The sequence below is a fragment of the Brasilonema angustatum genome, assembly GCF_059505445.1.
The window spans coordinates 1-45,305 of the sequence record NZ_JCACKO010000040.1; the positions used below are offsets into that span (position 1 = coordinate 1).

Genomic DNA, 45,305 nt, shown 5'->3' on the forward strand with positions numbered 1-45,305 from the left:
TTTAGGGTGGAGTTAATCCAAAATCTAAAATCCTAAATCCAAAATTGATTGACTTCTTTCCTTAACTACATTTGTATTACAAGCCAGAATCTTGACTAGAAACGTGCTTGAGTAGACCTTCACAAGCATCGACAAGTAAGTCAATCACCCGATTAAATCCCTCTGAACCACCGTAGTATGGATCTGGAACTTCCTTAAGGTTATGCCTAGAGCAAAAGTCACATATTAAGTGTACTTTGTGGCGGTACTTTCTAGCTGGGTCAAGAGAAAGGATGTCCTCATAGTTATCTTGATCCATCGCCAAAATCAAATCAAAGTTTTCAAAATCAGACTTTTGAAATTGGCGTGCTTTTCCGAGCAGTTTAATTTGCAGCTTTTGTTGTGCAGCAAAACTCATGCGTGGATCAGGTGGACTACCGGTGTGATAGCTTGATGTCCCAGCAGAGTCACAAACAATGCGTTCACTCAACCCAGCCTGCGAAATCAGATGGTTCATTATATTTTCTGCCGCTGGCGAGCGGCAGATGTTTCCTAAACAGACAAACAGCAGCTTGTAGGGCATAAATATTCACTGTTCTTTGTTTTTGTCATTAGTGTTATGCTAATGACAAATAACTCATGACCCTTGGGGTATCTCCTCCACAAGAGGCTGCGCTCTGGGGTTAGTCGCCTCTGTTAGGAAGTCCTCAGCAAAGCTTATGCTCACTGATGACTACAATCCTGGAAGTTCTAGCCCACTAGTTAATTCTTCCATGCGTTCGCGCATTGTTGCAGTAGATTTGTTGTAAGCGTCTTTCATTGCTGCTGTTACGAGATCGGAAAGGACTTCTGCTCCTTCCTGTACTGCGTTTGGAGAGATTTCCACTCGCTTCGGTTCTTGGTTACCGCTAACAACAACCTTGACTAAACCACCGCCAGCTTCTCCTTGAATTTCCATTTGTTCCAATTCTTCTTGGAGTCGCTTTGCGCCTTCTTGAACTTGCTGCGCTTTTTTAAAGGCATCAGCCAGTTCTCTCATTTTTCCCAAGCCAAAGCCAAATCCCTGTCCTTTTCCTGTCATAATCTCTTGTCCAAGTGTGCTTTGAATGACAAATCAAATTCAATTATAGATGTCGTGAGTAAATTGTAGAGAGATATTGGTCATAGCTTTGTTTACACGCAAGGAAGAAATCACAAAATGGAACTTCCTCTTATCTACAACATTCAAAGCACTTAGAAATAGATTTTTATCGTTTCTGTTGGGTTCAATCGTTGATTAACCTTACCATGTCTAAATTTTTCAACTCAGATTCTATTCAATCCGATTTTTTTGCAAAGATGTAACAAATAATACAGCAGTATATAATATTTAAAGTAAGCAGTTAATGGTGACTTTAACTTATTAACCTTAAGAGGGATTTAATATTAACTTTAGAAATTAACTTAATGGTAGTTATCTATTGGTAATCCTGTCATAGTATGAAAAATAAGAGTACTATTATTACCTGTGTTTACTTATAGTGCTTATAAAAACAAACTCAAGACAAAAAAATCTTAGGGGTCTACTGTCCATGCCCTTGACGATCCTCATAGTAGATGACGACCTGGGCACTCGTCTATCTATCAGCGATTATCTTGAACTGTCTGGCTACTCAGTAATGACAGCGGATGATGGTCAAGAGGCTTTGACAATCGTGGAGGAGCATCATCCTGACTTGATTGTCACTGACATCATCATGCCACGAATGAATGGATATGACTTAGTGAGGCGAGTGCGTCAACAACCAGGGTTCCGATTGTTACCTGTAATATTACTAACAGCGAGAACCAAGACTCAGGAAAGAATTCTAGGCTATCAATCGGGATGCGATTTGTACTTGCCCAAACCTTTTGAACTAGAAGAGTTGGCTGCAGCAATTCGCAATCTTTTAGAGCGATCGCAAATTATTCAATCAGAGTACGGATTTTATCATCAAGAAAATTTAGTCACTCATACTCCCACAAAATCGCCTGACACCAATAACTCTGATGTGACTGGTATTCAAAAACCCGAGATGTTCTCTGAGTTAACTCCCAGAGAGCAACAAGTTCTGGAACTATTGACTCATGGTCTTTCTAATGCTGAAATGGGCCAGCAATTGCATCTGAGTTCAAGAACTGTGGAAAAGTACGTGAGCAGTTTATTAAGAAAAACTTTAACTAGTAACCGAGCAGAATTAGTGCGTTTTGCGATTAAGCATGGTTTGGTGGAGTAGCTAATCGCGCTTGAGTTTCTATCATTCCGCGATTTTTTCTTGATAACCTGAACTATCTTAGCTTGTCGGTTTGCTAGCTTCCAGTGATTTGCGTGGAGGTTTAAGCTTGTCACCCAAATAGTAACAGAAACTATAAGTTGAAAGATTTATATGAGTTGTAGAGTGGGTATTGTCCACCCATCAAACCGCTTTAGGCGCAGAAGGCGTACAGAAATAGTAAATATTGTATTGCCCACCTTAAATACTTTTATCTGTTGGGAAAGTTATGGTATGAGCAATGAGTCATTTGATTCTGGAATCTCTGGTTCAAGCTTTGTATTAAAAAGTAACATTGGCGAGAACAGTATTTAAGGTGAGCAGTTTATGAATGGGACAAACCAGAAAGCTAACAATGAAACTAAACTTAATTTTTGGTTTTTAAAAATTATTAGTTTTCTTAGTTTACTTTATTTTATAGCGATTCCACTTGGGTGGGTCAAGCAAAAATTAGAGACGGCAGATGTGATAATTTTTGCCATTATCTTATTAGTTAATTCAGAACTTTTGGAAAGATTAGTCAAGTTAGTTATCAGTAAAGATGGAATAACATTTGATCTTGACAAAATCAAAGCTGAACAAGACAGCCAACAAGTTAAGATTGAAACCAATAAAGCAAATATTGAAGCAACTACAAATATCGTCCAACGTCTGACTTTCGTAGAACAGGAAATGGCTAAGAGTAAAAATCAAAATCAACTCATTGTTAGTAGTCTGCTTGGTAGCTATGAATTAAAGCATCTCCGTAAGTTAGCAAGTGATGAACCATTTTCTTACAAAAAGCAGCGTCCTTTTGTACAGGAATTGCGGCATTTACGTGCATTAGGTTTTATTGAAAATTTACCGAATAAAACGATTTCCTCAATGCCAGAAAATGGTAACTTGAAAGATTATTTACAAATTACAGAGCAAGGTAGAGAGCATCTCATAAAAAGGGAACAGGCAGAGTCAGAAGACAATAACTCTTTTGATCATGCCATTGAATCACACACATAGTAGACCCTTTGCTTCCAATACGGATGCTACTCGTAATATGAACGCTTCATTGTAGGGTGCAGCTATCAATTGTACACCCAGAGGTAAACCATTTGGGCGCACAATTGGAACTGATAAAACAGGTAAGCCGATAAAAGATAACTCAGATCTTGCACCTAACCGTATAAGCCCGGATTTCGTTAAAAGCAGCGCAAGAAAGTGACACGGTTTTTCTTATTTTTTTTCGTAAGAATAAGGGCTTGAGGCTTCGTACTGAGTGTAAAAATTCAATCAACTTTTCTTGGTGCAAGATGTGATCCTCCGACTAGCGGCATACCGCAAGTGAAATCTGAAAGAAACACATTTTCCTTAAATCTCTAAAACCATTGCTAGATAAGGGTTTCAAAATGTGTTTCTTGAAAGATAATGGTTGAGTGAACAACCGCTTCTAAAAGTCTGGACAGCTACCAGGTATCAAAGCACCAGCAAGAAAGCGATCGCGTGTTGCTGGATCAAAATCTTGGGGACGCGATGCTCCAGCAGGAGCCGCCTTCGGCGATCGCAAATTATTCAATCAGAGTAAGGATTTCCTCATCAAGAAAATTTAGTCACTCATACTCCCACAAAATCGCCTGACACGAATAACTCTGATATGACTGGTATTCAAAAACCCGAGATGTTCTCTGAGTTAACTCCCAGAAAGCAACAAGTTCTGGAACTATTGACTCATGGTGTTTCTAATGCTGAAATGGACCAGCACTTGCATCTAAGTCCAAGAACTGTGGAAAAGTACGTGAGCAGTTTACTAAGAAAACTTTAACTAGTAACCGAGCAGAATTAGTGCGATTTGCAATTAAGCACGGTTTGGTGGAGTAGCTGATTACGCTCAACCGTGTATAATTTTTACTATTCAAAAAAAATTTCATTCTTCCATATAATAATATCTGAAAAATTCGGTCAACGCTCAGAGTAAAAGCTATGGTAGCAACAGCAAAAATCCAGGAAGAACAACCGAATGAGCCAACTAATGAGCCTAGAGATTCTGGAAAATGGTGGACGCTGCTCGGTGTTGGAATTGGTATGTTCCTATTTGGCTTGGAGATCTACATTGTCAATCTTGCCCTTCCGATGTTGGTTGAATTGTTCAATACCAACTTTGCCATGATTCAATGGATTGCTATAAGTTATGTGCTAACGCTTACTGTTTTTGTACTGGGTGCAGCGCGATTGGGCGATATGTACAACAAGAAGTGGCTGTACCTGGGTGGACTTATCCTGTTCACCATCAGCTCACTGCTGTGTGGATTCGCACCAACAGTAAACTTTTTGCTCGTCTTTCGGACGCTGCAAGGACTCGGTGCTGTCTTTATGTCAGCATTGGGAACGGCGATTATTACGGAGGTGTTTCCAAAAGAGGAACGCGGACGTGCGCTAGGCATTCTCAACGGGATATTCACACTAGGAATTGCCCTTGGACCTGGGATCGGAGGACTGCTGATTGGTTTTGTGGGCTGGCGTTTCATCTTCTGGATGAATGTACCAATTGGTCTGATTGCCTGCTTGATAGTTGCTTTCGCTGTACCATCTTCTGATAGCAAAGAGGTTGCATCTAACGTTTCCAAGTTTGATGTCATTGGAGCAGTGCTGATGACAGTAACACTAACCTGCTTGACAATCGCTGTAACTCAGTTACAAAATTCCAGCTTTGACTCATTGACAGAACTGATAGTACTGGTAGTGGCTGCTGTCGGTTTAGGGTGCTTTTTAGTGGTAGAGTCCCGCGTATCAGAGCCGATACTCGACTTGGAGATGTTTCGCTCCCTGGAGTTTAGCCTGAGCTTATTGTTGGGTTGGATGGTGTTTATCATCATCGGCGCTCTACAATTGCTTTTACCTTTCTTTCTCGACTTGATTAAGCACTATCCCCCACAGCTAGCGGGGTTCTTGCTGACGGTGTTGCCTATGTCATCAGCGCTCATGGCACCCCTGGCAGGCACTCTGTCTGACCGCTTCGGCGAACGTATCATCAGCTTGATTGGGCTATTGTTGATGGTATTTGGGTGCTGGACTATTAGCACCTTGGACACATCTTCGCTGGCGTTGGGCTTTGTTGTACGCGTTCTACCCCTGAGGTTAGGGCTAGAAATGTTTTTTTCCTCCAACAATAGCGCCGTGATGGGAGCCGTACCCAGAGAACGGTTAGGTATCGCTTCGGGATTGTTGTCCTTGTCGCGGTCATTAGGGCTGACGACAGGAGTGTCTTTAATGGGCGTTCTGTTTTCTACTTTGACTATAGCTAGCGCTGATCTTGCACCTAACACCGATGTGACAAATGCACCTGTTGAAGGTCTAGTTTTTGGCTTTGATACTACTTTTCGCGTCACAGCACTGATTGCGATCGCCTCGATAATTCTAGTGACTGTTATCTGGTGGTTAGAGCAAAGGAAGGTACACAACAATCGTGAGTCTACTTGCCAATAGAAAACAGGCGTTATTGATGAAGTACTGCTAAATTGTGCTTACAGTGCCACACTCAGGCAGCTCAACGGTTAGTGCCGATATGACATCCTTTGCTTCTAGCACCGCTGCAACACTCAGAATTAGGGTTTCGTTATAAGGTGCAGCTATTAACTGTACGCCCAATGGTAGATTGCTTATACGTTGAATTGGGACTGATAAAACGGGTAAGCCGATGAAAGATAGTGGTAGCGTAAATAGCCCAAGATGAGGACGGACAAGAATTTCTTCTCCATCTAAAAACATGGTTTGTTGACCAATAAGTGGTGCAGAAATTGGTGTAGTTGGAGCAAGAATAACATCTACCTTTTGAAAGATTTCTCGGACTTGATCTCTATACCATCTCCGAAAGCGTTGTGCTTGAATGTACCAGCTATTAGGTATCAAAGCACCAGCAAGAAAGCGATCGCGCATCGCTGGATCAAAATCTTGGGGACGCGATCGCAATTTTTCCAAATGCAAATTTGCCCCCTCACAAGCTGTGATCACAAACGCTGCTGCACGGGCGCGATGTGCTTCAGGAATTGTGACATACTGGGTAACACCCAAAGCATCAGCAACTTTTTGTACAGCTTCTAATGCTTCAGGACTTGCACCTTTTGTAAAATAATCACCTACAATGGCAATTCGTAAATCAGTAATATCTTGATTCAGCAGTGGTAAACATGGTTGGGGAGGACGTTTTGTACAAACTGGATCTCTCTCATCTTCCCCCTGAAGCACATCAAACGCCGTAGCAATATCCCGTACCGAACGGGCAAATGGTCCAATGTGGTCTAAACTGCTGGAAAATAATGCTACTCCAGCACGTGACAACCGTCCATAAGTCGGCTTCAAACCAAAAACACCACACAAAGCAGCAGGAACGCGAATGGAACCATTCGTATCAGAACCTAGCGTCAGTGGAACCAAGTTAGCTGCGATCGCCGCCGCCGATCCACCCGATGAACCACCAGCTATGCGCTTTAAATCATGCGGATTATGTGTAATACCATAATGGAAATTTTCCGTCACAAATCCATAGGCGTACTCATCCATATTTAAAGCGCCTACAAGAACAGCACCCGCTTGCTTCAACCTTGTAACTGCTGTTGCATCCTGAGTTGCTGGAGGATTTTCCCCGTTGATTTTTGCACCAGCCAGAGTGGTTAAGCCAGCGATATCAAAAAGATTTTTGACAGCGAAAGGGACACCAGCCAAACAACCAGGATTTTTACCTTGGGCAATTTCTCTATCAATTCGTTCTGCATCTGTCAAAGCAGTCTCAGCAGTGACAGTTGTAAAACAATTGAGTTCATTATCCCGCCCGGCAATTCTTTGTAAAGCAGCTTTGGTAACTTCCACTGCACTCACTTTACCTTCTCGCACAGCAGCCGCTACTGCAACAGCATCAGCTTGTTCTAAATTCATGGTTCAAAAACAGGCGCAGCTTCAATTGTCTCAGGTAAGGGAAACTCATTTACAACTTGAGCGATCGCCATAATTCTCTCAAAATTCGCCATCACCCCATCTCGATATTCATCCCTCAATTCCAAATCCAACAACAAAGCCATCAAATCCACATACTCGCCTACATTCAACTCCTTACCTTTCATCTCTCCTCCTCTCTTCCTTGGCGTCCTTGGCGGTTTATTCCATTCAAATATTTTTTGGCAATATAAACAAGCCATTTTCACCAGGTTCAAAATCGATCACCTTGAAGACAGCATCAACATTCAAAGCACCGTAGATATGAGGAAATAGTTCTCCTTCTACACCTTCATAGCGAATTGCAGCGTGAACTTTATCAGAGTTGATCAAAAGGAGTACCAATCCTTTTTGATTGGGAAAAAATGTATTTGCGACTTTTATAATTTGTGTTGGCGTTGAACAGTGGATAAAGCCTTCAGAGTCGAGGGTATCACCTTCGTATGTTCCGAGGAGTTTGCCTTGCTCCCATTGTTTTCGTTGAGTAATGTGTAGGATAGTAGTCATAAGTTTCTTGCTTATACCAAGTTGCGTTCTGTTGTAGTAGCGCTTTAGGGGAGATTGCTTCGTTCCACTTCGTTTCACTCGCAATCACAGGTGATACTTTTGATTGCAACTTGGTATTAAATCACATTTTTCATACAATACTCCTTTAACTTTAAAGCGTCCCTCAACGGGACGCTTTGCGACGAGCGCGTGTCTCGAAGGGACATAGGAATCATGGTTCTCGTAATGCTGTCGCTACTTAAGTATTTGTTTTAACGACAGGATACTGTTACGTGGGCTTTCTTACTTCAAGAGACATCCTCTTAAAGCACATTTATACAGTGGTCATTATCTACCCCTACTAATTATGTTTCCGATTGTATGATTTTACAAATTTCATCCATTAAAGATTCTTGCTCAGTCGGTTCATCAGGGCAGAATTCTAAACTTAATTCATTTTGACTATGGTTGATAACTGATATACATATCTTCATTTTCAGTTGTCCTTTTTGCCAGCCATATCCACCTACTCTAAGAATCTGACAATCTGTAACATAGTTATGTTGAATTTCCATTAAATTTATCTTCTTTTGTCCAATAGATAGTTTCCTAAAAAATTCCACCATTGAGACACCAGGATATAAACTTGTGTATTCATAAATATGCTGCTGTAACTTATTTCTGATTTCTTCCTCAATCACCTCTTTTAATCTACAGACTTTAAAAGAATCTTTTCCTATAAGTATAACATCGTCCTCACATTCTACTGGTGTAAAATTTTCAATCATAATTAACGCAAGTTTCAGTCGTCAAGTCAGTCATTTCACCTCATAAGTTAACCTGACTTCATAGTAGATTCTGCCAATTTCATGACCTCAAAAAAAACTTTATATCAAGTTGGGTTAATTACTTACAATAAAAAAACCTCACCCCGCCCTTCGGGCACCCCTCTCCTTAGTAAGGAGAGGGGACGGGGGTGAGGTTCTTGGTTTTATAAGTTTTCATCCGGACGTGATATTAGTCCTTGCTTTTAATTTCTCTGTGTATATCTGTGTGTTTATGTGGTTTTTTTATTCAAAAAATGACTGATATCATGTTATTAAAATTACTTGTAAAAACTTATTTGTAGTAAGGACTAAAGTCCTCACCACCAACTTATGACTCATGTGGAACACATACATCTGGGGCGCACAAATTAGGAAATTTTAATGTTGTCACTGTTAAGGTATCCAAATCTACGCGACGGATAGCATGGTTATTCGTATCAGCAATAAACAAATCAGAACCCATCACACTCAGTCCGGAAGGTTCAGAAAAGCGGGTATTTTTACCTTCTCCGTCTTCTAAACCAACGGAACCATCACCCAAAATTGTTTGACAATCGCCAGTGTGGGGGTTAACGAGTTTAATTTTGTGGTTGTAAGTATCAGCTACCCATAACTGATTCTCGGCGTATTCTACTCCTAAGCAGTGCTGTAACCTGACATCGAAACCTTGTCCATCAACGTCACCAAAGCCAAACAAATCACCACTACCGCAAACGGTTCTTACTTGTCGTGGTTCAACCAGTCCCACGCCACGAATTGAGCTAACTTCACTGTCGGCGATATATAATTCTTGTCCATCAGTGGTAATACCACTAGGTTGAGCAAAAGTAGATTCAGTCAGTGCACCATCTACACAAGCTTCTGCACCAGTACCAGCATAAGTTTGAACCATGCTAGTTTCTAAGTCCATTTCCCAAATTTGATGAGGACCAGCCATTGCGATATACAACCTATTTTCACATAGCTGTAAATCCCAAGGAGAATTCAGTGCTGTTTTTCGTGCACTACCAGAGTGAGGACGAATATTACGGCTTTGTTCACCTGTTCCCGCGATCGTTTCTACCACTTTGTTTTTCAAGTCAACTCGCCGCAGAGCATGATTTTCTGTATCCGCAACGTATAAAATTTGATTTTGTTGATCAAATACCATTCCCTGGGGTGCGAAAAACTGAGCTTGACTAAAAGAACCATCGGTTAACCCAGATTGTCCAGTCCCAATTAAATGTATAATTTCCCCATCAAAGCTACTCATGACAATGCGATGATGTCCAGAGTCAGCAATGAACAAACCTGCTTGTGTCGCCAGGACTTTACCAGGAAAAGCTAGAGGTGTGATTAATGGTTCTCGTTGTTTTTCTAAAGTCAGGTTGAGTTCTTGTAAATTAATCGTGCCTTTTTCTTGGTGTTGGCTAACTAACTTTTGAATGAGTTCGTCTAAAACATCTTTATTCCCTTCACCAGACACATAACTAATTACGTAACCTTGTGGATCAATTATCATCAAAGTGGGCCAAGCCCGCACAGCATATTCTTGCCAAACTCGAAATCCACTATCTACTAAAACTGGATGTTCAATGTTGTAGCGCAAGATAGCTTGGCGGATATTCTCTGTTTCCTTTTCATTGTCAAATTTGGCACTGTGTACGCCAATAACTGTCAGCCTATCTTTATACTTTTGTTCGAGATATTTCAAAGTTGGCAAGATATGCAAGCAGTTGATACAACAATATGTCCAAAAATCTAAAATGACAACTCTACCCCTGAGTTCTCGAAGAGACAAAGGTTTGTCAACATTCAGCCAAGGATAATTTTGCGGTAATTCTGGTGCTCTGACACGCGGAATCATAAATAATTCAAAATTCGCAAAATGATAAATTCAAAAATGACTGTTTTACAGTATTTAGAAATTGCATAACACAGTAGCAGTAATGGTTGGATTAAAAACACTAACGACTACTCAGTTATCAACTTGGGTGCAACAAGCCAAATTATTAGCAAATCAAGGACAAGTTGCTGAGCGTATTCCTCAATTAGCTTTGGCTAATCCCGATTTATTTGCGGTTCACATCTGCTGTGCTTCAGGAGAAACTTATAGCCAAGGCAATACGGATTGTGTTTTCCCTCTCATGAGCGTGATTAAGCCGTTTTCGCTTTTGTATCTTCTTGAACTTGTAGGAGCAGAAACAGTTTTTCAGTGGGTTGGATTTGAGCCATCGGATGCTCCCTTCAATTCTTTAGAACAACTAATCGCTGACAATGGACGACCTCGTAATCCTATGATTAACAGTGGGGCAATTACCCTTGCCGATAAGTTACCAGGAAAAGATGCTGGAGCATCGCCAGCAGGGAGCCGCCCAAAGGGCGATCGCACTCACGAATTGTGTAATTGGCTAAACCAACTTACTGGTTGTCACCTCAAGTTGGATGAAGTGATGCTCGCTTCTGTGCGCTCAAGTGACTCCCAAGCTAATCAAGCCATTACGCAATATCTTACAAAAGCAGGTTCTGTAAAGAATCAAGACGTAGCCCTTGACACTTATGAACAAATATGCTGTATTTCTAGTCAAGTGGAAGATTTAGCCCGTCTGGGTTTGCTTTTGGCGTGTGACAGCGAATTGATCCAACCGCAGCATCGCCGTATTGTCAACTCGCTGATGTTAACTTGTGGGTTGTATAAAGCTTCTTCCCAGTATGCTTTAGAGATTGGTTTGCCAATGAAATCAGGTATCAGTGGCGCACTGTTGGCGATAGTTCCAGGTGAAGGAGCTGTTGCTTGCTACAGTCCTGCTTTGGATAGTACAGGTAATTCTGTAGGGGCGATCGCCTTTGTTGAAGCTTTATCCCAAGCTTTACAGTTGAGTATCTTTGGGTAGCAATCCAAAACTTGAAATTATTGTGCCTTTTGGATTTCCTCGCTTTGGTTTTCGGGTGTAGGCGTTACCTCTAATTTGGGTTCGGGTGTGGTTTGTGGTTGCGGCACAATTGTTTCTGGTGTAGGAGACTTAATAATCTCCGGTAAGGTTGAAGATGAGTCAGGTGTTGTTTCTACTGGTGCTTCTGGAGTTGGTCTTTTGTATAGCTGACGATTGAAATAGCGACTTAATCTCGATAGTCCTTGTGGCTGAGGAGCAACTTTTTCTGGTACGGGCGTTAACTCAGGTTCTGGTTGTGGAGTCTCAATAACCTCTGGCAAAGTGGGAGACAAGCTAGGAGTTGGTTCAACTGTTGGTTGTGGAGTAGGTATTTTATCTGTCCCACGCTGGAAGCGATTAAAAAATCCTCCTGATTTGGGTTTTTCTGGCTGTGTTTGAGGTACTGGTTCAGATTCAGGAACAGACTGTTTTTCTTCCTTTAGTTGTGTTTGAGGTGTTTGTTTAACGCTGGGCGTTAAGGTTGGGGTGGGTGTCGGTTCATCAGGGACGGGTTGCGTTTGAGGTGTTTGTTTAACGCTGGGCGTTAAGGTTGGGGTAGGTGTCGGTTCAGGGACGGGTTGTGTTTGAGGTGTTTGTTTAACGCTGGGCGTTAAGGTTGGGGTGGGTGTCGGTTCAGCAGTTGGAATTTCAGTAATATAATTCTTGTCTACAATGCTGCGAACTTGGTCTGCGGAGAGTTCTCCTCTGACAATTTTAGATAAAGTGTCTTTCCCATTGGGTTCATAGGTAATCAGTCTTACTGTGCTGTTGAAGACATTTTTTACAGGGTTTCCCTGTTCGTCGAGAAACTCAAGTTTTACCCAATTTTTACCTGGTTTAAAACCTTTGAGGTAAACGGATTGCCAGCGGTCTAAAACAAAGCTTTCATCATTAATTGTGCAGCGAATGCGCCAATCTGCGATGTCGTCATCGGGATTTTCTTTAGCAACTAGATGCAATGGAGCGTTAGTGAGGTAAAAGTCCAGTAAAATTGGTTCTGCACCGTAGCTGCCTTTGGGACGACTGTATGTTAATAGTGGCTTGGCTGGATCGGGGTTGTTGTCGTCAGTTTTGGTGACGACGTGAAATTTTGTTTGAGCGTAAGCACCTTCATTTTTAAAGCTTTCGTCCCAAGGACGAGAAGCAAAAACACGCAGGGTATGAGTACCTGGTGACAAGTCTGGCAAAACCAGGGGATTATTTAGGTTATATACAGCTATTAATGGTTCATTATCGAGAATGACGTGTAAATGAGGACCAAGCTCTAGTTTTGGATCTTTATATATAGGTAAGTCTTTTACCTGAAAGCGAACAGTGACTGTGTCGTCTTGAAGGATTTCATCCTGTTTAGGAGTCACTATTGTTACTTGTGGCTGATAAACTTCCAAGACTGAGCGCAGTTCTTGGATTGTTGCTGGAGGGGAAACTTCTGAGATTTGCTTTGAAAGCTGGGCTTTTTCTTGCAAGCTGCCATACGGTTCCTGGCTAACGGCTTTCTCTCCACAACTGGTCAAACTTAATATCAGCACTGATGCCATCAGCAATCTGAGCATAGCAGTTGCGGTCTTTTGCCACAAGTTCATGCGTTTCACCCAGTGATACTCCTACTACGACTGACTGAATAATTTTGGCTCAAACTGTCCACTGGACACTATAGCCCAAAAGGAGATTTATTCGTAGATCGTGTCCAAATATAAAAATGTCATTTTTACTACATTAAGTTTTTAACTTTTTTTCATGAACTTTTCATCATTTATAGTAAGCGTTTTCTTGATTAATTGTATGAAATGATATTAATTTTCGGAAAAAATACTGAAAAAAGAGAGTTTTGTGGTATAAGCATTTATTTGAAGAATTGTTACCATTTGTAAAATAAATAAATAGACTATTGACTTTTTGCCCAACGTTTTTGCTGTAAAAAGCAGATGAGGCAATTGATTTCGCGATTTTGAATTATTGTTAAAAGATCTGTAACCATGTACAACAGAAGCCTTTATAATTCAACGAGAAACCAATAACCACAAAAAGGTCTTCGTCGCAGCTCCGGTCATCTGTTTCTGGAAGAGGCGACTAAGGTGAACTCAAACCCGAAAGATACTTAGGTGGTGTTCAATGATTCCTCAATCCTGATAAAGAGAGGAGGTCGAATGACAATTAGTCCTCCAGAGCGAGAGGAGAAAAAGGCAAGAGTCATAGTCGATAACGACCCAGTACCCACTTCATTTGAACGATGGGGAAAACCAGGGCATTTCGACAGAGTTCTAGCCAAAGGTCCAAAAACGACAACATGGATTTGGAACCTACACGCGCTCGCCCACGACTTTGATACACATACAAGCGATTTAGAAGACATATCCCGCAAGATATTCGCAGCACACTTTGGTCACTTAGCTGTAGTGACCATTTGGCTGAGCGGGATGATATTCCACGGCGCTCGCTTTTCAAACTATGAAGCTTGGCTGAGCGACCCCCTCAATATCAAGCCAAGCGCTCAAGTTGTTTGGCCAATCGTTGGTCAAGACATTTTGAATGGAGATGTCGGTGGCGGTTTCCACGGTATTCAAATCACGTCCGGCTTGTTCCAAATATGGCGTGGTTGGGGTATTACGAACTCATTCCAACTGTACTGCACTGCCATTGGTGGTCTGGTATTAGCAGGCTTATTCTTGTTTGCCGGCTGGTTCCACTACCATAAGCGCGCTCCTAAGCTGGAATGGTTCCAAAATGTCGAGTCCATGCTCAATCACCACTTAGCAGTATTGCTAGGTTGTGGCTCATTGGGTTGGGCAGGTCACATCATCCACGTATCCGCACCTACTAATAAGCTGTTGGATGCAGGAGTGGCTGTAAAAGATATACCGTTGCCCCACGAGTTCATTTTGAACAAAGACTTGTTGATCGAGCTGTATCCCAGCTTTGCCAACGGTATAGCGCCTTTCTTCACCTTGAACTGGGGTGTTTATTCAGACTTCCTCACCTTCAAAGGTGGTCTGAACTCAGTCACAGGTGGGTTGTGGCTCACAGACAATGCCCATCACCACTTGGCGATCGCGGTACTGTTCATCGTTGCTGGTCATATGTACCGTACCAACTGGGGTATTGGTCACAGCATCAAAGAGATTCTTGAAAACCATAAAGGTCCCTTCACTGGTGATGGTCACAGAGGTCTCTACGAAAACTTGACCACCTCCTGGCACGCTCAGTTAGGAACTAACCTTGCTTTCTTGGGTTCCTTGACTATCATCATCGCCCACCATATGTACGCGATGCCTCCGTATCCGTACTTGGCGACAGATTACGCTACCCAACTCTGCATCTTCACTCACCATATGTGGATTGGTGCCTTCCTGATCGTTGGTGGAGCGGCTCACGCAACAATATTCATGGTGCGGGATTACGATCCAGTGGTAAACCGGAACAACGTGCTGGATCGGGTCATTCGCCACAGAGACGCAATAGTTTCTCATCTGAACTGGGTATCTATGTTCCTGGGCTTCCACAGCTTTGGACTGTATATCCACAACGACACGATGCGTGCCTTGGGTCGTCCCCAAGATATGTTCTCTGATACCGCAATTCAGCTGCAACCAGTGTTTGCTCAGTGGATACAAAACATACACACTGTAGCACCAGGTACAACAGCACCCAATGCACTAGAACCAGTTAGCTACGCCTTTGGCGGTGGTGTTTTGGCTGTAGGCGGCAAAGTGGCAATGATGCCCATCACACTAGGTACGGCGGACTTCTTGGTTCACCATATTCACGCCTTCACGATTCACGTCACCGTTCTGATTCTGGTCAAAGGTTTCCTGTTTGCCCGTAGTTCTCGTCTGATTCCAGACAAGATGAACCTAGGATTCCGCTTCCCCTGCGATGGTCCAGGTCGTGGCGGTACCTGTCAGGTATCTGGTTGGGACCATGTGTTCCTTGGTTTGTTCTGGATGTATAACTCCATTTCAATTGTAATTTTCCACTTTAGTTGGAAGATGCAATCGGATGTCTGGGGAACTGTGGACGCAGATGGTACTGTGTCTCATATCACTGGTGGTAACTTTGCCCAAAGCGCTCTCACCATTAATGGTTGGTTGCGTGACTTCTTGTGGGCACAAGCAGTACAAGTGATAAACTCTTACGGTAGCGCACTCTCAGCTTATGGTCTGCTCTTCTTGGGAGCTCACTTTATCTGGGCATTCAGCTTAATGTTCCTGTTCAGCGGTCGTGGCTACTGGCAAGAACTGATTGAGTCGATTGTCTGGGCACATAATAAACTGAAAGTAGCACCAGCAATTCAGCCCCGTGCTCTGAGCATCATTCAAGGTCGGGCTGTTGGTGTGGCTCACTACCTATTGGGAGGAATTGCTACTACCTGGGCGTTCTTCCACGCACGAATTCTTTCACTGGGCTAAAAATCAGCTCTTATTACAGTAATGAGTTTTGGGTTTTGAGTTCTAAATAAAAACTCAGGACTCAGAACTCATAACTCAAAGCTCTAAGAACCTGATGGCTGAAGGTCAGAGGACTTATCAAACCTATGGCAACAAAATTTCCAAAATTTAGCCAGGATCTAGCACAAGACCCGACGACGCGTCGGCTGTGGTATGCGATCGCAACAGGAAATGACTTTGAAAGCCACGATGGCATGACAGAAGAAAATCTTTACCAAAAGATATTCGCAACTCACTTCGGTCATGTGGCAATCATCTTCCTGTGGGCATCGAGCCTGCTGTTCCATGTAGCCTGGCAAGGTAACTTTGAACAGTGGATAAAAGATCCTCTTCATATCCGTCCAATAGCTCATGCAATTTGGGACCCGCACTTCGGGAAACCAGCAATCGAAGCCTTTACCCAAGGCGGGGCGAACTATCCAGTCAATATCACCTACTCCGGTATCTACCACTGGTGGTACACCATTGGTATGCGGACGAACAATGAACTGTATGTAGGTTCAGTTTTCCTGCTGCTGTTGGCATCATTGTTCCTGTTTGCAGGTTGGTTGCACTTGCAACCCAAGTACCGTCCGAGTTTGGCTTGGTTTAAGAGTGCAGAACCACGTCTGAACCACCACCTAGCAGGTCTGTTTGGTGTGAGTTCTTTGGCTTGGACAGGTCACTTAGTTCACGTAGCCATCCCCGAATCTCGTGGAATTCATGTGGGTTGGGATAACTTCCTAACCAGCCTGCCCCACCCAGCGGGTTTAGCACCATTCTTTACCGGAAATTGGGCGGCCTACGCGAACAACCCGGACACAGCAAACCATGTGTTTGGCACATCGCAGGGAGCGGGAACAGCGATTTTGACATTTTTGGGTGGGTTCCATCCTCAAACCGAATCGCTGTGGTTGACCGACATGGCTCACCACCACTTGGCGATCGCGGTAATTTTCATCATCGCCGGTCATATGTACCGGACGAACTTCGGGATTGGTCACAGCATCAAAGAAATGCTGAACTCCAAAACGTTCTTTGGCAGCAAAACCGAAGGTCAGTTCAATTTGCCTCACCAAGGACTGTACGACACGTACAACAACTCGCTGCACTTCCAGTTGTCGATCCACCTGGCAGCGCTGGGAACAATTACGTCGTTGGTAGCGCAGCATATGTACGCGATGCCTCCTTACGCATTCATCGGTAAGGACTACACAACGCAAGCAGCTTTGTACACGCATCACCAATACATAGCTGTGTTCTTGATGCTGGGTGCATTTGCTCACGCAGCAATCTTCTGGGTACGTGACTACGATCCAGAGCAAAACAAAGGCAACGTACTAGACCGGGTACTCAAGCACAAAGAAGCAATCATCTCGCACCTGAGTTGGGTATCGTTGTTCTTGGGCTTCCACACCTTGGGTCTGTACGTCCACAATGACGTAGTGGTAGCTTTTGGTACACCTGAGAAGCAAATCCTGATTGAGCCAGTGTTTGCACAATTCATTCAGGCTTCTCACGGAAAAGTGCTCTACGGCTTGAACGTTTTGTTATCTAATCCAGATAGCGTTGCAGCTACTGCTTGGCCTAATTACGCTAACGTTTGGTTACCAGGTTGGCTGGATGCAGTCAATAACACCACCAACTCGCTATTCTTAACGATAGGTCCTGGTGACTTCTTGGTTCACCATGCGTTTGCTCTGGCGATCCACACGACAGTTCTGGTACTGGTAAAAGGTGCTTTGGATGCGCGTGGTTCCAAACTGATGCCCGATAAAAAGGACTTCGGTTACTCGTTCCCCTGCGATGGTCCAGGTCGTGGCGGTACTTGCGACATCTCGGCTTGGGACGCTTTCTACATGGCCACATTCTGGGCACTCAACACCGTAGGTTGGGTGACCTTCTACTGGCACTGGAAGCATCTGGGTATTTGGCAAGGAAACGTCGCACAGTTCAACGAATCTTCAACTTACCTGATGGGGTGGTTCCGTGATTACCTGTGGGCGAACTCGGCTCAGTTAATCAACGGTTATAACCCCTACGGTATGAACAACCTGTCTGTCTGGGCTTGGATGTTCTTATTCGGACACCTGGTTTGGGCAACTGGCTTCATGTTCTTGATCTCTTGGAGAGGTTACTGGCAAGAGTTGATTGAAACTTTGGTTTGGGCACACGAGCGTACTCCTTTGGCGAACCTGATTCGCTGGAAAGACAAGCCCGTTGCGATGTCCATCGTTCAAGCTCGTCTGATTGGTTTAGCTCACTTCAGTGTGGGTTACGTCTTCACCTACGCGGCATTCCTGATTGCCTCTACTGCTGGTAAGTTTGGTTGATCTAGTTGACTTACGCAAATACTTGTTGTAGATAAGTAAGAAATCTCCTGCTTTAGAGCAGGAGATTTTTTTTAGTTAGAGAGAAAGAGGACGCGCTTCACATGAAGCGCGTCCTCTTTCACCCTATGTTCCTAACTCCCAAAAGGCGTGAGCGTTCCGACTAGGGCGTTAGAGACCCTGTCCGAACTGCTCGCTGTCTCAGCTAGACCCCTTTTCTTGACAAAGAGCATCTATTCCCAAAGTGTGGTAAATCTACGTCTTCTGTGCTTCTCCCACAGCTTCTATGACTGCTTCTAAAGCTATTGCTACATGAGTCCAATGGGTTCCCCCCTGGCAATAGACCACATACGGTTCCCGCAATGGACCATCAGCAGAAAATTCAGAGGTGCTTCCCTCAATAAATGTTCCGCCAGCCATTACTACCTTACTTTCATAACCAGGCATTTCATCTGGAATGGGGTCAAGATAAGAACCGATGGGTGAATTTTGTTGAATTGCCCGACAAAAAGCAATAAGTTTTTGGGCAGAACCTAGTTTAATTGCTTGAATAACATCCCGACGCTTGGCAAACGGTGCTGGATTGACTGGGTAACCGAGTTTGTCAAATACATAACCCGTGAGGTGAGTCCCTTTCATTGCTTCTCCAACCATTTGTGGAGCGAGAAACAGTCCTTGAAACAGCAGGCGATTTTGGTCAAAAGTAGCACCTCCGTAACTGCCAATTCCTGGTGCTGTGAGGCGACAAGCAGCAGCTTCTACCAAGTCAGCACGACCGGCAACATAACCACCAGCAGTAACAATTGTACCTCCGGGGTTTTTAATCAACGACCCTGCAACTAAATCAGCACCAACATGGGTAGGTTCTTGAGTTTCTATGAATTCGCCATAGCAGTTATCGACAAAGCAAATTGTGTTAGGATTTTGCTGCTTGACTAAGTGGATAATTTTTTCAATTTCCGCTATAGATAGGCTAGGGCGCCAAGAATAGCCACAAGAACGCTGAATCAGCAGCAAACGAGTTTTTTCCTTCACTGCATGGCTTAAAGCTTGCCAATTTATAGTTCCTTCTAGAGTAAGATCTAATTGTTGGTAGCGAATGCCAAACTCAAGTAGTGAACCTTGACCTTGACCTCGTAATCCAATGACTTCTTCTAGAGTATCGTAGGGTGCACCAACCACCGCTAGCATTTCATCACCAGGACGGAGAACACCAAATAAAGCACAAGCAATTGCGTGGGTCCCTGAAACAAACTGTACTCGTACAGCAGCCGCCTCAGCGCCCACCACCTCCGCAAAAACTCGATCTAAAGTTTCTCTGCCTAGATCATCGTGTCCGTATCCAGAGACACCGGCGAAGTGATGTGCCCCAACATGATTATGGCGAAAAGCATTTAACACTCGTTGAAGATTTTGCTTGACCTGAGCGTCAATTCCAGAAAAAATTTGTAAGAGTGCTTCTTGTGCTTCACACAGGTGTTCCGAGCTATTCATTAGTTCCTCTTTTAAGAAAACATAAAAAATTTGCGGATTTTTAGATCACGCGGATTAGGCTTGACAATTCCTATTCAGGTTACTGCATGACAATTGCTACATCCACAAAATCCCAACTTAATTGGCTGCATATCACATTTTTCGCAGGTTTGCATGTCGGAATTTTGTTTGCCCTGTTTCCTAGTAACTTTAGCTGGAAAGCATTCGGTGTATTCTTGTTTCTCTACTGGGTGACTGGTGGCTTGGGTATTACCCTAGGATTTCACCGCTTGATCACCCACCGTAGTTTTCAAACTCCCAAGTGGCTGGAGTATTTCTTGGCTTTTTGTGGGACACTCACTTGCCAAGGAGGACCAATCGATTGGGTAGGAATGCATCGTATACACCATTTGCACTCTGATAAAGAATTAGACCCCCACGATTCCAATAAGGGTTTCTGGTGGAGTCACATGGCTTGGATGTTTTATCATTCACCAGCTTTCGCGGAGGTGCCTCGCTTTACTAAAGATATTAACGAGGACCCATTTTATCAGTTTTTGCAAAAGAATATGATTCTGATCCAGGTCGCGCTGGGTATAGTTCTGTTGCTGCTGGGTGGTTGGTCGTTTGTCGTTTGGGGAGTTTTTGTTCGCCTGATATTCGTATGGCACTGCACCTGGTTTGTCAACAGTGCTACCCATAAATTCGGCTATCGTACTTATGATACAAGCGATCGCTCTACAAACTGCTGGTGGGTAGCTTTGTTAACTTATGGTGAAGGCTGGCACAATAATCACCACGCCTATCAATTCTCAGCTCGGCACGGGTTGAAATGGTGGGAATTTGACCTAACCTGGATGACCATTCAATTGCTACAAGTACTGGGTCTGGCTACGAATGTCAAGCTAACAGCAGAAAAAGCAGTCAGCAGTCAATAGTTAGCAATTCTTATCTTAGTTTAATGTTCAATTTTGAATTTTGTTAGCGCAGGGGACGCAGTCCATTTTGAATTTTGAATTACTTATGCTCCCCCGCTTCTAAAAGACTACTTAAGCGTCAGTGGGGGTTTATAGTAGGTGCGCTGGGGTACATTAGATTGCTATAATCCAAGACGCTAATATTAGAAAACTTTACCACACCCACTTGTTTAGTGATTTGGTAGTGAGGTTTGTTGTATTTTCAGGTATCCATGACTACATCAACAATCGAAAACCACAAGTCAGTTCATGACCTTGGTAATTCCGACCTTAAGCTAAAAGATATTATCAAAAGCCTGCCACGGGAATGTTTTGAGCAGAATCGCTACAAAGCCTGGACAAAAGTGCTGATTAGTGTATCGATGGTTTGCCTGGGCTATTTCAGCTTGATCATTTCTCCTTGGTTTCTCTTGCCCCTAGCATGGATTTTTACCGGTACTGCTTTAACCGGTTTTTTTGTCATTGGGCACGATTGCGCTCATCGTTCATTTGCTAAACGTCGCTGGGTAAACGATTTAGTCGGGCATTTGATGATGATGCCGTTGATTTATCCGTTTCACAGTTGGCGTATTCAGCACAATTATCATCACGCTCACACTAACAAGCTGGATGAGGACAACGCTTGGCAACCAATTTCCACAGAAGTTTATGAAAGTTGTGGAAAAATTATGCAGTGGGGTTTCATAGCCTTTCTACGGTATCGATTGTGGTGGATAGGCTCAATCATTCACTGCGGAGTTTTACACTTTAATTGGTCTTTATTTCGCAAGAAAGACCAAGCAAGTGTGAAGTTTTCTGTGGCTGTCGTCGTGCTTTTTGCTGCGATCGCATTCCCCATCCTCATCGCCACAACCGGGATCTGGGGATTTGTGAAATTCTGGCTACTTCCCTGGCTGGTTTACCATTTTTGGATGAGCACTTTTACCTTGGTTCACCATACTGCTCCAGACGTTCCTTTTGTGGCAGAATCCAAGTGGAACCAGGCAATAGCACAGCTCAATGGCACAGTTCATTGCGATTACCCCTCTTGGGTAGAAATCCTTTGCCACGATATCAATGTCCACGTTCCTCATCACATTTCAACTGCTATTCCTTCTTACAACTTGCGGATGGCTTATGGCAGTATCAAAGAAAATTGGCAAACGTATTTGCATGATGAGTGTCGGTTTTCCTTTTCTTTAATGAAGCGAATTACAGATCAGTGTCACCTGTATACAGCCGATGGTGGCTATCAGTCTTTTAAAGACTATTTTGCAGGACGATAAGCTCATAGCTTTAAAAAATAGATTCTGGCAATTCTGTAAACACAAGTCTTGTTACGAAAATTGCCAGATATGACTCTGCTGCTTTGCACTTCCAAAACTTCGGGATACCCAAACCCCAACGTAATGCGATTGCAAAGTTTAAATGACTTTGTCTCAACAACTTCCTGTTTGACTCCAGTAAAAAAATCAAGTGCAATCAAATATCATCAAGTCTAATAATCCTCATGACGTTGAATCTCTTGAGGATACAACCAAGCTGCCCTTCACGCTTCAAGATTTGAAAGCTGCAATCCCATCTGAATGTTTTCAGCCCAATGTCGGGAAATCACTCTTCTACTTTTTTCGTGACATCCTGATTATCGGTTTACTTTATGCAGTTGCTCATTTTCTAAATTCTTGGTTTTTCTGGCCCATTTTCTGGGTGATGCAAGGAACGATGTTTTGGGCTTTGTTTGTCGTTGGACATGACTGCGGACACCAATCTTTTTCTAAGAAGAAATGGCTTAATGATTTGATTGGACATCTTTGCCATACACCGATACTTGTTCCATATCACGGGTGGCGAATTAGCCATAGAACTCACCACAAAAATACTGGTAACCTCGATAATGATGAAAGCTGGTACCCACCAACAGAGTCACAGTACAAAGTGCTGAATTGGGTACATGATATAGGTCGAGATTACTTATTTTTATTGGTTTATCCGGTGTATTTGTTTACTGGCAATCCGGATAAACGAGGCTCTCACTTTTTACCTAGCAGCCGATTTTTCAAACCCTCAGAAAAATGGGATGTCATCACCAGCACCACACTCTGGACTCTAATGGTAGGTTTGCTGTTGTTCCTCACCTATCAATGGGGTTGGATGTGGTTGTTGAAATACTACGTTGGACCTTATCTTGTCTTTGTCATTTGGCTAGACTTAGTCACATATTTGCACCATACTGACCCGGATATTCCCTGGTATCGTGGAGAGGATTGGACTTTCCTCAAAGGTGCTATTTCTAGCATTGACCGTGATTACGGTTTTATCAATCACATCCATCATGATATTGGTACTCATGTTGCTCACCACATCTTCCTGAACATCCCTCACTACAATTTGAAAAAGGCAACTGAGGCGATTAAACCAATTATGGGTGACTATTTCCACAAATCTGATCTACCCATTTGGACTGCATTACGCCGTTCGTCCAGTAGCTGTGATTTTGTTCCGGATACTGGAGGAAAAGTTTACTATTTTTCCAATAAAAAATTAGCTAAAGGCTAACATGAAGTGAAGAGTGAGAAGTTCATGAAAAACTCCCCACTCTTCATTTCATAACTTTGGTATTAATACTTCTCCAAATTTGCGTTCAATCACAAAGAAACTAGGTTTCTAGTTAGACGCAGGATGTGTATATGATAACGCAGTGCTTTCCTGAGGCAAAGTACCCATTAATTTCAACCAACGAAAGTTCGCAACAAGTGCTTCTCCAAAAGTTGGATACACATTGTATTTCACGCCAAAATCTGCACAAACTTCTGCCAAGATTGGAGCTATTTTAGGATAGTGAATATGACAAACATGGGGAAATAAATGATGCACCACCTGATAGTTAAGACCACCCAAATACCAATTTAAAAAGGAATTCTTTGGTGCAAAATCAACTGTTGTTTTGACTTGAGCAATCGCCCATTCATCATCAATATTATTTGACTCAGGATGTGGTTGAAGAAACTCTACCGGAGCGAGAACATGAGCTAGCATGAAAACATTGCAAATCATCAGCCCATAGATCATGTAAGCAATGCTAAATCCTACAACTACTTGTAGGGGAGTATATCCGACAGCAAGTGGTATTCCTATAAACACTCCCAGCCAAACGACTTTACCCCCTAACAATATGAGCATTTCCAAAGGCTTGAGCGTAGGAATAATATGCTCATGATATTTGCGCTTGAATAAAGCCAGATGGATATCAGCAGCAGACCAATAAAACGGAATAATTGTATAGACCACTAAAATGAATAAGTGTTGGAATTTATGGTACCATTTATGTTCCATATATGGAGACATACGCACTAATCCATCTCCATGTATTTCTACATCATGTCCTAATATATTGGTATATGTATGATGCAGGAAATTATGGCGAAATCGCCACAAATAACTGGATAGACCAATGAAATCATAAGTTAAACCAAAGATATAATTTACCCACTTACGACTAGAATAACCACCATGATTGGCATCATGTCCTACACTAAAACCAACACCAGCAATACCTAATCCTAGAAGGACACAGCCAAATACCTTCATCCACATTATCGGTGGACCAAAGAGAGTAAATGTCCAAGCAGAAATGACCCATCCCAAGATTATTGTACTTTTGAGGTACATTGCGAGATTATCGCGCTTCGCAATGTTCTCAGATTCAAAGTAAGCGTCAACTCGTTTATTGAGTTCCTTTCTAAAACCAACGTTCTTGGCAAACGTCACTCTCGTTTGTGTCTGTGTCATAAAAACTAATCGTTCAAATGAGCTATGAATTGACTTGAAAAAGCCTGTTATCTGGCAAATATCCAAGAGGCGTTACTCAGATAGAAACACACAAGCCAAATCATCTCATTGTGGCAGATTATGCCAACTATCTACCAGAAAAAAAGAAAATTTTTCCAAATAAGGAACAGACGTTGTGCGTATGAGTGAAGTACCCCCCACCACACTCAGGGATGGGGAATTTCGCACAATTGTGTTAAAACCGTCCATTCCCCTGAACAATATGCTTAACAGTCGTCAGACTTTCTAAGCTAATCAATCCGCGTCGATGACCTTTTTGGTTGGACATCCCGAGAAACACCGCATCTCCTCGCGACGGGTTTCGGGAAAAACGCGGCGAAGCGTTGATGTAGCTAGAGGCACTATTCACTCCTAAGGCAAACTGCCGACTTTCCTGGTAAGATTCAGTAACAATACAGTCAGCATGACCGCTGCTGTAGCGATTAATCCAGGTGATCGCAGCTTCTAAACTATCTACTAATTTAAAAGCAATTGTCTTGGTTAAATAAGCGCTTCCCCACTCTGGTTCTTTAGCTAACTGTAACTGGGGGAAGGCTTCTACCAATTCGGCATCTCCCTTAATTTCAAAGCCCTTCTCCTTTAAGCTATTCCACAATGTCAGTAAAGAAGATGGCAAGGCTTGTCGGTGAATCAGTACTTTTTCAATTGCGTTCACCGGATCTGGTTCACTTTGATGGCTATCTATAATCAGCCAGCGCACCATTTCTAAGCTACCATTCGGCGACCAGTAAAGGTAACAGTTGCCCATAGCTGATTTGAGAACTGGGGCGGTGGAGTGGCGCACCACTTGCTGTACCAAGTTAGAACGTCCATAGGGAATCACTAAATTCAAGCATTGGTCTTGCGTCACTATATCCCGAATAGAACTTCCTTCTTCTGGTGTTATCAGCTGTAAACAACCTGCTGGTAAACCAACTTCAGTCACAGCACTCACCAGTGCGTCGGCGATCGCCGCGTTAGAATTACTGGCTTCACTACCCCCTCTGAGAATCAGACTGTTGCCAGTTTTGATACACAATCCTGCTGCGATCGCTCCCAATTCTGGAAACGCCTCATAAATAAACGCAATCACACCCAAAGGCATTAACTGCGTATAAGTCTGAGAGTCATCTAGTTGATAGTCAGCATGTCTTACTCGCCGTAGTGGATCTGATAATTCTCCCAGCCGTTGCAAAATATCTACTGCCATCTCCAGCCGTTTTGGAGTCAGCTTCAGCCAATCGAGAATTAAATCTGGCACTGCCATTTCCCGACTCGCTTCTAGATCCAAGGTGTTTGCTTCTAGAATGTCGTCAAATGATCCTGCCATCGCCTGTGCCATCGCTAACACAGCACGACTTCTGTCTACTCCTTTTGTGCTTCCTAGCTTTAGGGCAGCTTGATGAGCGCGTCTTGCGCGCTCAACTGGTTCGGGGCTAAGATCAAAAGCATCCACTGTCATTCCATTATCGCCTGTAGGTGAGCCATACCATCAGTGCTGGCAAAATAGCCAACAGCACCGCCACCATTGCCCAAGCAATAATGCTGTAACCATTTGCCAATCGTAGTGCCAATGGTAACCATATAATCACTAGCACGAAAATAATCCCAAGCGCTACAGGCAAATAGCTTTCTCCTAATCGAGGATGGACAACTTGCCAACTATTCCCTTTCCAGCGCCAAGCCCGCTTGTAGGGATAGGTGGTGGAAAGTTGCTCCAGTACATAACCATTATCTTCCACCACGAATATCTGCTGACAGCGATTGCAACCAAATGCTTCCGTCAGCGTAATAGGGATCAACTGCCCCCGCCGACGACAGGGACACGGATATTCACTATTGAAGTCAATTTTGTCTGCTTTTTGAGGTTGCACAAGCGAACTTATTACTTGAGCGTGTTTGCCAATAGCTGTGAAAATAGCATCCCCTGATTTACGTTTTCAGGCAAGCTATTTTCCCATGAACTTTCTTTATAACATTAGCCAGTCTGGCTTACTCTTTTTTCTGGACAGATTTTCTTGAAATTCAGTGGTAGTATAATTCTATCACTGAACTACACTGATAATAGCCAGCTATCATAACTGAATAAGCACAAAGACTAAAGTGAATTTTCTTTTCACTTCAACCTTTATTCTTCAATATCGCCTTAACGTCAGTATCAATTCAATATTTTTTTACAGTATGATACTAACCACTGTACATATGTTTTTCTACTGTAGCGCATTTTACTTCATTTTTTTTCGCTACACCTAATTTTTTTCTTATAAATATATATTGACATTTTACAGCAATAATTTGCCAAACTTTTATCTTTATACATTGCTTTTTCTTTTAAAAGCGGGTAACGCGATTCGAACGCGCGACATTCACCTTGGCAAGGTGACGCTCTACCACTGAGCTATACCCGCAAACTTTACTTTTACTAGTATTTCATAGTATGCATGATTTGTCAACACCTTTTATTTTTTAGTAGTTAGTGGAAAAAGTTGCCACTAACCACTAACTACTAATCACTGACTATTCTACAGACAACTGTCCTACGCTGGCACTTTTCAGCGATGCTGACGAGAGAGAATGCCCAGAAAAAGGCTCTGCGAGGTTTGAACGTAATTGGCGCATCAGACTAGCCATTTCTAAAGCACTCATGGCGTAATCCCAACCATGATTGCTTTTTATGCCAGCACGTTCTAAAGCTTGCTGCATGGAGTCCACTGTTAAAATGCCAAAAACCACAGGTACACCAGTTTGAAACGCAGCAGCAGCAATTCCTTTAGCGACCTCAGAAGAGACGTAATCAAAATGAGGCGTTTGCCCTCGGATCACAGCACCCAGACAAATAACCGCATCATAACGACCAGAGACTGCCAATTGGCGAGCCACAACTGGAACTTCAAAACTGCCTGGTACGTAAATGTAGTCTACCTGAGAGCCGTGGGGATTGACATCAATACCGTGGCGTTTCAAGCAATCTTGACAACCTTCCACCAGCTTGCTAGTTACAAGGTCATTGAATCGACCAATAACAATTCCAAACCGCAAAGGTTCTGCCTGAGTAAAAGTTCCCTCAAAAACTGCCATAACCGCCTCTCATTCATCTATACTTCTTGCCAATATACATTTGTTCTCCAAAAAGTATAGGAGCAGAGTTATCGACAAATCGAGTAAAAAGAAGATTTCGTTGACCGAATCCTGTGAGGGAGATCGGGGAATCCCCCGGCGCATCTCCCCCCACTCACGGCGAGTATGCCTATGGTGGGGGACTTACGCCGAATTTGTTAAACTACGAGAAAGTTTAACGCCCCAACGACAAGCACTAAAATGATCCAAGCTCCTGAACCAAGCCACAGCAGTTTTCTAGATTCATTCCAGTTCTGTGGAGTGGCATAGGCGACAGGAACGCCAATGACTAGAACAAAAGACAGCGAAACCAGAGCTAATAAAGCCAGTTGGAATATAAAAGTCATTTTCCCTTCTCCCGAAACAGCAAACGAATTACAAAAGATAAAATATTGTGCAGGTGAACACCGACAGTTTTTCCTTATTTGTTAAGCTAACAGAAAATTGACACATTTTAGTCATTTGTCCTTGATCCTTTGTGCTAACGACCAAAACTAAGGGTGTAGGGGTGTAGGGGAGCCACTGCCCTATGGCTAACGCCACGCCTTAAGGCTATCGGGGAGAACCTCCGGTTCCGCTGCGAAGAGCGCAGTCGCCTAGGTCGGGAGAGCCGTCATTCGCGCTGTCTCACCGTGTGCGGGTTAAGCGCGTTGAGGCATGTGGCTCCCCTATTCCCTCACACCTGTTATTCGCCTAGTTGTTGACTGCTCACTATGGATTTAATTCTGTGCCATACAACAGCTGATTTTGACTCACTAGGAGCCGCAGTAGGACTGACACGCCTGTTACCTGGAAGCAAGATTGTGTTGAGTGGCGGTTCTCATCCAACCGTCGGAGATTTTTTGGCACTACATCGGGATGAGTATCAGCTGATGGAACGACGTTCGGTTAATCCCAACGAAATTCGTTCCTTAATTGTGGTGGATACCCAACAGCGCGATCGCATTGGCAAAGCTGCCCAATGGTTAGATCTCCCCCATATTAATAAAATTATCATTTATGACCATCACCAAGAACAACTTGGGGATATTCCAGCAACAGAGAGACACATTTCCCCGGTTGGAGCGACAACAACTTTAATTGTCGAGCAATTGCAAAAACAACAAATTTCCCTAACAACCGCAGAAGCAACTGTGATGGCATTGGGTATCCATGTGGATACTGGTTCTTTGACATTTGACTATACAACACCACGAGATGCTCTGGCTTTGGCTTGGTTGATGCAACAAGGGGCAAGTTTGTCAGTCGTGAGTCAGTACGTTGATCCTGGTCTTTCTCCCCAATTGCAACAGCTGTTGAAGGTGTCGCTGGAAAAAATACAACATATATATGTACGAGGATATCAGATTGCCTGGGTCAATTTGAAAACTGATGCTTTCGTACCAGGATTGTCAAGTCTTGCCTCGCAGTTGATGGAGTTAACAGAAATAGATGCCTTACTGCTTTTTCATGAGTATGCTTTAGCAGAAGGTGAATCACGCTTAATAGTGATTGGAAGATCGCACATTCAAGGTATTAATCTCAATGAGTTATTCCAACCACTGGGTGGCGGTGGACATTCCCAAGCAGCATCGCTGAACCTAAGAGGCGTAGACTCACAAGAAATTTTCAACCAACTCCTTGAGGGAATAAAAGCGACAATTCCCTATCCTCCTATCGCCCGAGATTTGATGTCCTCCCCAGTTCGCACCATTCGTCCAGAAACTACAATTGCTGAAGCACAGCGAACTTTGTTGCGCTACGGACACTCTGGTTTGTGTGTAGCCGATGCCCAAGGACAACTGCTAGGTATTATTTCCCGACGAGACTTAGATATTGCCCTGCATCACGGCTTTAGTCATGCTCCCGTCAAAGGTTACATGACAGTCAATATGAGGACAATTACCCCAGAGACGACACTGCCAGAAATTGAGTCAGTGATGGTGACATACGATATCGGACGCTTGCCAGTATTGGAGAACGGGCAGTTGGTGGGAATTGTTACGCGTACTGATGTTTTGCGGCAATTGCATCAGGAAGAAGAGAGAGGGAGAGAGAAAGGGAGTGGGGGAGGGGGAGAAAAAAATCTTAAATCTCCCACTCTAGAGGAATTGCATTCACGGCTTGCACCGCAGTTATGGCAATTGCTTACCAAAGCATCACAAGAAGCAGAAAAACGCGGTTGGCATCTTTACCTTGTTGGGGGAGCAGTACGCGACTTGCTACTTGCGGAAAAAGCTTCTGGCACTTTGATGATAAAAGATATTGACTTAGTCGTTGATGGTTTTCACAAAGCGGCGGATGTGGGTGCTGGTGTGGAACTGGCAAAAGCACTACAGCAACTTTATCCAACAGCACGTTTAGAAATTCACGGGGCTTTTCAAACTGCAGCTTTACTGTGGCATAAAGACCCAGAATTAGATTCCTTGTGGGTTGACATTGCGACTGCTAGAACAGAATTCTATCCTTATCCGGCAGCAAATCCTGAAGTTGAGGCGAGTTCGATTCGTCAAGATTTGTATCGTCGAGATTTTACCATCAACGCAATGGCACTGCGGCTGACACCTCCCCGCGCTGGTGCACTACTCGACTTTTTTGGCGGGTTGCTTGATTTACAGGCAAAGCAAATTCGAGTGTTGCACGCTAACAGCTTTATCGAAGATCCCACCCGCATTTATCGCGGTGTGCGCTTTGCTATGCGACTCGGATTTCACTTGGAACCTCAGACAGAAGAGTATATCCGCTATGCAATCAACAGCGGCGTTTACGATCGCACCACCCGAGAAAATAGCAAAACTCCAGCACTGCAAACTCGACTGAAAACGGAATTGAAACATATCCTAGAAGCCCCCTATTGGAAGCCAGCTTTGCAATTACTGGGAGAGTTGGGAGCTTTGCAGTGCATCCATCCCACCCTTGGGCTAGACGAGGAACTTCTGGGGCAATTGCGTTTATTAGAACGTTGTTTACGGCGGTTTGACTCCCAGCAAACCCTTATCCACTGGCAAATGCGCTTGGAAGCTCTCATTGCCCACATAGCAGCAGAATATCGAGGGCGCGTGGCAAGACATCTGCAATTGCCTGAAGATAGCATCAATAGGTTGGATACTTTAGCACAAGCTAAAGCTAATGTCAACAAAATTATCCCTTCTTTGCAAGCACACAAAGAAGTGGATGAGGTGCGTCCAAGTCAAATTCAACAGTTATTGCGCCAGTATGACGTGCCAATGCTGATTTTAATAGCTGTACAAAGTCCAAGAGTCGTCAGGCGTAAGATTTGGCAATATTTAACTGTTTGGCGTAATGTTCAGCCTATTTTGAATGGGAATGATTTGAGGAAACTGGGATACAAACCAGGACCGCAGTATCGGCAAATGCTCGATGATTTGCTGGCGGCGACGTTGGATGGAGTTGTTTGCAAGAGGGATGAGGCCCAGGAGTTTTTGGCAAAACATTATCCTCGCTAAAGTTTTGCAACATTATGTTTTAAATCTCAAAAAACAATCTTTATTTAAAAATATTTAAACAGCGTTCCGGAATCCTTTACTGCTATGATGTAGCTAGTATCAAACCTCAACACGCCTCACATAGCTGACATGAAGTAGTAGTAGAAAACTGTTGCTTAAAGGCAACGAGTGTTAAATCAAATCTTGCACCTCATCCAGGGTACGCCTTGAACTTAAGTTCAAGGCTAACAATTGAAGTCCGTTAAAACGGACTGGAATTTTATGCAGTAAGCTAATTCCATACTTTGGCTATTCGCACTAGAAATTTATTTTTTGGCGATGCTCCAAAGGAGCCGCTACGAGATCGCAAAGTTTGGTGCAAGATATAAATCAACAAAGAAAAATCACCAAAAACTCAGCAGGTTTGGTAAAAAGCAGCCATGCGCTAAATAGTTTTTAAAAACTTATCTCTACCAAGAGCAGCCCTAAATATGTCTGTGGCTGGCTCTATTTGCTCGCCCCTATTGTGCGCGTTCGATAGGTAGGCGTGATTTAGTCATATTGAGGTTTGAGTATGCAGAAAAAATCAATAGTTTTAGCTGAGAACTTAGCTTACGAACTAAGTTCAACCCGAACTTTATTTAAAGGCGTTCAAGTAAGTATTGGAGAAGATGAACGCATTGCTTTAGTCGGTTCCAATGGTGTTGGAAAATCCACGCTGTTAAAAATTATTGCAGGTCAACTTAGCCCGAAGACAGGTTCTGTTACACGTCATGGAAGTATTTATTATTTGCCTCAAATCAGTACCATACAACAGAATATAAAAGCAGATACAGTACTCAATTTTCTAAGTTCTATTTCTGAAGAATGGTGGAAAGTTGGAGAGATTTTAGAGGCAAGATTCAGCACGACGCTTGACTTATCTTTACCACTTGTTAATCTGAGTGGTGGGGAACTCACAAAACTATTTCTGGCTATTGGTTTATCTAGTGAACCAAAGGTGTTACTACTAGATGAGCCAACGAATCATATGGACTTGATGGCGTTAGAAAGTTTGAGGTTTTTTCTTAACGGCTTTGATGGAGCGTTTGTTATTGTCTCTCACAAGCCATTTTTTCTAGACCAAGTTACTGATATAACTTGGGAACTGACACCAGAAGGTGTGAAAGTTTATGGAGGAAATTTTTCGCTGTATCGAGAGCAAAAGGAAATAGAATTAGAGGCGAGAGTGCGATCGCACGAAGTTGCGAGAAAAGAACTCAAACGTGCCAAAGCTTCAGCGTTGCAAGAACAGCAACGAGCAGCCCAATCTAGCAGAAATGGTCGTCAACTAGCGGGTAGCATTCCTAAAATTGTAGCTGGAGCAATGAAACGAAAAGCAGAAGTGACCGCTGGAATTGCAAAACAAAAACATGAAGCAGCTATAGAGAAAGCTACTCAAAAATTTGCAGAAACTAAGGTGAAAACCACGAAGGCGACAAGTCTTCAACTAGAACAAAGAAGCCAAAAACGTAGAAATCTCATTGATATTCAAGATGCAAATCTCAAGGTAGGAGAACACCTGCTGATTTCAAATATCCAGCTTCATGTGTCCTCTGGTGACAGAATCGTTATTGCTGGTGCTAATGGTTCAGGTAAATCTAGTTTGGCAAAAGCAATCTTGGGAATAGAAAATACAACAGCAATTTTACAGTCAGGTGAGATTTTACTTGCTCCTGCGATGAAAGCTGTGTACCTCGACCAAACTTATGAACTGGTAAATCGAAAGCAAACGATTCTGGAAAACATGCAAGCCGCTAATCCTAATCTTAATTATCAGCTTTTGCGCCAGCAGTTGGGACACTTCCTTTTTAAAGAGGATGATGTGAACAAAAGCGCATCGGTGTTGAGTGGAGGTGAATTGGCAAGATTGGCGATCGCCATCATTAGTATTTCAGAAATCGACCTGCTAATTCTTGATGAGCCAACGAATAATCTGGATATTGAAACGGTTGACCAAATAATTGAAGGTATTAATGAGTACCAAGGAACGCTTTGGGTCATTTCCCACGATTTGGATTTCTTAAGCCGGATTAATATTACTCAAGCTTACAAGTTGAGTCAGCAACAGTTGCAACAGATGACATATTTGCCTGATGAAATGGAGCGGTATTATCAAGAACTACTAAGCTCCACAGAAGTAAAAAGGGCTTGATGTCTGGCTTTTAGACCTTACTCTTTGTAATTAACTCTTGATCAACGCTCCTTACCTTGGGGAAATATTTCCCCAAGGTAAAATTCACTATGAGGTCATAATCTTTTGTTAATTTTTGCTTAACTAACACAGTCGAAAATAAACCTTGTCCTAAGCGTTTATCTATCATTAGAAACTTTTATTTTAAACAAGAAGAATATGAGCAGCAAAATTCGTAACAAATGGTTTGGCTGTGCATCAATTGGTGTGCTGATTTCGGGACTAGCTGGCTCGAATTTACCAAGGAAATGGGCTTGGAGACGATTTACGAAATCCCAACTTGCTCTGACTATGGCAGTCTCGCTGCTGCACAACTGTGTCGTCCCGGTCGCGTTGGCAGGCGAAGCGACCACAGATCAGTCTGGGCAAAAGTCCCCAATGGTCACGACCCAGCCGGACGTAGTGCCAGACATCGCGCGATACTTAAATGATCCAGCCAAGGAATCTAAGCTGCCGCCGAAGGTGCTCACGAAGCTGCTACAGGAGCGGATCAAGTACGTCTTCGTGATCTTCAACGAGAACCACTCGTTCGACAACGAGTACGGCACGTTTCCAGGTGTTAACGGACTCTACTCCGACGGACGCACACCTCGTTCTGCTGATAAAACGCCGGGTTTCACCCAGACTTACACGGACGCCAACGGGATGACGGTCACGGTTCAGCCATTCCGGATCGGGACTGAGCAGAACGCCAGTGTGATTGACAGCGTTGACCACTCGCACACCGGGCTGGCGAACAAGATCCATGTGGTGAACAACCAACCACAAATGGATCAGTTTGCCTCCGACGAGTACACGCGCTTTGCATCGAAGGGCGGGGCGGCTAACGTTGCCGAAGGTAAGCAGTTTGCGCGCCTCGTGATGTCGCACATCGACTGTGACACCATTCCGTTTTTCTGGAAGTGGGCAAGCCGCTTCACAATCTTCGACAACATCTTCGCGACCGAAGATACACCTTCTACCCCGAATGCTGTGGCGATGATCGCGGGGCAGTCAGGTGAAACGCAGTGGGTCAAGCACGGCTCGGCAGGACAATCTTACACCGTGGGCAGTCACACTGGCACAACCCAAGGACCGCCGATAGTCAACGACCCGCAGCCCTTCTACGGCTCCCAGTTCGACACTACGACGGACAACAAACAACCCGCTGGTACGAACGAAAGCTACGCCGACACTAATATCGCCTCGAACCTGACCTTCGCCAGCCTACCCCTTACCTTCCAGGGGCGTGACATTCAGACGGTTTTGTCAGGCAACAAGAACCCTTCGTTCGACCTGCCGGACATTCAGCAGGACATCCCCTTTATCCAGCAGGTGGGAACCAAGCCGGTCAACTGGCGCTGGTATCAGGAAGGCTACAATCTTGAGCCGACCGACACCAACGGAGTCGCCTCGCACAATGCCTATGTCACTCATCACAACGGCGCGCAGTATTTCGGCTATGTCGCCAATACACCTGAAATAAGCAAAAACCTGCGTGGGCTTAATGACTTCTTCACCGATACAGCCAGCAATTCTCTGCCTAAAGGCGGTGTGTTCTACATTCGCGGCGGCTACACGAATCAGCAGGGGCTCAAACCCGCGATCACGAACCCTAACACGCCTGCGGATGAGATTGCGGCGATTAATGCGGCGAAGGCAGGCGACGACGACCATCCGGGCTACAGCGATCGCCAACTCAGCGAGGGAATGGCGGCTCGGGTGATTAACGCGATCGCCTCAAATCCGAAGCTTTGGCAGCAAAGCGCAATCATCATCACCTACGACGAGTCGGATGGCTTTTACGACCACGTCCCGCCGCGCATCCTGTCCTACGGTCCCAACGGGCTGCCGCTCTCCCGAGGCATCCGCGTACCCCTGATCCTAATCTCGCCCTACGCGCGGACGCATGCTGTCTCGCACGCCGAGGGCGATCACAACTCGGTGATCGAGACGATCAACACAATCTTCGGTCTGCCCGCCCTTGCTAGCCTGCCCGATGAAGCGCAGGCGCTGGCGGCAGGCAACTCCCCGGAGTTCAACAAGTTCGGTCCGCCAGGATTTGAGCAGAAGTATCTTGGTCCGCGCGACATCAACTCGCCGATTACCGACAGTTTGCTGTCAGGTTTTGATCCCAAGCGCCTGCTTGGAATATCGCCGCCGTTGCCCGCTTCGTTTGCGAAGATTCCGGATAGCGTTGTGAACACGTTACCGCACTACGGTGGGCAAGGCTGCCGAGCGCTCGGAATCACGCCGGAAGACCAGCGCCAGGGAATCGTCAACAACATCCCCCAGGGCTTCAACCCGCTGCCAAGCACCTACCCCGCAGCCAACCCTTAAAGACCTAGAAGAACGGATGGGGTGCGCCCCATCCATAGCTATGTTCTGACCAAAACGCGCGGGTGTAGGGGAGGACAGTGCCCTTACACCCTTACACCCTTACACCCCTGTGTTTCTTGAGAGGACAATTTATGCGCTTGCTGTTGGTCTTGCTGACCCTACTTGGTGTTTGCGGCTCAGTCTCCGTCGCTCGGGCAGGTTCCGTCGTCGAACGCGTGAAGGCGCGTGGTGTGGTTCGCTGCGGCAGCGTCGAGCGACCGGGCCTGGCACGTGCTGACGACCACGGTCACTGGACTGGCCTCAACGTGGATATCTGCCGTGCGATCGCCTCTGCTGTACTCAAATCGCCCGAACGAATCGAATACCATGAGTACGAGACGCCAAAGGACTTCGACGCCGTGCGCAACCACCAGGATGACGTCTACTTCCTCACTGGCTCTGAAATCAACGAGCAGAAGCTGGCCGGTAAGGTGGTACCTGGTCCGACTGTCTTCGTGGAATCCCATGCGGTGATGGTGGCGTCCACCTCGGCTGCGCACCACGTCGGCGACCTCGCTGGGGACAGCATTTGCTTCATGATCGGCAGTTCGGTTGATCGGAGCCTTGAGGCGTACTTCGGTGCACTGCGTCGAAACTGGTTCCGCAGGGGGTTCTCCGAGGACGGGGAGATGATCGATACCTATAATGTGCAGAATTGCCATGCGATCGCCGCTGAGATTACGACCTTGGCAACGATCCGCCTCGATTTGGGGGTGAATCGGTTGTCGAGCCGCATCCTCCCGGAGTCGGTGATGAGCTTTCCGGTGATAGCCGCCACCGGAACCGATGATGGGCAATGGTCGGCGATCGTTGCGTGGACGGTGCACACTTTGGTTAGCGCGGAAAGGTTCCAAACACGGTGGTACGCGGGCGGTGCCCAGGCAATGCCTCTAGCCGCACCCGAACTGGGTCTCGACAAGGAGTGGCAGCGCCGCATTCTCGCAGGCGTCGGCAACTACGGCGACATCTTCGAGCGCCATCTCGGTAAAGGCTCCCCACTCAGGCTCGACCGTGGGCTTAACGCGAACCAGTTCGGCAGAGGACTTCTCCTCAGCCCATTGCTGGAGTGATATCAATCGACTCCCCTAGAAAATATGCAAGCTACCAATCCCAATCTAAGCTATCAGTTTTTGTGCGACTCACTTGAGAGGTAAGAATGGAAGTCCGGTTATTTGTCACCAGCACAAAGTTATTATCTTCACACCAGCAAAGAATTTCTGGATCGAGTGTGCTTTTCGGAGGCGTTTTTGGTTCTCCCACTACCTTGATAATGATATCAGGTTCTCGCAATCTCACTTGGTTCGGATAGATATGAATAACGTGTATCTGTCAATTCATTTCATTTAATCCTTCGACTGCACTCAACTGCACTCAGGATTAAAACTGAGCGGAGCCGAGGCTTTAATTTCTTGGCAGATAAACTTCGAGCTTACATGCTCCCGCGTGAATTGCCGTAACCAATAATTTCTTTATCCGTATTTACTACATTATAGTTTTAGTTTTACTTGCCCCTACTAACTTCCAGCCTTTCAGTTGGGAATAAGCATATGATTAAGAAAAATGTAATTTAAGTTACAAAAAAATCTTGCCAAAAATTATGTAAAACCAAACTTGTATCTCCCCACAAGCTGAGCACTAAGACATAAGCAGTAAAGCAGACAGGCAAGTTATAATTTTTGTGCAGATGAACGTAACAAAAATTTATGAGTAACCCTCTGTTACAAGCTTTTTTCGTTGGGAGAGCAGCGGCGGAAATCCTCACCGAGAGGTTGGAGTTCGCTATTACAGATGCTCTATCGGAACTCGGCAAATGGGACGCTGAAACTAGAGAGCAAATGCGCCAATTTACTGAAGAGGTCATAGAGCGGGCAAATCGTGCAGCAGATGCTGCTGGTGCGACTCAAACAACAGGCGGCTATGGAGAAACTGGTTCAACGTCAGTTGACTTACAAGCCACGATTGATGAACTACGAGCAGAAATAGCTACATTGCGAACAGAATTACAACGCTATCGCACTGGAAATTCTTTGTAGAAAGGTTGCTGCGCAGCAACCTTTCTACTAGAAAATTATAAAGGAACAGTTTTGGAATCAGAGTGTCTTTTCTTCCTACTGACTCGGTCAAAAACCAGCGGTACGCAAAACATATGGAAAAAGGTTATTCAGATAAGGCATACCGCTGGAATCGCGAAAACTACTCTCGTAGACGGCGTTTTTTGGACATTTGGTCTTTTGTCTTGACTTTATTGTTCAGGCTGTGGCTGTACAACAAATCTTGGAGTTACCCAGGAGGAGTCAGCGAAGCCAAACAAGCTGCCCGACGTAAGGCGCAAGCGATATGGATTCGCAACACTCTGCTAGATTTAGGACCAACGTTTATCAAAGTTGGGCAACTGTTCTCTACTCGTGCTGACATCTTCCCTGGCGAATATGTAGAAGAACTTGCCAAGCTACAAGATAAAGTGCCTGCATTTAGCTATGAGCAGGTAGAAGCGATTATTGAGCAAGAACTAGGCAAGAAAATTCCCCAACTGTACCAAAGTTTTGAACCCATACCTCTAGCTGCTGCAAGCTTAGGACAAGTACACAAAGCTGTACTGCACTCAACAGAAGCCGTAGTTGTCAAAGTCCAACGTCCTGGTCTGAAGAAACTCTTTGAAATAGATTTACAAATTCTTAAGGGAATTACACGTTACTTTCAAAACCATCCGAAATGGGGACGGGGACGGGATTGGCTCGGCATCTATGAGGAGTGTTGTCGCATTCTTTGGGAAGAAATTGATTATCTCAATGAAGGTCGCAACGCTGATACTTTTCGTCGTAATTTTCGTACCTACGACTGGGTAAAAGTCCCACGTGTCTACTGGCGTTACACTTCATCGCGGGTATTGACTTTAGAGTATGTTCCTGGTATAAAGATTAGCCAATATGAAGCAATAGAAGCAGCAGGTTTAGACCGGAAAATTATCGCTCGTCAGGGTGCCCAAGCATACTTGCTTCAGCTACTTAATGATGGGTTTTTCCATGCTGATCCCCATCCCGGCAATATTGCCGTCAGTCCTAATGGTGCTTTGATATTCTATGATTTTGGCATGATGGGGCGCATCAAAACAAACGTGCGTGAAGGACTGATGGATACCCTGTTTGGCATTGCTTCAAAAAACGGCGATCGCGTTGTTCAATCTCTGATTGATTTGGGAGCGCTCGCGCCGGTAGAGGACATGGGACCAGTCCGGCGTTCAGTCCAGTTTATGCTGGATAATTTTATGGATAAGCCCTTTGAAAATCAATCGGTAGCTGCTATTAGTGACGATTTGTACGAAATAGCGTATGGTCAACCGTTTAGATTTCCCGCAACCTTCACTTTTGTGATGCGAGCTTTCTCGACACTCGAAGGTGTAGGAAAAGGGTTAGATCCAGAATTTAATTTTATGGAAGTTGCCCAACCATATGCCATGCAGCTTATGACCAATATGAATGGTTCTGATAGCAATAGCTTTCTCAATGAATTGAGTCGTCAAGCAGTTCAGGTCAGCAGTACTGCATTGGGACTACCACGCAGGCTGGAAGACACACTGGAAAAGCTAGAACGGGGAGACGTACGTGTGCGTGTTAGATCTCTTGAAACAGAGCGCTTGCTGCGACGACAAACCAGTATTCAGCTCGGGATGACTTATGCTGTTATTGTGAGTGGTTTTACGCTTTCGGCTACGATCTTATTGGTAAAAGAATATATATGGTTGGCAATTATTGCTGGTTTGATCGCAGTTGCAGTGTCAAGTTTACTGATTCGACTGCTGATGCGCCTCGACCGCTACGACCGTATGTCATAAATTTTGTGAATGGTATATGAAACTTAATTTTACCGGTGTTACTGATCCGGGACTTATTCGTTCTAATAATCAGGATGCTCACTATATCGACCAACAGGGGCGTTTCTTCATTGTCGCTGATGGCATGGGTGGTCATGCAGGAGGTGAACAAGCAAGCCGTATTGCGACTGGGCAAATTGAGGCGTACTTGAGTGCTAATTGGGATTCTTCTAAGCCTTCGGAGGAGTTATTAAAGGAAGCTTTATTACAGGCGAATGAAGCGATTTTGCTTGATCAGCAAAATCATCCGGAACGTTCTGACATGGGCACAACAATTGTAGTGGTCATTTTTCGCCCTAAAGAGCCACCTTTATACGCTCATGTTGGTGACTCAAGGCTATACCGTTTTCGAGATTCGCAATTGCAACAAATCACAGAAGACCATACTTGGATAGCACGCGCGATTAAAATGGGTGAAATTACCCAACAAGAAGCCCGGATGCATCCCTATCGTCATGTGTTGTCTCGCTGTTTAGGGCGTGAAGACATTAATCAAATTGATGTCCAACAACTAGATGTGAAAAGGGGCGATCGCCTACTGTTATGTAGTGATGGTTTAACAGAAGAACTCGCCGATCCGAAAATTGCTGACTATCTCCAACTCCCTGTGCCTAAAAAAGCTGCTTTTTCCCTAGTTGAAGCAGCCAAAGAGCAGGGCGGGCACGATAATATTACCGTTGTTATTGTCGCGCTGGAGTAGGAAAGAGGTTTTAAGAACAGGACTTTAGCTAAAGCACTGCTTATCTATCCATGATATAAGAAAAATGTCATGTGCGGCTTTAGCTATGTCAATTCTTGACTCCAATCAAAGTTATACTTTCAGCCGATACTTTGATCTTGGCTTTGAAGCTAGCGAACTCGCTCAAGAATTTGGCTATAGTTTAACTAGAAAAACGCTCAATTTACCCCAGTTCCCTGATGAACTTGACCGTTTGGGAGAATTACGCGATCGCATTGAGGAAGTACTACCGTTTGTACCGTTGACTAACGAACTCGCAAGACGAGAAATTCTCATCTCGCGAGTGGTGACGGAGTTAATTCATTACACACAGGCAGAATTACGAATTGAATATAGTCTGAAGGTTTCTAATTGGCTTCAAGGTAGTTTAGATTATTTACTGCGGGTAAATTCCGTGAATCAATTGTTAGTAATTGAGGCAAAATACGAAGATTTTACGCGAGGTTTTACGCAGTTAGTCGCTGAATTAGTGGCACTCGATCAGTGGTCAAGAGCGACTACAGTTGACCAACAGCCAATTTTAATTGGTGTTGTTTCTACAGGCACAATATGGCAATTCGGTAGGCTTGACCGTAAGATAAAGCATTTTGAACAGGGGATTAATAGCTATCGGGTTCCTGAAGATTTGGAGCAAGTGATGCGAATTTTAGTAGCAGCTTTGAAAGGAAATAATTAAAAAAGCAGCAGGAGCATCCCATTCTAAGTCCCAAAAACCTGGGGCCAAGTTGTGACGAGGAAAACGACAACTGCTGCGATCGCCAGCAAACCTTGAATCAAATTGCCAACCAGCGTACCTGCGACAATTCCAATACCAGCTTTAATCGCTAGTCCAAAATCTCGTCGATAAAGATACTCACCAATAATTGCTCCAACTAGTGGTCCGAGTAACATTCCAAGTAATGGACCACCAAAAGGTAATGCTGGCAATAATCCTAAGAAACCTAGTACTAACCCAACAATTGCACCAATTTGTCCCCACTGACTTGCACCTGCTTTTTTTGCACCCAAGTAGCTTGCTAAAAAATCAACTCCCAGACTCAGGAGTAAAACAACAATTGTGACAATGAGTGGTGTTTGTATTGCAGCAAAAGAATCACTTATAAATCCCCAAATGATAATTGCTATTAAAATTAAACTGGCTCCTGGAATCGCAGGAACTACAGCACCGACAATACCCACAGCCATAACGGCAACTAGTAACCAATAAAGAATTTGCATAATTTTTTCGTTGTTGATTTTGCTATACACCAAATAACAGTTATCAGTTACCAGTTATCAGTTACCAGTTATCAGTTATCAGTCGTTTACTGTTCACTGTTCACTGTTCCCTGTTCCCTGTTCCCTGTTCCCTATTCCCTATTCACTGATTTAAAGTTACAGCTAATTTATCTGCAATTCCCGCAATCCAATTTTCATCTTGTTTAGTGTAACTGCGAGGAGCATTCGCTGCCAAAATTAAGACTCCATCTTCACCAATGGGTTGACAAATGACACCTTGAGTGTTGTCTGGCAAATAATCAAATTCAACTCTTCCTGGGTAAACTTTTAAATCTACCAGATAAACTGCCTTGTGTTTTTCTAGCACTCTTTTTAAGATTAGTCCTGGTACAACTTCCGACTTGGGACTTAGAATTCCCCGACGTAACAAAACTTTATTCTTGTAGAAAACGACGAGCGATCGCGTCACAGTATTAGTTAATAACAAATGTGATGCCCAGGCTAGTTCTGTTTTCACAGTTTCCGGTAAATCCGGTGCAAGTACAAAACCTTCTTCGCCAATCAGTTGTACGGCTTCAGGTAAACGCGGTTGTACTTGCTGCCAAATTAACCCTACTAAAATCAAGACAGCACTCAAAATCACACCCAGAACATCTGCACGCGCTTGAGAATTTGTTAATTCTGGTGATAGCAAACGGTTAATCAGCAAAAGGACAGCGCCCAACCCACCTACTACGATAGGTAGACGCCGCAGAACCCTATTGGGATCGGATTTAGTCATCTAAAATCTTGCGGTAAGTGGGAAACTCCATCTTTTAAAAGCCCAGAGGGAAACGACACGGCTAATTCATTAGCCGTTAGTATCCCCTTATTGTTATTCGTCTCCTGGTTCAATAATGCGTTGAAATAAGTAACCAGTTCCTCTTGCCGTCAGGATTAATTCTGGATTACTTGGATCATCTTCCAATTTTGCCCGCAAACGGGAGATATGCACATCTACTACACGAGTATCCACATGGCGTTCTGGTGTATATCCCCAGACTTCTTGTAAAATTTCTGAACGGGAGAAAGCTTCTCCAGAACGGCTGACTAACAACTCTAGTAAGCTAAACTCCATGCCTGTTAACCGAATGCGCTCATCGCCTTTATACACTTGCCGCTTATTCGTGTCAATTTTGATAGTAGCAACGTGAATAACTCCAGAACTAGGAATTCCAGAGGCACCTGTTTTGTCTACTCGCCGTAGTACTGAGCGAATGCGGGCTTCTAGCTCCTTAGGGGAAAAAGGTTTGACTACGTAGTCATCAGCACCTAATTCTAAACCCGTAATTCGATCAGCTACGTCCCCCAAGGCTGTTAACATAATAATAGGGACATCTGATTCTTTACGTAATTCTTGGCACACGCCGTAACCATCTAGCTTCGGCATCATCACGTCTAAAACCACTAAGTCAGGCTCTGCTTTGCGAAAAGTATCCAGAGCTTCCTCCCCGTCACCAGCCGTTACCACATCGTAACCAATCATCGAAAGGCGCGTTTCTAAAATCCGGCGAATACTGGCTTCGTCATCTACCACTAGAATTTTTTCTTTATGACTTTCCAAGTTTGTCAATGCTCCTTAACTAAAATTTTTCATGATTAATTTTTACTACCATATTATTAAGATATCATTTCACAAATTGATTGAAAAAAACCTGCAGATACTACAATTATTGGATTTTAGTTTGCTCAAAAACTTAAGCAAAGATTAAGAATATTTAATAATATTAAGAATGCCAAAGCCAAAAAGTTATTACGTTTGTAACGAATGTGGAGCAGAATCCCCTCAATGGTTTGGTAAGTGTCCAGCTTGCGGCACCTACAACTCTTTAGAAGAGCAAATTACGATTCAGTCATCAACAGATGTGCCAAGTCGCGGAGTGAGTGGATGGCATGGTCAAGCTGGGAAAGGCAAAACTCCTACAACAAAACCAGCCAAACCACGTGCTTCTTTAACTTTTGACCAGATTAGCGATCGCCATGTCACACGTTGGGCTTCTGGCTATGAAGAATTAGATCGCGTTCTTGGCGGTGGAGTTGTTCCCGGTTCTATGGTGCTGATAGGCGGTGATCCAGGAATTGGGAAATCTACGCTGCTGTTGCAAGTATCAAATCAACTGGCACAAAGATACCGCATCCTCTATGTTTCTGGAGAAGAATCAGGACAACAGGTAAAATTGAGAGCTTCTCGCTTGGGAGTAGGAAAACCCCTAAGTTTAGTAGCTGATGGTAACGGTAATGGCAATAGTATAGCAGTACAAGAAACTCCCGAAGTAACTCCCCAAGAAACACCCAAAATAGAAGAAGCAGAGCGTGTAGGTGCTGATTTATACATTTTGCCTGAAACAGATTTAGAAGAAATCCTGCGGGAGATGGATTCACTCAAACCGAATGTGACAATTATTGATAGTATTCAAACAGTGTTCTTCCCGGCGCTGACCTCTGCACCAGGTTCTGTCGCCCAGGTACGCGAATGTACCGCAGCTTTGATGAAAGTGGCAAAGCACGATGACATCACAATGTTAATAGTGGGACACGTCACCAAAGAAGGGGCGATCGCCGGACCAAAAGTCTTGGAACACCTCGTTGACACAGTGTTATATTTTGAAGGCGATCGCTTTGCATCCCATCGGTTATTACGGACAGTCAAAAACCGTTTTGGAGCAACTCATGAAATCGGCATCTTTGAAATGGTTGACAACGGACTGCGTGAAGTCCCCAACCCCTCAGAGCTATTTTTAGGCAACCGCGATGATCCGGCTCCAGGTACTGCAATTGTCGTTGCTTGTGAAGGGACACGCCCGATTGTCGTCGAATTGCAAGCTTTAGTAAGTCCTACCAGCTACCCCTCACCACGTCGGGCGGGAACTGGTATAGATTATAACCGCTTAGTGCAGATTTTGGCGGTGCTAGAAAAGCGAGTCGGGATTCCAATGTCAAAGCTGGATTCTTATGTGGCATCTGCAGGTGGGTTAAGTGTAGCAGAACCAGCAGTGGATTTAGGAATTGCGATCGCTATTGTGGCTAGTTTCCGCGATCGGATTGTTGATCCTGCTACCGTACTTATAGGGGAAGTTGGCCTGGGAGGACAAGTTCGCTCAGTATCGCAAATGGAACTGCGGTTAAAAGAAGCGGCAAAATTGGGATTTAAAAGGGCAATTGTCCCAAAAGGGCAAAAATACGCCGACTATAACATAGAAATTTTGCCCGTCTCAAAGGTTATAGATGCGATTATTGCTGCAATACCGCAGCAGGGGCTAACGGAAGAAGATTTGGCACCGGATGAGGAATAGAATTATACCTCTTTTCGCTCGCACGCAGAGGCTTTAAGGACAAACAGCGCTTGAACACCCAAAGGGACACCCGATAGCCACTGCTACCCACAATTACCAAATAACTTGGGAAAAATTACCCGATGATTACGTACTACCAGACGAACCAGTGGATAACATTAACCAGCCTCCCCTTGCCGCAGCTTTAACCGAAAGTTTAGAAATTGCTGGTAGATTACCTGAAAACGCTTTGAATTCAACGAATTATGGCATTTGCGCTACCGTGAATGGCAAAATTGTCATTAAAGCTCCCGATTGGGCATACGTGCCTAATATCCGTGTGACCAGCCCCTCCGGGGCGGGAACAGGGAATAGGGAACAGGCAACAGCAAAAAATTAGCCCCGGATATTGGATTCAAGCCCCTTAATTTATTAATGGAAGAATTCAAAAAAATTGTTGACAGATGCGTAGCACGATTCAACAAGACGTCCTTGTTTAAATCCCCTAATTTTAATTAAGTAAGTCGGTGCAAAAAAAATCAAACTGTGTAAAGAAAAGTAAATAAGG

Annotated in this window: 38 protein-coding genes, 1 tRNA gene and 3 pseudogenes; 21 read left to right on the top strand and 21 right to left on the bottom strand. The window is 44.2% G+C overall.

All coding sequences use genetic code 11. The annotated features are described in order from the left end of the window. Positions 1-76: 76 nt before the first annotated feature. A complete protein-coding gene (locus AC5JM2_RS09820) occupies positions 77-562 on the bottom strand; it encodes a low molecular weight protein-tyrosine-phosphatase (RefSeq protein ID WP_495834708.1) in 486 nt (161 codons plus the stop codon). Between the two features lie 150 nt (positions 563-712). Next, positions 713-1,060 carry a YbaB/EbfC family nucleoid-associated protein gene (locus AC5JM2_RS09825; RefSeq protein WP_495834709.1) on the bottom strand — a complete coding sequence of 116 codons (348 nt, stop codon included), beginning with the start codon at positions 1,058-1,060 and terminating at the stop codon, positions 713-715. Between the two features lie 490 nt (positions 1,061-1,550). Between AC5JM2_RS09825 and AC5JM2_RS09830 the strand changes: the two genes are divergently transcribed. Together AC5JM2_RS09830 and AC5JM2_RS09835 are read left to right on the top strand one after the other, a co-directional pair. Further along, positions 1,551-2,234 carry a response regulator transcription factor gene (locus AC5JM2_RS09830; protein ID WP_495834710.1) on the top strand — a complete coding sequence of 228 codons (684 nt, stop codon included), beginning with the start codon at positions 1,551-1,553 and terminating at the stop codon, positions 2,232-2,234. Positions 2,235-2,597: 363 nt separating this feature from the next. Beyond that, complete coding sequence (locus AC5JM2_RS09835; RefSeq protein ID WP_495834711.1) at positions 2,598-3,266, top strand: hypothetical protein; 669 nt, start codon at positions 2,598-2,600, stop codon at positions 3,264-3,266. On the opposite strand, the pseudogene AC5JM2_RS09840 reads toward AC5JM2_RS09835, so the two are convergent. Further along, positions 3,255-3,407: pseudogene (locus AC5JM2_RS09840) on the bottom strand (AtzE family amidohydrolase); the annotation flags it as partial. The gene AC5JM2_RS09835 and the pseudogene AC5JM2_RS09840 sit on opposite strands and share 12 nt — an antisense overlap. A gap of 286 nt (positions 3,408-3,693) precedes the next feature. Further along, positions 3,694-3,819: a hypothetical protein gene (locus AC5JM2_RS09845; RefSeq protein WP_495834743.1), complete on the bottom strand. Its 126-nt coding sequence runs from the start codon at positions 3,817-3,819 to the stop codon at positions 3,694-3,696. Between AC5JM2_RS09845 and AC5JM2_RS09850 the strand changes: the two are divergent. Continuing rightward, positions 3,787-4,121: pseudogene (locus tag AC5JM2_RS09850) on the top strand (LuxR C-terminal-related transcriptional regulator); the annotation flags it as partial. The gene AC5JM2_RS09845 and the pseudogene AC5JM2_RS09850 sit on opposite strands and share 33 nt — an antisense overlap. A gap of 102 nt (positions 4,122-4,223) precedes the next feature. Continuing rightward, positions 4,224-5,726, top strand: a complete 1,503-nt coding sequence (locus tag AC5JM2_RS09855; RefSeq protein ID WP_495834712.1) for an MFS transporter — start codon at positions 4,224-4,226, stop codon at positions 5,724-5,726. 27 nt (positions 5,727-5,753) lie between these two features. Here AC5JM2_RS09855 and AC5JM2_RS09860 read toward each other — a convergent pair whose 3' ends face one another. The 5 genes from AC5JM2_RS09860 to AC5JM2_RS09880 form a co-directional block, all read right to left on the bottom strand. After that, positions 5,754-7,172: an AtzE family amidohydrolase gene (locus AC5JM2_RS09860; protein ID WP_495834713.1), complete on the bottom strand. Its 1,419-nt coding sequence runs from the start codon at positions 7,170-7,172 to the stop codon at positions 5,754-5,756. Further along, positions 7,169-7,357, bottom strand: a complete 189-nt coding sequence (locus AC5JM2_RS09865; protein WP_495834714.1) for a DUF4089 domain-containing protein — start codon at positions 7,355-7,357, stop codon at positions 7,169-7,171. Before AC5JM2_RS09865 ends, AC5JM2_RS09860 begins: the two co-directional genes overlap by 4 nt. A gap of 43 nt (positions 7,358-7,400) precedes the next feature. Further along, complete coding sequence (locus AC5JM2_RS09870) at positions 7,401-7,736, bottom strand: DUF952 domain-containing protein (protein ID WP_495834715.1); 336 nt, start codon at positions 7,734-7,736, stop codon at positions 7,401-7,403. A 344-nt stretch (positions 7,737-8,080) separates the two neighbouring features. After that, positions 8,081-8,503 (bottom strand): KGK domain-containing protein, encoded by a 423-nt coding sequence (locus tag AC5JM2_RS09875; protein WP_495834716.1) that lies wholly within the window; start codon positions 8,501-8,503, stop codon positions 8,081-8,083. 367 nt (positions 8,504-8,870) lie between these two features. Further along, positions 8,871-10,388, bottom strand: a complete 1,518-nt coding sequence (locus AC5JM2_RS09880) for a thioredoxin-like domain-containing protein (RefSeq protein WP_495834717.1) — start codon at positions 10,386-10,388, stop codon at positions 8,871-8,873. Between the two features lie 82 nt (positions 10,389-10,470). Here AC5JM2_RS09880 and AC5JM2_RS09885 point away from each other — a divergent pair, with 82 nt between their 5' ends. Beyond that, positions 10,471-11,415: a glutaminase gene (locus AC5JM2_RS09885; protein WP_495834718.1), complete on the top strand. Its 945-nt coding sequence runs from the start codon at positions 10,471-10,473 to the stop codon at positions 11,413-11,415. A 17-nt stretch (positions 11,416-11,432) separates the two neighbouring features. On the opposite strand, the gene AC5JM2_RS09890 is transcribed toward AC5JM2_RS09885, so the two are convergent. Next, the gene (locus tag AC5JM2_RS09890; protein WP_495834719.1) at positions 11,433-13,037 is read right to left on the bottom strand and encodes a hypothetical protein; all 1,605 of its coding nucleotides are present in this window, start codon (positions 13,035-13,037) and stop codon (positions 11,433-11,435) included. A gap of 564 nt (positions 13,038-13,601) precedes the next feature. Between AC5JM2_RS09890 and psaA the strand changes: the two genes are divergently transcribed. After that, positions 13,602-15,860: a photosystem I core protein PsaA gene (gene psaA / locus AC5JM2_RS09895; protein ID WP_495834720.1), complete on the top strand. Its 2,259-nt coding sequence runs from the start codon at positions 13,602-13,604 to the stop codon at positions 15,858-15,860. Positions 15,861-15,985: 125 nt separating this feature from the next. Next, entirely contained in the window at positions 15,986-18,211 is a 2,226-nt protein-coding gene (gene psaB / locus AC5JM2_RS09900) for a photosystem I core protein PsaB (protein WP_495834721.1), read from the top strand. A 252-nt stretch (positions 18,212-18,463) separates the two neighbouring features. Here the strand turns inward: psaB and AC5JM2_RS09905 are convergent, their stop codons facing one another. After that, a complete protein-coding gene (locus tag AC5JM2_RS09905; RefSeq protein ID WP_495834722.1) occupies positions 18,464-19,702 on the bottom strand; it encodes a methionine gamma-lyase family protein in 1,239 nt (412 codons plus the stop codon). A gap of 86 nt (positions 19,703-19,788) precedes the next feature. Between AC5JM2_RS09905 and AC5JM2_RS09910 the strand changes: the two genes are divergently transcribed. From AC5JM2_RS09910 to AC5JM2_RS09920, 3 genes are all read left to right on the top strand, one after another. After that, on the top strand, positions 19,789-20,619 hold the full coding sequence (locus tag AC5JM2_RS09910) for an acyl-CoA desaturase (RefSeq protein ID WP_495834723.1): 831 nt from the start codon (positions 19,789-19,791) through the stop codon (positions 20,617-20,619). A gap of 251 nt (positions 20,620-20,870) precedes the next feature. Beyond that, the gene (locus AC5JM2_RS09915) at positions 20,871-21,923 is read left to right on the top strand and encodes a fatty acid desaturase (protein ID WP_495834724.1); all 1,053 of its coding nucleotides are present in this window, start codon (positions 20,871-20,873) and stop codon (positions 21,921-21,923) included. A 190-nt stretch (positions 21,924-22,113) separates the two neighbouring features. Beyond that, on the top strand, positions 22,114-23,193 hold the full coding sequence (locus tag AC5JM2_RS09920) for a fatty acid desaturase (RefSeq protein ID WP_495834725.1): 1,080 nt from the start codon (positions 22,114-22,116) through the stop codon (positions 23,191-23,193). Positions 23,194-23,301: 108 nt separating this feature from the next. On the opposite strand, the gene AC5JM2_RS09925 is transcribed toward AC5JM2_RS09920, so the two are convergent. From AC5JM2_RS09925 to psbZ, 6 genes are all read right to left on the bottom strand, one after another. Continuing rightward, positions 23,302-24,426 carry a fatty acid desaturase family protein gene (locus tag AC5JM2_RS09925; RefSeq protein WP_495834726.1) on the bottom strand — a complete coding sequence of 375 codons (1,125 nt, stop codon included), beginning with the start codon at positions 24,424-24,426 and terminating at the stop codon, positions 23,302-23,304. A 235-nt stretch (positions 24,427-24,661) separates the two neighbouring features. Continuing rightward, positions 24,662-25,927, bottom strand: a complete 1,266-nt coding sequence (locus tag AC5JM2_RS09930; RefSeq protein WP_495834727.1) for a glutamate-5-semialdehyde dehydrogenase — start codon at positions 25,925-25,927, stop codon at positions 24,662-24,664. Between the two features lie 4 nt (positions 25,928-25,931). Continuing rightward, complete coding sequence (locus AC5JM2_RS09935) at positions 25,932-26,339, bottom strand: hypothetical protein (protein WP_210620831.1); 408 nt, start codon at positions 26,337-26,339, stop codon at positions 25,932-25,934. A gap of 462 nt (positions 26,340-26,801) precedes the next feature. Then, positions 26,802-26,873 (bottom strand) — tRNA-Gly (locus tag AC5JM2_RS09940). A gap of 109 nt (positions 26,874-26,982) precedes the next feature. Further along, entirely contained in the window at positions 26,983-27,543 is a 561-nt protein-coding gene (ribH, locus tag AC5JM2_RS09945; RefSeq protein ID WP_495834728.1) for a 6,7-dimethyl-8-ribityllumazine synthase, read from the bottom strand. Positions 27,544-27,740: 197 nt separating this feature from the next. Further along, complete coding sequence (gene psbZ / locus AC5JM2_RS09950) at positions 27,741-27,929, bottom strand: photosystem II reaction center protein PsbZ (RefSeq protein WP_495834729.1); 189 nt, start codon at positions 27,927-27,929, stop codon at positions 27,741-27,743. Positions 27,930-28,295: 366 nt separating this feature from the next. Here psbZ and AC5JM2_RS09955 point away from each other — a divergent pair, with 366 nt between their 5' ends. The 5 genes from AC5JM2_RS09955 (at position 28,296) to AC5JM2_RS09975 (ending at position 36,668) form a co-directional block, all read left to right on the top strand. Next, on the top strand, positions 28,296-31,028 hold the full coding sequence (locus tag AC5JM2_RS09955; RefSeq protein ID WP_495834730.1) for a CBS domain-containing protein: 2,733 nt from the start codon (positions 28,296-28,298) through the stop codon (positions 31,026-31,028). A 553-nt stretch (positions 31,029-31,581) separates the two neighbouring features. Next, positions 31,582-33,201: a ribosomal protection-like ABC-F family protein gene (abc-f, locus tag AC5JM2_RS09960; protein WP_495834731.1), complete on the top strand. Its 1,620-nt coding sequence runs from the start codon at positions 31,582-31,584 to the stop codon at positions 33,199-33,201. A 221-nt stretch (positions 33,202-33,422) separates the two neighbouring features. Further along, on the top strand, positions 33,423-33,671 hold the full coding sequence (locus tag AC5JM2_RS09965) for a hypothetical protein (protein WP_495834732.1): 249 nt from the start codon (positions 33,423-33,425) through the stop codon (positions 33,669-33,671). Beyond that, on the top strand, positions 33,619-35,559 hold the full coding sequence (locus AC5JM2_RS09970) for a phospholipase C (RefSeq protein WP_495834733.1): 1,941 nt from the start codon (positions 33,619-33,621) through the stop codon (positions 35,557-35,559). The genes AC5JM2_RS09965 and AC5JM2_RS09970 overlap by 53 nt, the downstream gene beginning before the upstream one ends. A gap of 131 nt (positions 35,560-35,690) precedes the next feature. Continuing rightward, positions 35,691-36,668 (top strand): type 2 periplasmic-binding domain-containing protein, encoded by a 978-nt coding sequence (locus AC5JM2_RS09975; protein ID WP_495834734.1) that lies wholly within the window; start codon positions 35,691-35,693, stop codon positions 36,666-36,668. Between the two features lie 31 nt (positions 36,669-36,699). On the opposite strand, the gene AC5JM2_RS09980 is transcribed toward AC5JM2_RS09975, so the two are convergent. Beyond that, entirely contained in the window at positions 36,700-36,894 is a 195-nt protein-coding gene (locus AC5JM2_RS09980) for a hypothetical protein (protein ID WP_495834735.1), read from the bottom strand. A 407-nt stretch (positions 36,895-37,301) separates the two neighbouring features. Here AC5JM2_RS09980 and AC5JM2_RS09985 point away from each other — a divergent pair, with 407 nt between their 5' ends. The 4 genes from AC5JM2_RS09985 (at position 37,302) to AC5JM2_RS10000 (ending at position 40,884) form a co-directional block, all read left to right on the top strand. Next, entirely contained in the window at positions 37,302-37,631 is a 330-nt protein-coding gene (locus tag AC5JM2_RS09985) for a DUF6825 family protein (RefSeq protein ID WP_495834736.1), read from the top strand. Positions 37,632-37,744: 113 nt separating this feature from the next. Beyond that, positions 37,745-39,430: an ABC1 kinase family protein gene (locus tag AC5JM2_RS09990; protein WP_495834741.1), complete on the top strand. Its 1,686-nt coding sequence runs from the start codon at positions 37,745-37,747 to the stop codon at positions 39,428-39,430. A gap of 16 nt (positions 39,431-39,446) precedes the next feature. Further along, entirely contained in the window at positions 39,447-40,169 is a 723-nt protein-coding gene (locus AC5JM2_RS09995) for a Stp1/IreP family PP2C-type Ser/Thr phosphatase (protein WP_495834737.1), read from the top strand. An 85-nt stretch (positions 40,170-40,254) separates the two neighbouring features. Further along, a complete protein-coding gene (locus AC5JM2_RS10000) occupies positions 40,255-40,884 on the top strand; it encodes a hypothetical protein (RefSeq protein ID WP_495834742.1) in 630 nt (209 codons plus the stop codon). Between the two features lie 23 nt (positions 40,885-40,907). On the opposite strand, the gene AC5JM2_RS10005 is transcribed toward AC5JM2_RS10000, so the two are convergent. The 3 genes from AC5JM2_RS10005 to rpaB all read right to left on the bottom strand — a co-directional run bounded on the left by AC5JM2_RS10005 (position 40,908) and on the right by rpaB (position 43,029). Continuing rightward, complete coding sequence (locus tag AC5JM2_RS10005; RefSeq protein WP_495834738.1) at positions 40,908-41,426, bottom strand: DUF456 domain-containing protein; 519 nt, start codon at positions 41,424-41,426, stop codon at positions 40,908-40,910. 142 nt (positions 41,427-41,568) lie between these two features. Beyond that, positions 41,569-42,207: a cofactor assembly of complex C subunit B gene (locus tag AC5JM2_RS10010; protein WP_495834739.1), complete on the bottom strand. Its 639-nt coding sequence runs from the start codon at positions 42,205-42,207 to the stop codon at positions 41,569-41,571. Between the two features lie 93 nt (positions 42,208-42,300). After that, positions 42,301-43,029 (bottom strand): response regulator transcription factor RpaB, encoded by a 729-nt coding sequence (gene rpaB, locus AC5JM2_RS10015; protein ID WP_169266933.1) that lies wholly within the window; start codon positions 43,027-43,029, stop codon positions 42,301-42,303. Between the two features lie 169 nt (positions 43,030-43,198). Here rpaB and radA point away from each other — a divergent pair, with 169 nt between their 5' ends. Both radA and AC5JM2_RS10025 read left to right on the top strand, forming a co-directional pair. Beyond that, positions 43,199-44,758: a DNA repair protein RadA gene (gene radA / locus AC5JM2_RS10020; protein ID WP_495834740.1), complete on the top strand. Its 1,560-nt coding sequence runs from the start codon at positions 43,199-43,201 to the stop codon at positions 44,756-44,758. 73 nt (positions 44,759-44,831) lie between these two features. Then, positions 44,832-45,080: pseudogene (locus AC5JM2_RS10025) on the top strand (Uma2 family endonuclease); the annotation flags it as partial. Positions 45,081-45,305: the final 225 nt, after the last annotated feature.

What these genes read in the sequence shown, in the direction of transcription:
- AC5JM2_RS09820 (WP_495834708.1), bottom strand. Translation starts at nt 562, where the DNA reads ATGCCCTACAAGCTGCTGTTTGTCTGTTTAGGAAACATCTGCCGCTCG.
- AC5JM2_RS09825 (WP_495834709.1), bottom strand. Translation starts at nt 1,060, where the DNA reads ATGACAGGAAAAGGACAGGGATTTGGCTTTGGCTTGGGAAAAATGAGA.
- AC5JM2_RS09830 (WP_495834710.1), top strand. Translation starts at nt 1,551, where the DNA reads ATGCCCTTGACGATCCTCATAGTAGATGACGACCTGGGCACTCGTCTA.
- AC5JM2_RS09835 (WP_495834711.1), top strand. Translation starts at nt 2,598, where the DNA reads ATGAATGGGACAAACCAGAAAGCTAACAATGAAACTAAACTTAATTTT.
- AC5JM2_RS09855 (WP_495834712.1), top strand. Translation starts at nt 4,224, where the DNA reads ATGGTAGCAACAGCAAAAATCCAGGAAGAACAACCGAATGAGCCAACT.
- AC5JM2_RS09860 (WP_495834713.1), bottom strand. Translation starts at nt 7,172, where the DNA reads ATGAATTTAGAACAAGCTGATGCTGTTGCAGTAGCGGCTGCTGTGCGA.
- AC5JM2_RS09865 (WP_495834714.1), bottom strand. Translation starts at nt 7,357, where the DNA reads ATGAAAGGTAAGGAGTTGAATGTAGGCGAGTATGTGGATTTGATGGCT.
- AC5JM2_RS09870 (WP_495834715.1), bottom strand. Translation starts at nt 7,736, where the DNA reads ATGACTACTATCCTACACATTACTCAACGAAAACAATGGGAGCAAGGC.
- AC5JM2_RS09875 (WP_495834716.1), bottom strand. Translation starts at nt 8,503, where the DNA reads ATGATTGAAAATTTTACACCAGTAGAATGTGAGGACGATGTTATACTT.
- AC5JM2_RS09880 (WP_495834717.1), bottom strand. Translation starts at nt 10,388, where the DNA reads ATGATTCCGCGTGTCAGAGCACCAGAATTACCGCAAAATTATCCTTGG.
- AC5JM2_RS09885 (WP_495834718.1), top strand. Translation starts at nt 10,471, where the DNA reads ATGGTTGGATTAAAAACACTAACGACTACTCAGTTATCAACTTGGGTG.
- AC5JM2_RS09890 (WP_495834719.1), bottom strand. Translation starts at nt 13,037, where the DNA reads ATGAACTTGTGGCAAAAGACCGCAACTGCTATGCTCAGATTGCTGATG.
- psaA (WP_495834720.1), top strand. Translation starts at nt 13,602, where the DNA reads ATGACAATTAGTCCTCCAGAGCGAGAGGAGAAAAAGGCAAGAGTCATA.
- psaB (WP_495834721.1), top strand. Translation starts at nt 15,986, where the DNA reads ATGGCAACAAAATTTCCAAAATTTAGCCAGGATCTAGCACAAGACCCG.
- AC5JM2_RS09905 (WP_495834722.1), bottom strand. Translation starts at nt 19,702, where the DNA reads ATGAATAGCTCGGAACACCTGTGTGAAGCACAAGAAGCACTCTTACAA.
- AC5JM2_RS09910 (WP_495834723.1), top strand. Translation starts at nt 19,789, where the DNA reads ATGACAATTGCTACATCCACAAAATCCCAACTTAATTGGCTGCATATC.
- AC5JM2_RS09915 (WP_495834724.1), top strand. Translation starts at nt 20,871, where the DNA reads ATGACTACATCAACAATCGAAAACCACAAGTCAGTTCATGACCTTGGT.
- AC5JM2_RS09925 (WP_495834726.1), bottom strand. Translation starts at nt 24,426, where the DNA reads ATGACACAGACACAAACGAGAGTGACGTTTGCCAAGAACGTTGGTTTT.
- AC5JM2_RS09930 (WP_495834727.1), bottom strand. Translation starts at nt 25,927, where the DNA reads ATGACAGTGGATGCTTTTGATCTTAGCCCCGAACCAGTTGAGCGCGCA.
- ribH (WP_495834728.1), bottom strand. Translation starts at nt 27,543, where the DNA reads ATGGCAGTTTTTGAGGGAACTTTTACTCAGGCAGAACCTTTGCGGTTT.
- psbZ (WP_495834729.1), bottom strand. Translation starts at nt 27,929, where the DNA reads ATGACTTTTATATTCCAACTGGCTTTATTAGCTCTGGTTTCGCTGTCT.
- AC5JM2_RS09955 (WP_495834730.1), top strand. Translation starts at nt 28,296, where the DNA reads ATGGATTTAATTCTGTGCCATACAACAGCTGATTTTGACTCACTAGGA.
- abc-f (WP_495834731.1), top strand. Translation starts at nt 31,582, where the DNA reads ATGCAGAAAAAATCAATAGTTTTAGCTGAGAACTTAGCTTACGAACTA.
- AC5JM2_RS09965 (WP_495834732.1), top strand. Translation starts at nt 33,423, where the DNA reads ATGGTTTGGCTGTGCATCAATTGGTGTGCTGATTTCGGGACTAGCTGG.
- AC5JM2_RS09970 (WP_495834733.1), top strand. Translation starts at nt 33,619, where the DNA reads ATGGTCACGACCCAGCCGGACGTAGTGCCAGACATCGCGCGATACTTA.
- AC5JM2_RS09975 (WP_495834734.1), top strand. Translation starts at nt 35,691, where the DNA reads ATGCGCTTGCTGTTGGTCTTGCTGACCCTACTTGGTGTTTGCGGCTCA.
- AC5JM2_RS09985 (WP_495834736.1), top strand. Translation starts at nt 37,302, where the DNA reads ATGAGTAACCCTCTGTTACAAGCTTTTTTCGTTGGGAGAGCAGCGGCG.
- AC5JM2_RS09990 (WP_495834741.1), top strand. Translation starts at nt 37,745, where the DNA reads ATGGAAAAAGGTTATTCAGATAAGGCATACCGCTGGAATCGCGAAAAC.
- AC5JM2_RS09995 (WP_495834737.1), top strand. Translation starts at nt 39,447, where the DNA reads ATGAAACTTAATTTTACCGGTGTTACTGATCCGGGACTTATTCGTTCT.
- AC5JM2_RS10000 (WP_495834742.1), top strand. Translation starts at nt 40,255, where the DNA reads ATGTCAATTCTTGACTCCAATCAAAGTTATACTTTCAGCCGATACTTT.
- AC5JM2_RS10005 (WP_495834738.1), bottom strand. Translation starts at nt 41,426, where the DNA reads ATGCAAATTCTTTATTGGTTACTAGTTGCCGTTATGGCTGTGGGTATT.
- AC5JM2_RS10010 (WP_495834739.1), bottom strand. Translation starts at nt 42,207, where the DNA reads ATGACTAAATCCGATCCCAATAGGGTTCTGCGGCGTCTACCTATCGTA.
- radA (WP_495834740.1), top strand. Translation starts at nt 43,199, where the DNA reads ATGCCAAAGCCAAAAAGTTATTACGTTTGTAACGAATGTGGAGCAGAA.